This is a genomic window from Liquorilactobacillus sucicola DSM 21376 = JCM 15457, assembly GCF_000612445.1.
Lineage (GTDB): Bacteria > Bacillota > Bacilli > Lactobacillales > Lactobacillaceae > Liquorilactobacillus > Liquorilactobacillus sucicola.
Genome location: NZ_BALC01000002.1, coordinates 288,358 through 346,028 on the forward strand (window position 1 = coordinate 288,358; position 57,671 = coordinate 346,028).

At 41.0% G+C, this 57,671-nt stretch carries 48 protein-coding genes, 1 other RNA gene and 6 pseudogenes (2 of these 55 only partly in view); 45 read left to right on the top strand and 10 right to left on the bottom strand.

The window, feature by feature from the left end:
* From JCM15457_RS04625 to JCM15457_RS04640, 4 genes and pseudogenes are all read left to right on the top strand, one after another.
* Positions 1 to 611: the 3' portion of an amino acid ABC transporter ATP-binding protein gene (locus JCM15457_RS04625; RefSeq protein WP_034988118.1), read on the top strand. Its footprint begins 28 nt before the window's first position; only the last 611 of its 639 coding nucleotides appear in the window; its start codon lies off the left edge, out of view; its stop codon occupies positions 609 to 611.
* 29 nt (positions 612 to 640) lie between these two features.
* Positions 641 to 1,480, top strand: coding sequence for an amino acid ABC transporter substrate-binding protein (locus JCM15457_RS04630; protein WP_034988120.1), 840 nt, complete (start codon positions 641 to 643; stop codon positions 1,478 to 1,480).
* 85 nt (positions 1,481 to 1,565) lie between these two features.
* A complete protein-coding gene (gene cls, locus JCM15457_RS04635; RefSeq protein WP_034988123.1) occupies positions 1,566 to 3,014 on the top strand; it encodes a cardiolipin synthase in 1,449 nt (482 codons plus the stop codon).
* Positions 3,015 to 3,207: 193 nt separating this feature from the next.
* Positions 3,208 to 4,141, top strand: a pseudogene (locus JCM15457_RS04640) (alpha/beta hydrolase).
* Position 4,142: 1 nt separating this feature from the next.
* On the opposite strand, the gene JCM15457_RS11640 reads toward JCM15457_RS04640, so the two are convergent.
* On the bottom strand, positions 4,143 to 5,192 hold the full coding sequence (locus tag JCM15457_RS11640; protein WP_051993286.1) for an MBL fold metallo-hydrolase: 1,050 nt from the start codon (positions 5,190 to 5,192) through the stop codon (positions 4,143 to 4,145).
* 137 nt (positions 5,193 to 5,329) lie between these two features.
* On the opposite strand from JCM15457_RS11640, the gene JCM15457_RS04650 reads away from it, so the two are divergent.
* Positions 5,330 to 5,695: an iron-sulfur cluster biosynthesis family protein gene (locus tag JCM15457_RS04650; protein ID WP_034988125.1), complete on the top strand. Its 366-nt coding sequence runs from the start codon at positions 5,330 to 5,332 to the stop codon at positions 5,693 to 5,695.
* Positions 5,696 to 5,916: 221 nt separating this feature from the next.
* Here JCM15457_RS04650 and JCM15457_RS04655 read toward each other — a convergent pair.
* Positions 5,917 to 7,333 (bottom strand): annotated as a pseudogene (locus JCM15457_RS04655) (C69 family dipeptidase).
* Positions 7,334 to 7,807: 474 nt separating this feature from the next.
* Between JCM15457_RS04655 and JCM15457_RS04660 the strand changes: the two are divergent.
* The 3 genes and pseudogenes from JCM15457_RS04660 to lysA all read left to right on the top strand — a co-directional run bounded on the left by JCM15457_RS04660 (position 7,808) and on the right by lysA (position 10,470).
* Positions 7,808 to 8,707, top strand: coding sequence for a YitT family protein (locus JCM15457_RS04660; RefSeq protein ID WP_034988127.1), 900 nt, complete (start codon positions 7,808 to 7,810; stop codon positions 8,705 to 8,707).
* Positions 8,708 to 8,890: 183 nt separating this feature from the next.
* A pseudogene (gene thmT / locus JCM15457_RS04665) lies at positions 8,891 to 9,082 on the top strand (2-hydroxymuconate tautomerase); the annotation flags it as partial.
* An 83-nt stretch (positions 9,083 to 9,165) separates the two neighbouring features.
* Positions 9,166 to 10,470, top strand: coding sequence for a diaminopimelate decarboxylase (lysA, locus tag JCM15457_RS04670; RefSeq protein ID WP_034988131.1), 1,305 nt, complete (start codon positions 9,166 to 9,168; stop codon positions 10,468 to 10,470).
* A 113-nt stretch (positions 10,471 to 10,583) separates the two neighbouring features.
* Here lysA and JCM15457_RS04675 read toward each other — a convergent pair whose 3' ends face one another.
* On the bottom strand, positions 10,584 to 11,396 hold the full coding sequence (locus JCM15457_RS04675) for a Cof-type HAD-IIB family hydrolase (RefSeq protein WP_034988133.1): 813 nt from the start codon (positions 11,394 to 11,396) through the stop codon (positions 10,584 to 10,586).
* Positions 11,397 to 11,516: 120 nt separating this feature from the next.
* Between JCM15457_RS04675 and JCM15457_RS04680 the strand changes: the two genes are divergently transcribed.
* The 4 genes from JCM15457_RS04680 to JCM15457_RS04695 are packed head-to-tail and all read left to right on the top strand — an operon-like array spanning position 11,517 to position 15,029.
* The gene (locus tag JCM15457_RS04680) at positions 11,517 to 12,272 is read left to right on the top strand and encodes an alpha/beta fold hydrolase (RefSeq protein WP_034988136.1); all 756 of its coding nucleotides are present in this window, start codon (positions 11,517 to 11,519) and stop codon (positions 12,270 to 12,272) included.
* A 31-nt stretch (positions 12,273 to 12,303) separates the two neighbouring features.
* Complete coding sequence (locus tag JCM15457_RS04685; RefSeq protein WP_034988139.1) at positions 12,304 to 12,627, top strand: metal-sulfur cluster assembly factor; 324 nt, start codon at positions 12,304 to 12,306, stop codon at positions 12,625 to 12,627.
* 25 nt (positions 12,628 to 12,652) lie between these two features.
* Entirely contained in the window at positions 12,653 to 13,633 is a 981-nt protein-coding gene (locus tag JCM15457_RS04690; RefSeq protein ID WP_034988141.1) for an ABC transporter permease, read from the top strand.
* A gap of 4 nt (positions 13,634 to 13,637) precedes the next feature.
* Entirely contained in the window at positions 13,638 to 15,029 is a 1,392-nt protein-coding gene (locus JCM15457_RS04695) for an RsmB/NOP family class I SAM-dependent RNA methyltransferase (RefSeq protein ID WP_034988145.1), read from the top strand.
* A gap of 258 nt (positions 15,030 to 15,287) precedes the next feature.
* On the opposite strand, the gene fni is transcribed toward JCM15457_RS04695, so the two are convergent.
* From fni to mvk, 4 genes are read right to left on the bottom strand one after another with little or no spacing between them, the layout of a single operon-like run.
* Positions 15,288 to 16,337: a type 2 isopentenyl-diphosphate Delta-isomerase gene (gene fni / locus JCM15457_RS04700; protein WP_034988147.1), complete on the bottom strand. Its 1,050-nt coding sequence runs from the start codon at positions 16,335 to 16,337 to the stop codon at positions 15,288 to 15,290.
* A 24-nt stretch (positions 16,338 to 16,361) separates the two neighbouring features.
* Positions 16,362 to 17,435, bottom strand: a complete 1,074-nt coding sequence (locus JCM15457_RS04705; RefSeq protein ID WP_034988150.1) for a phosphomevalonate kinase — start codon at positions 17,433 to 17,435, stop codon at positions 16,362 to 16,364.
* Positions 17,436 to 17,469: 34 nt separating this feature from the next.
* On the bottom strand, positions 17,470 to 18,447 hold the full coding sequence (mvaD, locus tag JCM15457_RS04710) for a diphosphomevalonate decarboxylase (RefSeq protein ID WP_034988151.1): 978 nt from the start codon (positions 18,445 to 18,447) through the stop codon (positions 17,470 to 17,472).
* A complete protein-coding gene (gene mvk / locus JCM15457_RS04715) occupies positions 18,410 to 19,408 on the bottom strand; it encodes a mevalonate kinase (protein ID WP_420836011.1) in 999 nt (332 codons plus the stop codon). The genes mvaD and mvk overlap by 38 nt, the downstream gene beginning before the upstream one ends.
* 243 nt (positions 19,409 to 19,651) lie before the next feature.
* On the opposite strand from mvk, the gene JCM15457_RS12350 reads away from it, so the two are divergent.
* The 7 genes from JCM15457_RS12350 to nth all read left to right on the top strand — a co-directional run bounded on the left by JCM15457_RS12350 (position 19,652) and on the right by nth (position 27,050).
* The gene (locus JCM15457_RS12350; RefSeq protein WP_235725567.1) at positions 19,652 to 20,860 is read left to right on the top strand and encodes an exonuclease domain-containing protein; all 1,209 of its coding nucleotides are present in this window, start codon (positions 19,652 to 19,654) and stop codon (positions 20,858 to 20,860) included.
* Positions 20,861 to 20,928: 68 nt separating this feature from the next.
* Complete coding sequence (locus JCM15457_RS12355; protein WP_235725569.1) at positions 20,929 to 22,488, top strand: ATP-dependent DNA helicase; 1,560 nt, start codon at positions 20,929 to 20,931, stop codon at positions 22,486 to 22,488.
* Positions 22,489 to 22,577: 89 nt separating this feature from the next.
* Complete coding sequence (locus JCM15457_RS04725) at positions 22,578 to 23,075, top strand: cell wall elongation regulator TseB-like domain-containing protein (protein ID WP_034988153.1); 498 nt, start codon at positions 22,578 to 22,580, stop codon at positions 23,073 to 23,075.
* Positions 23,076 to 23,094: 19 nt separating this feature from the next.
* Positions 23,095 to 24,276, top strand: coding sequence for a pyridoxal phosphate-dependent aminotransferase (locus tag JCM15457_RS04730; RefSeq protein WP_034988156.1), 1,182 nt, complete (start codon positions 23,095 to 23,097; stop codon positions 24,274 to 24,276).
* 12 nt (positions 24,277 to 24,288) lie between these two features.
* Entirely contained in the window at positions 24,289 to 25,590 is a 1,302-nt protein-coding gene (asnS, locus tag JCM15457_RS04735) for an asparagine--tRNA ligase (RefSeq protein WP_034988157.1), read from the top strand.
* Between the two features lie 87 nt (positions 25,591 to 25,677).
* Positions 25,678 to 26,409: a DnaD domain protein gene (locus JCM15457_RS04740; RefSeq protein ID WP_034988159.1), complete on the top strand. Its 732-nt coding sequence runs from the start codon at positions 25,678 to 25,680 to the stop codon at positions 26,407 to 26,409.
* Positions 26,409 to 27,050, top strand: coding sequence for an endonuclease III (gene nth, locus JCM15457_RS04745; RefSeq protein WP_034988161.1), 642 nt, complete (start codon positions 26,409 to 26,411; stop codon positions 27,048 to 27,050). The genes JCM15457_RS04740 and nth overlap by 1 nt, the downstream gene beginning before the upstream one ends.
* A gap of 429 nt (positions 27,051 to 27,479) precedes the next feature.
* On the opposite strand, the pseudogene JCM15457_RS04750 reads toward nth, so the two are convergent.
* Together JCM15457_RS04750 and recU are read right to left on the bottom strand one after the other, a co-directional pair.
* Positions 27,480 to 29,851: pseudogene (locus tag JCM15457_RS04750) on the bottom strand (transglycosylase domain-containing protein).
* A gap of 26 nt (positions 29,852 to 29,877) precedes the next feature.
* The gene (recU, locus tag JCM15457_RS04755) at positions 29,878 to 30,498 is read right to left on the bottom strand and encodes a Holliday junction resolvase RecU (RefSeq protein ID WP_034988163.1); all 621 of its coding nucleotides are present in this window, start codon (positions 30,496 to 30,498) and stop codon (positions 29,878 to 29,880) included.
* Positions 30,499 to 30,748: 250 nt separating this feature from the next.
* Between recU and JCM15457_RS04760 the strand changes: the two genes are divergently transcribed.
* The 4 genes from JCM15457_RS04760 (at position 30,749) to JCM15457_RS04770 (ending at position 33,443) form a co-directional block, all read left to right on the top strand.
* Positions 30,749 to 31,312 (top strand): SLOG family protein, encoded by a 564-nt coding sequence (locus JCM15457_RS04760; RefSeq protein WP_034988164.1) that lies wholly within the window; start codon positions 30,749 to 30,751, stop codon positions 31,310 to 31,312.
* A 67-nt stretch (positions 31,313 to 31,379) separates the two neighbouring features.
* Complete coding sequence (gene gpsB / locus JCM15457_RS04765; protein WP_034988165.1) at positions 31,380 to 31,721, top strand: cell division regulator GpsB; 342 nt, start codon at positions 31,380 to 31,382, stop codon at positions 31,719 to 31,721.
* A gap of 22 nt (positions 31,722 to 31,743) precedes the next feature.
* An RNA gene (rnpB, locus tag JCM15457_RS11905) (RNase P RNA component class B) lies at positions 31,744 to 32,117 on the top strand.
* Positions 32,118 to 32,306: 189 nt separating this feature from the next.
* Positions 32,307 to 33,443 (top strand): THUMP domain-containing class I SAM-dependent RNA methyltransferase, encoded by a 1,137-nt coding sequence (locus JCM15457_RS04770; RefSeq protein WP_034988168.1) that lies wholly within the window; start codon positions 32,307 to 32,309, stop codon positions 33,441 to 33,443.
* Between the two features lie 70 nt (positions 33,444 to 33,513).
* Here the strand turns inward: JCM15457_RS04770 and JCM15457_RS04775 are convergent, their stop codons facing one another.
* Positions 33,514 to 33,900: a reverse transcriptase-like protein gene (locus tag JCM15457_RS04775; RefSeq protein WP_369384614.1), complete on the bottom strand. Its 387-nt coding sequence runs from the start codon at positions 33,898 to 33,900 to the stop codon at positions 33,514 to 33,516.
* A gap of 38 nt (positions 33,901 to 33,938) precedes the next feature.
* Between JCM15457_RS04775 and JCM15457_RS04780 the strand changes: the two genes are divergently transcribed.
* From JCM15457_RS04780 to pflB, 22 genes and pseudogenes are all read left to right on the top strand, one after another.
* Entirely contained in the window at positions 33,939 to 34,313 is a 375-nt protein-coding gene (locus JCM15457_RS04780) for an EbsA family protein (protein ID WP_034988169.1), read from the top strand.
* A gap of 150 nt (positions 34,314 to 34,463) precedes the next feature.
* A pseudogene (locus JCM15457_RS04785) lies at positions 34,464 to 36,121 on the top strand (formate--tetrahydrofolate ligase).
* Positions 36,122 to 36,336: 215 nt separating this feature from the next.
* Positions 36,337 to 37,380, top strand: coding sequence for an Atu2307/SP_0267 family LLM class monooxygenase (locus tag JCM15457_RS04790; protein ID WP_034988171.1), 1,044 nt, complete (start codon positions 36,337 to 36,339; stop codon positions 37,378 to 37,380).
* Between the two features lie 5 nt (positions 37,381 to 37,385).
* On the top strand, positions 37,386 to 38,075 hold the full coding sequence (locus JCM15457_RS04795) for an NADPH-dependent F420 reductase (protein WP_034988172.1): 690 nt from the start codon (positions 37,386 to 37,388) through the stop codon (positions 38,073 to 38,075).
* A gap of 200 nt (positions 38,076 to 38,275) precedes the next feature.
* Complete coding sequence (hemH, locus tag JCM15457_RS04800; protein ID WP_034988173.1) at positions 38,276 to 39,220, top strand: ferrochelatase; 945 nt, start codon at positions 38,276 to 38,278, stop codon at positions 39,218 to 39,220.
* Positions 39,221 to 39,464: 244 nt separating this feature from the next.
* Positions 39,465 to 39,887, top strand: coding sequence for a MarR family winged helix-turn-helix transcriptional regulator (locus JCM15457_RS04805; RefSeq protein ID WP_034988175.1), 423 nt, complete (start codon positions 39,465 to 39,467; stop codon positions 39,885 to 39,887).
* On the top strand, positions 39,884 to 40,261 hold the full coding sequence (locus tag JCM15457_RS04810) for a cation efflux transmembrane domain-containing protein (protein WP_034988176.1): 378 nt from the start codon (positions 39,884 to 39,886) through the stop codon (positions 40,259 to 40,261). The genes JCM15457_RS04805 and JCM15457_RS04810 overlap by 4 nt, the downstream gene beginning before the upstream one ends.
* Positions 40,174 to 40,794: a cation efflux transmembrane domain-containing protein gene (locus tag JCM15457_RS04815; protein ID WP_081778186.1), complete on the top strand. Its 621-nt coding sequence runs from the start codon at positions 40,174 to 40,176 to the stop codon at positions 40,792 to 40,794. Before JCM15457_RS04810 ends, JCM15457_RS04815 begins: the two co-directional genes overlap by 88 nt.
* A 107-nt stretch (positions 40,795 to 40,901) precedes the next feature.
* A complete protein-coding gene (gene lspA / locus JCM15457_RS04820) occupies positions 40,902 to 41,348 on the top strand; it encodes a signal peptidase II (RefSeq protein ID WP_034988181.1) in 447 nt (148 codons plus the stop codon).
* Positions 41,332 to 42,246: an RluA family pseudouridine synthase gene (locus JCM15457_RS04825; protein WP_420836012.1), complete on the top strand. Its 915-nt coding sequence runs from the start codon at positions 41,332 to 41,334 to the stop codon at positions 42,244 to 42,246. Before lspA ends, JCM15457_RS04825 begins: the two co-directional genes overlap by 17 nt.
* Before the next feature lie 147 nt (positions 42,247 to 42,393).
* Positions 42,394 to 42,930: a bifunctional pyr operon transcriptional regulator/uracil phosphoribosyltransferase PyrR gene (gene pyrR, locus JCM15457_RS04830; protein ID WP_034988184.1), complete on the top strand. Its 537-nt coding sequence runs from the start codon at positions 42,394 to 42,396 to the stop codon at positions 42,928 to 42,930.
* Between the two features lie 146 nt (positions 42,931 to 43,076).
* A pseudogene (locus JCM15457_RS04835) lies at positions 43,077 to 44,361 on the top strand (solute carrier family 23 protein).
* Positions 44,362 to 44,385: 24 nt separating this feature from the next.
* Positions 44,386 to 45,327, top strand: coding sequence for an aspartate carbamoyltransferase catalytic subunit (locus JCM15457_RS04840; RefSeq protein ID WP_152537278.1), 942 nt, complete (start codon positions 44,386 to 44,388; stop codon positions 45,325 to 45,327).
* Positions 45,324 to 46,610 carry a dihydroorotase gene (gene pyrC, locus JCM15457_RS04845; protein ID WP_034988188.1) on the top strand — a complete coding sequence of 429 codons (1,287 nt, stop codon included), beginning with the start codon at positions 45,324 to 45,326 and terminating at the stop codon, positions 46,608 to 46,610. Before JCM15457_RS04840 ends, pyrC begins: the two co-directional genes overlap by 4 nt.
* 2 nt (positions 46,611 to 46,612) lie before the next feature.
* Positions 46,613 to 47,698 carry a carbamoyl phosphate synthase small subunit gene (locus JCM15457_RS04850; RefSeq protein ID WP_034988190.1) on the top strand — a complete coding sequence of 362 codons (1,086 nt, stop codon included), beginning with the start codon at positions 46,613 to 46,615 and terminating at the stop codon, positions 47,696 to 47,698.
* A complete protein-coding gene (gene carB, locus JCM15457_RS04855; RefSeq protein WP_034988192.1) occupies positions 47,691 to 50,879 on the top strand; it encodes a carbamoyl-phosphate synthase large subunit in 3,189 nt (1,062 codons plus the stop codon). Before JCM15457_RS04850 ends, carB begins: the two co-directional genes overlap by 8 nt.
* A 34-nt stretch (positions 50,880 to 50,913) precedes the next feature.
* On the top strand, positions 50,914 to 51,690 hold the full coding sequence (locus JCM15457_RS04860) for a dihydroorotate dehydrogenase electron transfer subunit (protein ID WP_034988195.1): 777 nt from the start codon (positions 50,914 to 50,916) through the stop codon (positions 51,688 to 51,690).
* Complete coding sequence (locus JCM15457_RS04865; protein WP_034988197.1) at positions 51,687 to 52,634, top strand: dihydroorotate dehydrogenase; 948 nt, start codon at positions 51,687 to 51,689, stop codon at positions 52,632 to 52,634. Before JCM15457_RS04860 ends, JCM15457_RS04865 begins: the two co-directional genes overlap by 4 nt.
* Positions 52,624 to 53,340 (top strand): orotidine-5'-phosphate decarboxylase, encoded by a 717-nt coding sequence (gene pyrF, locus JCM15457_RS04870; protein ID WP_034988199.1) that lies wholly within the window; start codon positions 52,624 to 52,626, stop codon positions 53,338 to 53,340. The genes JCM15457_RS04865 and pyrF overlap by 11 nt, the downstream gene beginning before the upstream one ends.
* Positions 53,340 to 53,963 (top strand): orotate phosphoribosyltransferase, encoded by a 624-nt coding sequence (gene pyrE, locus JCM15457_RS04875; RefSeq protein ID WP_034988201.1) that lies wholly within the window; start codon positions 53,340 to 53,342, stop codon positions 53,961 to 53,963. Before pyrF ends, pyrE begins: the two co-directional genes overlap by 1 nt.
* Before the next feature lie 247 nt (positions 53,964 to 54,210).
* Positions 54,211 to 55,464 carry a serine hydroxymethyltransferase gene (glyA, locus tag JCM15457_RS04880; protein ID WP_034988203.1) on the top strand — a complete coding sequence of 418 codons (1,254 nt, stop codon included), beginning with the start codon at positions 54,211 to 54,213 and terminating at the stop codon, positions 55,462 to 55,464.
* Between the two features lie 414 nt (positions 55,465 to 55,878).
* On the top strand, positions 55,879 to 57,671 hold the 5' portion of the coding sequence (pflB, locus tag JCM15457_RS04885) for a formate C-acetyltransferase (RefSeq protein ID WP_034988205.1). 466 nt of this gene lie beyond the right edge of the window; 1,793 of the gene's 2,259 nt are visible here — the first part of the coding sequence; its start codon is at positions 55,879 to 55,881; its stop codon lies beyond the right edge, outside the window.

Here is a 57,671-nt window from a genome sequence, read left to right on the forward strand (position 1 = left end):
AATATAATAAGCGTGTGATTTTAGACCAAGTTAATATGACTGTCAAGAATGGGGAAATCATGTGTATTGTTGGTGCTTCGGGGGCTGGGAAGACAACTTTACTGAGATGTATCAGCGGCCTTGAAAAAATTGATGGTGGACAGATCTTGGTTAATGGTAAAGAATTCGATCCGTATAATAATCAAAGCAATGATTCAGTTATCGGAGTCGTTTTTCAGGAGTATCAGCTTTTTCCGCATTTGAAAGTGCTCGAGAACATCACGCTGGCTCCAACCATGGTTTTGAAGAAGAAGGAAGCCCAAGCCAAAGAAGAAGCAATGAAGCTCTTAACCGGTCTTTCGCTGGCGGACAAAGCTCAGTTGTACCCATACCAACTATCCGGTGGTCAGAAGCAACGTGTGGCAATCGCACGTGCGTTGGCAATGAAGCCACAGATCCTTTGTTATGATGAACCTACATCAGCCTTAGATCCAGGTCTGCGCGATACAGTTAAGAATATTATCTTGGAACTCAAGAAAAGCAAAATGACACAAATTATTGTGACCCATGATATGGAATTTGCACAACAAATTGCTGACCGTATTCTAAAAGTTGAACCTATACGCAGCTAAGAAAAACCATGTACGAGGGAGAGGTTACTGTGAAAAAAAATGTATTTAGGTTAACTTTGCTCAGTGTAATGGTGCTGTTGACAGCTACTGTCATGCTTTCTGGCTGTACAAACGTTAAGAAAAGAGCCAATACAGCCGATACTTGGTCAATGATAAAACAGCGCAACAAAGTTATTATCGGTTTAGACGATAGTTTTGTACCCATGGGTTTTCGTGAGAAAAACGGGCAGTTGGTTGGCTACGATATTGATTTAGCCCGTGCAGTTTTCAAAAAATACGGGATCAAGGTTGACTTTCAAACGATCGATTGGTCGATGAAAGAAACGGAATTGCGAAACGGGACAATTGACTTGATTTGGAATGGTTATACAAAATCACCAGCTCGGGCCAAGACCGTAGCTTTTAGCAATACGTATTTGAAAAATGAGCAAATCTTGGTAACTAAAAAGAAGGAACAGATCAAACAAGCTGCAGATATGCAAGGCAAAGTACTTGGCTTGCAAAGTGGGTCGTCTGGCTATCAATCATATGTGGACACGCCAAAATTGCTCAAGCAATATGTGAAGAGTTCGGTTCAATATGATACATTTAATGATGCTTTTTTGGATTTAAATGCGGGCCGTATTCAGGGTTTGCTGATCGACAGTGTTTATGCTAATTATTATATCAAGCATCAAAATGATTCTGCTAGTTATCGTGAAATGCCAATTGGTTTCCCCAAAGAGGATTTTGCGGTCGGAATGCGCAAAGGAGATAAGACGTTACGCTTGAAAATCAATAATGCCTTGCATGAATTGTACCAAGAGCAGACAATGAAAAGCATAAGTGAGAAATGGTTTGGAGTCGACAATTCAGTCGATGACAAATGACGGCGAAAAGAGTAGACTTCTTGTTGAGTGTTAATTATGAATCAAAGAAATAACTTGCGTTGATTAGCAAGAAGGTGGTGTCGCTTTGGAATTAGTAGGCTGGATAGTTCGAGTAGTTTGGTTGCTTAATATCTTCGCAGCCATTTTTACCGTTTTCAAGGAAAAAAGGGAAATTTCTGCAACTTGGGCTTGGTTGTTAGTCCTAAGTTTCCTCCCTATTATTGGTTTTATTTTGTATCTTTTCGTTGGAAAAAAGCTTTCACAAGATAAGATCTATGATATCAAAACGCAGGAACGGATGGGAATTGAGCAGTTAGTTTCGTTGCAAAAAGAGCAGTGGCGTGAAAAAGAACTCTTGCCAGCAGATGAGATAACGGATACGGCTAGAGAAATGGTCCACCTCTTTTTGGAGACAGATAATGCAATTCTGACAAAGCATAATCAAGTTGAGGTATTTGATGATGGACACGCTAAATTCAAGGCGCTTTTTGATGATATCAGGACAGCTGAAAATCACGTTCATGTCGAATACTATACGTTTTATAATGACCGTATCGGAAATGAATTGCGCAACTTACTTGAAGAAAAAGCTGCTGAAGGTGTTGAAGTTCGAGTTATCTATGACAGCTTTGGTTCACGCGGTACGACGCACAAGTTTTTTGCACGCTTAGAAGATCTTGGTGGTCGGGCGGAGCCATTTTTCGGTTCGCGCCGGTCATTTCCTAACTTTCGTTTGAACTATCGCGATCACCGTAAATTAGTGATAATTGATGGTCATATTGGTTATATTGGTGGTTTTAATGTCGGTGATCAATACTTGGGGCGTAGTCCAAAGTTTGGTTACTGGAGAGATACTCATATTAAGGTTACTGGCAATGCGGTTATCGCAATGCAGTCACGTTTTTTTATGGATTGGAATGCAACTGTCAAGGAGCAGCATATTAGTTACAAGGAAGATTACTTTCCGTTGGCTGCTGGTCAAGGGAAAACAAGTATTCAGATTGTTTCAAGCGGACCGGATAGTGAGGTTGAAAACATCAAGCTGGGGTACATAAAAATGATTAACAATGCCACAGACTATGTGTTGATTCAGACGCCATACTTGATACCCGATGATTCACTTTTAGAGGCACTCAGCATTGCGGCATTTTCGGGTATCAAGGTTAAGGTGATGATCCCATCAATGCCTGATCATGCATTTGTCTATCGAGCTACGCAGTTTTATGCAAAATCACTGCTGGATGCAGGCGTAGAAATCTATAAATACAATAAGGGCTTTCTTCATTCAAAAACCTTGGTTGTTGATGGAAAAATTGCGGCAGTCGGCTCAGCTAACATGGATTATCGCAGCTTTAAACTGAATTTCGAGGCAAATGCCTTTATGTATGATGAGGGCGTTAGCAAGCAGCTAGTGAAAATCTTTGAAAAAGACGAAAAAGAGTGCACGCGACTCACACCTGAATACTTTGAACAGCAGTCGCTTTGGCTTAAATTCAAGCAGTACTTTTCACGGCTGCTTTCCCCAATTTTATAAAATCTGTTGGAACTTTATAGAGTATAAAGTTTAAGTGATAATGAAAAATCATGAACATCGTTTGGTGATGACAACTAAAAGAAAACGGTTGTTGGAATACATTGAGCTAGAAAAATCAAGTTAATTTGGGGACTTGCGGCAAAAATTTTTTGCTGTGAGTCCTCTTTTAAGTGAAGATATAGGAGAAGATATTTTGTTTAAGAAAAAGTTTTTCGTTTACAGCTTACTTACTTTAGTTATTGCAGTGATACTTGGTATTACTGGTGCAAGTGTTTATTTATATTATTTTGCTTTTGAACCGCAAAAACCCCTGAATAGTGGAATGGCTTCTAAAAAGAAAATCAGACTGAAAAGAGATAAAAAATGGCTGGCTGAGACTAAACAACAGCTATGGACGGAAGAGTCTGCTGGCCAGAATCTAAAACTGAAAGCTGCTTATCTGCCAGCTGCACGCGCTACAGATAAAACAATCATTGTAGCCCATGGGTATCAGGAAGATCATATGCAAATGGCAAGCTATATGCGTATGTTTCACAAAATGGGATACAATGTTTTAGCACCCGATGACCGCGGGGCAGGCAAAAGTCAGGTAAGTACATCGGATTCGGCTGGCCTGATCGACTTGATTATGTTAAATGGATTAGGCAGGTTATCCGCAAAAATGGAGTTCGTTCTCAAATTGGTCTGTTCGGTGTTAGCATGGGTGGAGCCACAGTCATGATGACTAGCGGGGAGCACTTACCACAGCAAGTAAAAGCAATTGTCGAAGATAGTGGTTATTCAAGTATCGAAGATGAGCTTGCCTATGAATTAAAGCAGCGTTTCAAAATGCCTAAGCAACCGTTGATTACGACGGCAAGCTGGTTTACGGAAGCAAAAGCGGGTTTTGATTTTAAAAGAGGAAGTTCTGTTAAACAGCTGAAAAAAATCAGCTCCCCATTTTTTTCATTCATGGAGGAGCTGATAAATTTGTGCCGACTAAGATGGTGTATCAAAACTATCGCGCAACCTTAGCCCCTAAAAAAATCTGGGTAGTGCCCGAAACGAGCCATGCGATGGCCTATTATGAGTATCCTAAAACATATGAACAGCGTGTTGGAACTTTTTTTCGAAGCTGGCTCAAATAAGTTAGAAGGACTCGCAATATACAAATTCGGTGATGTTTAATCTGCTTTTCAAAGTGGTCATATCACTATCGGATAATGGTGTGATGGTATGTCCAAAATTGCAGTCGCTTAGCCAAGAATGGTTTTCTATCGGTTTTTTAACTCGAATACTTGGATCGATGAAATTGGGCTGTTTATCGTTGTACAGGACAAAGTCGCTGACTTTGTCCTGTATTTGCTTCCAGGTTACGCGGGTAAGTTCGGAAGCAGAGGATTTTTTAGTGCTGCTTTTTTCAGAAATATAGCAATAAACATTATCCATGGGGAAAAAGAACTTGAGCAGACTCGCAATTGCAGCAGGTAAGACTAATTTTTTGTCGAGTTCAGAGCAGGTCTCGTTAAAGCGATGCAGTCGTTCGGGATTCCAAGGTGAGAGTAGGACTTTGAATGGTTCATCTTTACTCGACTTAAGCTGTTTGGCAAAGTTTTTCTGAATACCATTTTCGTTTGTTGGCAGCTGAGGAGATCTTTTACCGGACATTGCGTTACTTGTAATAAAAGTCGTCAGGTTGGCGGTCGCCATTTTTTTGATCCATTTTTTTGTTCTCTTTTTGTGACCGCCATATAAGTCAAAAGCATTGGCATAACCAATGGTAGTAGATTTTTGACCAATAGTAAGCGCCAACGAACCGTATAGTGAGTCATCATTTTTGTATGCTGTTACTTTAAAGGATCCGATTTGCTGGGGAAAATTATATGGAATTATTTTTCCCATGTCTGGAATTGGTGCGATTAAACTGAAACGTTGCATTTTTTGCAGCAGCAGAAAAAGTTCTTGTGACATGTAGAGAGTAATCCCTTGTGGAAGGAAATAGAGTAAATGTAGATTGGCTTCAGAAAGATGAGTCAGTATCACTACCTGTAATTCAAATGTATTTTGTGTGGTTGCATTTTGCATTCTTTTAAGAGAAGAAGATGTAGGGTCGCATAGGATGCAAGTATCGTTGTCCTGTGCTGCCACATCCTCACCAACGAAGAATAAATTATTAATGTTTTTTACGTTTTTTGTCACTGTGTGTTCCTCATTTCATCTAATACTTTCAGAGTAAATTATAAACTAGCTGGTCGTCATTTGCATGGTTAAAAACATATCTTTTGGTGCATCTACTTATATTGTGTACAATGTGGGTAGAGATGGAGGGATTAAATATGTATTTAACAGTTACGCAAGAAGCTCGTAAAAAAATCATGTCCTATCTCGAAGGCTCAAAGGACGAACTTTTATTGGACTTTGACGATGGAGTAGGTTCGCTTTCACGTGTGGGTGTCTGCTCGCTTGACTCTGTTTTTCGGATCTTGATTATTTCTAAAGATGTTCCTGTGCATGATTATGATAAAAAAATTGATTCCGATATTGGTCCTTTTAGGATCAAAGGGTACAGTGAGATGTACATGGATGAGGAAATGAAACTGGATATCAATGAAACCAATCAAATGCTGCGACTGACAGGGGCTAATTCGGGTGAGCTAACGGCTGCGGTCCGTATCGAACGAATTGAAAAAGAAAAGGCTTGATGGGGAAAGGTGGCAGATTAAGGTTTGCTGACAAGTTATGAATGTATCTTGTCTTTGCCATAGGATTTTCTGGTTAGAGCATAATAAAGGACGAAATAAATTCAATATGCGAAGGGGTTAAGCACTTCGGGTATTGTTTTTTTCGTCCTTTTAGTTTTAATATGTGATTTTACAGAGTGTAATGAAAATTAGATACTGAACTGCGCATGCAACGGCAAAAATCAGAGATTTTCATCAGTTTTAAAATTGAGCGGTGAAAGTTCCGTTGTTTCAGTTATTAATTGCGCTGTCAGTTCGTCTACTTTGTCAAGACCAAATTGGGCATTAGCATAGCTGGCTTTTGTCAGAAAAGAACTTAGTTTGTGCTGTGGGAGAGAACTAGCCGCAAGATCACTTTGACGTACGCGCGTTTTGAAGGAGGTGCGCAGTTCTTTTTGCCACGCTTGCAGTTTGTTTTCGAACTTCTTATAGTGTGAGTCAACAAGAATTCCCAGCAGTTTGTAACGCCAGTACGCTGAATCATGGCTATAAGTATCGCTGCCCTTTTGATAGGCTGGGTGAGTATCGGTCATACCAGCATAAAAGGGGACAAAAATACTTTGCGCCGTTACCCCCATTGCAAGCCAATGTAAGCCACTGATGTCAGCCGGAAGATCGGGACGAAGCTGCAAAATATGTGATTCTTGTGTTTTAGCAAGGCTGATTGGACGAAATTTTTTTGCGCTGCTTGAGCCATTTACTAACGGATCATAAGGTGTTCCTTGAAAATGTGATCCAAGGACATACTCAAGATCGTCATTGTGCAGCAGGCGATTCGCGCGTTGGATGAAGGGAAGCTCTTCACTCATTGGATCTTGCTCTACTGCGGGTGTCAAATATTTTTGCCCATACCAAACACGCGGAGTGCTGTAGATTTCATCACTTGATTCCTGAGTGCCAAAAATTTTTCTGAAGTTAAACTCGTAATGTGAAACATTCAACTTATGTTTATCGACAAAATTGGATATTTTCGGTGCATACATAAAATTAGCCTGATCATCAAAATCAATTGTTTGAATAGCCAATTGATTCGCAACTACCGCGTATGCGTCATCGGGAATCCGTTGAGCTACCCAGTAATGTCCAGTTGCAATTTCCATATACCAAACTTCGTTTTGATCTGAAAATAAGACACCGTTTGTTTCGCTGGCTCCAAATTTTTCAACGATATTTCCCAGATAAGAAACTCCTTCGCGCGCAGAATGAATGTAAGGCAATGTTACAGTAATCATTGCCTCTTCCCCGATGCCTTTTTCGACCAGCGGATCAGCACTAAGAACACGCTCATTAGCATATGCACTTTCAGTGGCAACCGTACTCGTTGATCCCATCTTCTTCAAAGAAACCGAACTTTGAAGTCCATTCTGGTGTAGCAGTGTATTTGCCCCTGATTTTGGGAAGCTCAATCGTGAAATTGTTATCTGGTGAAACAAAGGTTTGCGGTTGTTCAAATTCTTTATGAGAATGCACAACCATATGTTTAGGCCAAGCAGCCTTGGCGTCTTCATTGCGTGCGATCAGAGTCGAGCCATCAGCTGTCGCTTTTTTGCCGACTAGAATACTTGTACATGCAGAAAAATCTTTTTGTTTGAAAGACACTGTAAAACCTCTTTCTTTTTTTGTTTTTGTTCGTTAGAATGATTTTAGCATATTGTCTTGTTAATTGACCAATAATCCCATATTTAACACATTAAGAAGCTATCTTTGAATATCAATAGATAGCATGAGGATTTTATGTTCAAATGGGAAAGATTGACTATTAAAACACATTTATGTATATAATACGAGGCTCAGAAACCAAAAAGAGGAAATGTTCTAAGTCGGTAAAATTTGAGTGTTAACTTGAAATTGCGGACATCGAAGTTCCTGCGCCATGAGTAATTCAAAGCTGAACATAGAATTACGTCTTATGCAGTATGGTTACAAGAACAAAAAAGGGGACTAGATCAAAGAATTTACTTTTGACCCAACCTCAGGTTCTGAACATATTTTCCTTTAGGGGAGTATGTATAATTTTGAAGACCTTTAGAACTATTTACATGTTTGATGAGCAAGAGAAATGGGGGATCGAATATGGAATTTAAAGTATCAGATGAGCTAAAAAGGATAGCTGTTGCGCTGTTATCAGGGCTGATCCTGGCTGTAGGCTTAAATTTTTTCTTGATACCAGGTAATATTTTTGCTTCAGGCTTTAATGGAATTGCACAGCTTTTATCTTCGATTCTTAATAAAATGTTCCAGATTAAGATTGATACTGGTTATTTTATTCTTTTGCTGAATATTCCCATTGGTATCTTGGGTTGGATAAAGGTTGGACGAAATTTCACGTATTATAGTGTGATCACGATTATTTCAACAACTTTTTTTGCTGTCATAATCCCGGTACAGCGTTTGACGCCTGACCCTTTGATGAGTGGTTTGTTTGGCGGTGTTTTGACCGGCGTTGGGATTGGAGCGTCATTGCGCTATGGGTTTTCAACTGGCGGAATGGATATTATTGCTGTTATTTTGAATAAGACAACAGGCAAATCAGTTGGCTTTGTGATGTTGGTTATCAATATGTTTATTATCTTGACGGCGGGTTTTTTCTTTGGCTGGCAAAGCGCACTTTATACGATTATTTCTAATTATGCAATGACAAGAGTGATCGACGGAATCCATACATCCCACCAAAAATTGACGGCATTTGTAGTTACGAATCGGGCACAGCATATTATCCCCGTCTTGAGCCAGTCTTTGGTCAGAGGAGTGACGATCATGCCATCCAAGGGAGGCTACTCTGGTGAAGAGAGTCAAGTCTTAATGATTGTTATTACTCGTTATGAACTCTATCGTTTTAAACAAATTATTAGTCAAGAAGATCCACTAGCTTTTGTTAATTTTGTGAATACAGCTGATATTTCAGGCAACTTTTTTGACGAAGAGCAGCAGGCAAAAATCAGTGCAGAGGCCGCACGGTCGCATAGAAATTAGGCTAGTTATTGAAGAAAAGAACAAAAAAAGCACAGATATTTGGTTATGATATTGGTTTTGAAATCTTCAAATTAATTGTTGGATTTTTAATTGCTTTATAATCATATATCTGGTTTAATATACATAGAGTAATTTAAGCCAGTGGATGTCCGAAAATAGTGCTGACTTGGGAAAAGGAGCAAGAAAATGCCGATTGTGCATATTGATCTGATTGCGGGACGCTCGCAAGAACAACTTAAACACTTAGTGGAAGATGTTACGGAAGCTGTTTCTAAAAATACAGGGGCACCAGCTGAACATGTCCACGTTATTCTGAGTGAAATGCAAAAGAATCGCTATAGTGTAGGTGGCGTTCTTAAGAGTGACGAGAAGTAGTTGTTTTCGATTTTAAGCTGGGGAATGAAACCTGGCTTTTTTTGTTATTTAAATTGTTTAGAGATGAGAGAGGATGTTTGAAGTTGGCAAATTTATCAGATTCATTTGAAATTAATCAAGCTGGGCATTTAGCAATTGGCGGGGTTGATACACTTAAACTGGCTAAAAAATACGGAACTCCTCTAATTGCGTACGATGTTTCCAAAATAAAATCCAAGATAAAACACTTCAAACAGGCTTTCATTGAGGCCAACGTCCCTTACCGTGTTGTTTATGCCAGTAAGGCCTTTTCAGCGATGGCAATGTACCAATTGGTTGCCCAAGAGGGCCTTGGCTGTGATGTGGTTTCTGGAGGAGAACTTTATACTGCATTAAAAGGTGGTATGCCACCGGAACGTATCGAGTTTCATGGCAATAATAAACTGCCCGCTGAATTGGAGATGGCTGTTGATGCCAAGATAGGTTGTATTGTGGTTGATAATTTTCAAGAGATCGAGTTTTTGGATAATATTTTGCGTGCTAAAAAATCTTCGATTGCCGTTGTTTTGCGTGTTGCGCCTGGAATTGAAGCTGAAACACACAAGTATATCTCAACAGGCCAGGAAAACTCAAAATTTGGTTTTGATGTTCACAGCGGACAGGCGGAGAAAGCACTCAAACAACTTATTGAAAATCCGCGGATGAATGTTAAGGGCGTTCATTGCCATATTGGATCACAAATTTTCTCTGCTAAGGGTTTTGTGATGGCTGTTGAAAAAATGGTTTCTTTGTTACACGAATGGTATGAGAAGTATTCTTTTGAGGCCGAGGTACTCAACTTGGGCGGTGGGTTTGGAACGCGTTATACGGAGCAGGATCAGCCATTGCCACCAGAGGTTTTTGCGGCGAAAATCATTACGGCTGTTAAAGAGAAAATCAATGCTTATGGCTTGAAGCTGCCTGCAATTTGGATCGAGCCAGGCCGTTCTTTGGCAGGTGAAGCTGCTGCTACTCTTTATACAGTTGGATCACGTAAAGATGTTGAGGGAGTCTGCCATTTTGTCGCTGTTGACGGGGGAATGGGCGATAATATTCGTCCGGCTTTATATCAGGCAAAGTACGAGGCAATGCTGGCGAATAAACCTAAGGCACTGCAGGAGCAGATAGTTACGATTGTGGGTAAGTACTGTGAATCTGGTGACATTCTTGTGCAGGATGCGTCATTGCCGATTACCCACCCAGGGGATATTCTGGCAATTCCTTCAACTGGTGCTTATGGCTATACGATGGCCAGCAACTATAATCGCAATCCGCGACCAGCAGTCGTCTTTTGTGAGAATGGAACAGATCAGTTGATTATCAGACGCGAAACCTATGATGATATGCTGAACTGCGATTTGGGGATGTAATTTGTTACTGCAATATGCAATTTTCAAAGCAAAAACAGCTTAAGTCCAGAAGACAACCAGTCTTGAACTTAAGCTGTTTTTTATAATTATAAAAATCTTAACTGGGCAAGATATTACTCAGCTAATTTTAAATAATCTGCTAGGTAATCAGCTAAACCATCTTGTGTGTTATCTTTGGCAGTAATATCATTAGCGATGCCTTTTAAATCAGCGGTACCATTGCTCATTACAACGCCCCAACCAGCATAATCGATCATCTCACGATCATTATGTTCATCTCCAAAGGCAATAATATTGCTGCGGTCGATCTTGTAGTTATCAGCAAGATACTTGATGCCCTCGGCTTTATTAACACCCTTGGGTTCAAGTTCAAGAATGGGATTAATACCGCCCCAAACACCTACCTCAACGCTTGAACCGTAAACTTGGTCCAGATGACGGATGATGGCGTCTTTTTTCTGGTCATCGACCAGCATCGTTAGTGAAGTCGGGTCTGTTTTCAGATTCTGTTGATTTAGGATCTGACTTGAGTTGAGCGGTACAGGAAAGAAATCATCAACAAGTGCATGCGGATTATTGGCCAACATCATCGATTTTTTTTCAGCTGCCATCAGTTTGATTCCAAAAGTCTTCATGTTTTTCAGCAAATCGAACGCAATTTCGCGTGAAAATGTTTTTTGATATTCTTTGTCCCAAGTTTGGTGTGGGATATGACCAAGACCACCATTGAAATTAATCATAGGAGTTTTGATATTCAGGTCATCATAGATGTGCTTGGAGATACGATAGGGACGCCCAGTGACAATCGAAACAATATGTCCTGCTTGACTTGCTTTACGCAAGATCCTTTTTGTTTTTTCACTGATTACTGATTGTTCATTCAATGTGGTTCCATCTAGATCCAATGCTATTAATTTCTGTTGCACATTAGTTCACCTCATAAACAAGATTCATAGGGTTTAAGATACCATAAAAACAACTTATTTACTAGAGTTTGGCTTCACTGTCGTTGTATAATGTTACCATACTATTATGGGGGCGACAGCATGATTACAATTACTACGAAAAAAATAGGGGAAATTCCTGTACTTGAGCTTGTAGAGTCTGATAAGGCAGAGAATGTGTTGCCGCTAGTCTTTTTTTATCATGGTTGGACAGGATGCAAGGAAAAAGTATTGACACAAGGTTATGAAATAGCTAGGCGAGGCTTCAGAGTAGTCTTGCCGGATGCACTTTATCATGGAGATCGTTTAGTCGCAGGCAAAGCTTCAGAACATAAACTCGAATTCTGGAAAATAATTGCTAATTCTATTAAGGAATTTCCGCAATTGCTTGCATATTATCATGAAACAATCGGCATTGAGGACGAAAAGATTGGTGTTAGTGGGCTTTCGATGGGAGGAATTACAACTTGTGCACTGCTGCGTGCTTATCCGCAGATTACGGCAGCCGTCTGCTTGATGGGCTCTCCGGCTCCATGTTCCTTTGCGCATGGATTATTGCATGCAATACCTGGTATTGAAGATATCGATCCTGCTTATGTCGAAAAGCAGATCAAAGATTTGGAAGTGATCGATCTTTCGTTAAACCCACAAAAAATTGCTTCGCGTCCGGTTCATTTCTGGCACGGGACGGATGATGCAACTGTACCATACGCACCAACTAAGAAGTTTTTCGAGCAGATCAAAAATCACTCATACGCTGAAAATGTGACATTTACTACTACCAAAGGCGGAACACATAAGGTATCATATGAAACAACAGTTGAAATGGCAGATAAATTTGCTGAATATCTGGCATAGTTTCTAAGAGACTTATTCAGGAGGATTTCCGATGGAAGAGCAAAGAGATCAAGAAACGATCAAAAACGAAATACTTGAAAAATTAGAAGATGTGATCGATCCGGAATTGGGGGTCGATATTGTTAACTTAGGGCTCGTTTATGAAATAAATTTAAATGAGGCTGGATTATGTGAGATCAAGATGACCTTGACTACAATGGGCTGTCCCTTGACAGATGTTCTGGCTGATATGGTAGACCGCGCACTTGTTTCTGTTCCAGAGATAGAAAAAGTAGATGTCAAATTTGTCTGGGAACCTGCTTGGTCAATTGACAAGATGACAAGATATGCCAAGATGGCGCTCGGCATTCACTAGATTGACCAGTTAGGGGACGAATACTGTGGTAAAGAAAAACTTATGGCTGGTACTCTCCGCAGCGTTACTGGCTTTTCTCAGTGTGATGCTTTTTTTTAAGATCCAAGAGCGAAATCTAACGATCAAACTCAATAATCATAATCTTTCCGAGGATGCGTATGCAATCACGTTAAAAGATAGGATGACAATTGAACAGCTTGATAACAAATTACAAAATTCATCTAAGACAGATGATATTCAGGTACACTATCAGGATAAGAAACGTAAAAATATCACATATTTTTATGGAATAGGTAACTTTTCAGTTCCGCCGTTGGTGAAAGGCAATTTTTTTGCCGCAGCTGACTTTCAATCTCAAGTAGATGTTGCCGTTGTCGGGCAAAGTTTTGAAAAAAAATTGTATACACCTAAGGACCAGAGTTACTTAAAAATTGATAACAGATATATTCCGGTTCTTGGAGTGATGGGGAATCATCGTGGCTCGGACCTCGATAAACAGATTTTTATCTCACTGAATGAGAAGCAGCGTTCCAGTATGCTGGCCAATGATTTCAGAATTGTGATCGATGGCAAGCGGTCTTTGAATAAAAAAACGCTCAAGAATCTTTTGAATGCTTCAGACATCCGTTATATCAATCATAAGCATTTTTTGATTCAACAAGACTCATGGGCTGTGGCTCATTGGGAGGAATTGTTGGGACTTGCCTTAGTGGCACTAGCCTTTTTCAGCGGTGTTTTTATATGCTTGCTGCCTGTGCGCAAACATTATCTGGAAGCCGTTTTTTTGAAGAAGGATGTTAAGAAGTTTATATTTGATGAATGGCAGTCTTTTGCTTTGTTCAATGCACTAGGAATTGTTTTTGGAATTATAGCTGGGCTGCTGGTTTTTGATATTACGACGTATGTTATCATTTTTGTTTTTAACATCGTAGTATATCTCTTAATCAATTGCTTATATGTTGCAATGTTAAAGAAACAAACGGAAAAGTTAGGTAAAGGGGACTAATTAGATGGATTTACCAGAAGGTTTTGTTTCTAAATATCAAAAGATATTAGGGGACGAGGCGCCAGCTTTCTTTGCAAGTTTAGCTGGAGAAGTTAACAAGGGTTTTAGATTAAATACATTGAAAGAAAATCCGCGTGCAGTTGCACTTGATTTGGCACATCCAATCGCGTATGTTCCCACGGGATATTATGGTGCAGTTTCTGGCCGTTCATTGGAACATCAGGCTGGGTACGTCTATAGCCAAGAACCAAGTGCAATGTATGTGGGAGAAGCAGCAGAAATAGCTCCGGGCGAACGAGTGCTTGATTTATGTGCAGCCCCAGGCGGGAAGGCGACTCAAGTTGCGGCTAAACTTGCAGGCCAGGGGCTTTTGGTTGCAAATGAAATAGATCGTAAACGAGCAGCTATTTTGTCTGAAAACATTGAGCGTGTAGGTGCTTCAAATGTTGTTGTTTTGAATGAGGACCCGCATACGTTGGCTGAAAAATTACCGGGTTTTTTCGACAAGATTTTAGTTGATGCTCCTTGCTCTGGGGAAGGAATGTTCCGCAAAAACCCGCAAGCGGTTGAATATTGGCACCCGGATTATCCAGCTGAGTGTGCGCAGCGACAACGCAAAATCCTTGCAGATGCTGTCAAAATGCTGCGTCACGGGGGACAGCTGATTTATTCAACGTGCACTTTTGCACCTGAAGAAGATGAGCAGATTATCGCGTGGTTGCTGCAGCAGTACGAATGTTTTTCTGTTGTACCTTTAAAAAAATGGCGTGGAATGGATTCTGGTATGCCACAACTGGCAGATAATAATCAGCAGCTGTCAGGCACCGTTCGGTTATTTCCGCATCATTTCAAGGGGGAAGGGCATTTCATTGCGAAACTCCAAGATCAGCGCCCACGAGAACAAAGAAAACCCAAACGAAAGAAAAAGATTAAGCAGCATGTTTTTAGAAAACCGACAAGCAGCGAACGCGTATTATGGGCGTCTTTCGCACACGATGTGCTCACTGGCGATGATGTGATTCCTGTGTCTGCGTTGAGATGTTGGGGGGAACGCTTGTATTGGAGTCCTGATGATAGTCCAGACTTGGACGATATGCGCTTCGTTCGACCTGGCTTGGAACTGGGAATTTTTAAGAAAAAAAGATTTGAACCAAGTTACGCCTTAGCCTTGTATTTAAAAACACAGCAAGCAGCGCGTGTGCTGTACTTTGATCACGAGCAATGGGAAAGCTATGTTCAAGGCAATACGATTGCTTATAGCAAAGCAGATCTTGTGAATGGCTGGTACTTGTTGTGTTGTGAGAACAAGGGATTCAGTTTTGGAAAATTGGTAAATGGCACAGTTAAGAATTTCTTTCCTAAGGGACTCCGACTTCATCCGGTTTTAAGGAAATAAAGCATATTAAAATGTAGTAATACAGGCTACAAAATATTCATTGAGTTAGTTGATAAATTTTGAGTATGGTAAAAGAGTTGCAATAGTGATGCGGAAACTAGGCAAAGAACTTTAAACCATGCAACACGTTTATACGGAATAGGGGGCTGTGCCAAATTTAACTTTTGGCACAGCCCCCTATTCCTCATTTTAACCTAGCTTCTTCGATTTATTTCATATAAAAGTATTTTCTAAGTCAAAAATTTCCGTCCACGGCAGTCACATTTCCTTCTCTTTTTGCTGATCTTGTAGTTGTTTTTGAAAAGCATATAGCTCAGGTCCTAGAGTAAAAGCAGCGTGCCTTAGTTCAGCAATAGTATGACAACCAAGCAAAACCATCAGCGCTTGCACCTGGTGTTTCAACTGCTCAATCAGGTCGATCAGACCAGCGCTGTTTTTTTTGAGCACTGTGTGTAAGAATAAACCTGAAATACCGACGTTGTCTGCCCCAAGGACAAGACATTTGATAATATCCAATGCGTCTCTTATTCCGCCAGAAGCTGTAAAGGAGAACTTTCCTTGAAAAGGCCGGCTAGCTATCAGCGTTTCTGCAGTTGTGAGACCGAAGTTATCAAGCAGCGAAAAATCTTTAGCATGTCTTCGTTGATTTTCAATTTTAGCAAAGTTAGTCCCGCCACGGCCAGAAAGATCGACATACTTGATTCCTAAATGTTCAAGCTGATGTAGTGAACGCGGACTGATGCCGAACCCGACTTCCTTAACGAGGATGGGGACATTCATTTTAGAAGTAATTTCCTTTAAATTCTTACGCCATTTAAGGTTGCGATCGCCCTCAGGCATAACAATCTCTTGCGCAGCATTAAGATGAATTTCAAGGATATCAGCTTTGAGCAGTGCAACCGCTCGTTTAGCATCTTTAAAATCGTGATCGGCACCTAAATTTCCTAAGACGATTCCGTTAGGAATTGTCTGTCTGACAATACTGAAACTGGATTCTACTTCTGGAAGTTTTAGACCGATACTCTCTGAACCAGTAGCCATCGGGATACCTGTTGCAGCAGCGGCAATTGCTAATTTTTCATTTAACTTGGCTGTTGCCGGACTACCACCGGACATAGCATTGATAAAAAAAGGAGCCGGAATTCTTATTCCAGCTAATGTAGTAGTCATGTCAACTTCGTTCCACGCAATTTCAGGAAGGTTATTCGGAAAAAGCTTGATTTGTTCCAATCCGTTCCGACTTTGCGCTTCATAAAGTTTTTCAGCAATAAAAACGTGCTCATCTTTTCGGTGCGAATGTGGATTCATCGGCTCATCCTTCCTTTCGATTTATTAGTCATTAACGCGGTGTACATGAAGATCAAGTGGTTCGATCCCAATTTTTTTCCAACCGTCTAAAAGTTGTTGGATATTTACAGAATTGTCGATCAAGACGATCCCGCAGTCCCCACCACCAGCACCAGAAGTCTTAGATGCACCATTTAGTTTTTCCGCAGTTTCACACAACAAACGCAAAAGGGGGGTCTCAATCTGAACATCGCTTAGTTCACCTAACGACTGCAATAATTTTCGATTATAACGGATTTCTTTTTTTATTACTTCAAAACTCTTTGTTTGAAAGCCCTTGATCATACGTTTCAAACACTCGCGGCTTTCACTTAGAAATTTTTGATAGCTTTTGATGCGTTCAGCTTTTTTAAGCCCAACAGCATCCACTAAGTGAGATGTTGACGCGGGGGACCCAGTCCAGCCGATCACCAAAGAAAGTTCTTTAGGTGGTGTCAATAATTCAACTTTCAATTGCGGCCACTTTAACTCGATCAGCTCTGTCAGAGAATATTGATGACGCGCCTTTTTTAACCAAGTGCGATCAAAAGAGTTATATGCGATCCATCCACCGTACACACTCGCTGCAATATCGCCCAGAGAGCCGTTTCCTTGAATATCTAGGTGAGCGATTGCGGAGAGTTTAAAAAGGCGACTTTTGGTCATTGGAAGCCCATAGAACCGGCACAAAGCCTTGACTGTTGCAACTGTGACCGCTGCAGAACTGCCCAAACCGTATTTTTTCCCATCAGGACTGTCCAAATCGCTGTCAATTCTTAAGTGGTAGCACTTCATCTTTTTGCCTATTTCCTGTGCGTAAGCCTCAGTCAGCTTAATGGCAGAGAGAATATAGTGGAATGGATTGTCACGGTTGTCAAAAACCATATGATTACCTTCACGTTTCCATAAAAGCGAGTTTTCTTGGTATTGCTGCGAATAGATTGATCCGTAGTCATTGCTCTCTTTGACCGTGACTGTTACAAACTGATTAAGTGCCACAAGGATTGCTGGGAAGCCAGTTTCAACAACTGCGTACTCACCTGCAATATAAAGTTTTCCTGGTGCTTTGACCGTAATCAAAAAATCATGCCCCTTCAACGAATTAAGTATAAGTTTATTTTTTATTAATCAAGTGCACACCCGGACCCGGGCGTGCAACTAGCAACTGTTCCTTATCAAATCTAGCTGCAAGTCTATCTAAGATTCGAGTACTGTCTTCAACAGAACATAATATTTTTACGTTCGGACCTGCGTCCAATGTATAATAACAACAAATACCCTCCGAACGCAACAATTCTACTAGGTGCATTACCGCGATGCTTGCAGGTTCAAAATAGCTGAAGTGCGGGTGAGCACTCATGTTAAGGGCGTGCATCTTCATTGCATTTTCTTCAGCAATTGTTCCCACCTTTTTCAGATCTCGTTTTTTTATAGCCTCTTTTATAGCTGCAAGGTCTCGTTCAGTGCTTTTCATCCAAGCAGTGTAGAAAGGCGAGGTTTCAACGACACGTTGCATTCCTAGGCGGCTAGAGATTTTCTTCCTTGCTTTATCAATTACGACGGCGATCATACAAATGTTCCAGTTCGTATTTTCCTCGATTGGCGATGCAAACGAACTTTGATCGTCATGTCCACGTTGCCATTCAACGAAACCGCCATATATTGAGCGGCAAGCCGAACCAGAACCTCGCCGTGCAAGACGGGAAAGGTCTCTACGTGATAACTGTAAACCGGCTGCTTGGCTGGCGGCCATTGCTAAAGCAGCGTATGCTGAAGCTGATGAAGCCAAACCAGCCATCGTTGGAACATGATTGGTAGAGCTGATGTGCGCAAACACCTTCAAACCAGCTTGCCTGCGCACAATGTTCATAAATTGCGTGACTTTTGAAACGTTTTGTTTTTCTTCGTTTAAGTAAAAAACATCTTGTTTTAAAGCCTGATCGAAGTATACTTCGGTATCAGTGTAAAAGTGATCCAGTGTCAATGACAAACTGCTGTTCATCGGAAGGATCAATTCTTGGTCTTTTTTGCCCCAATATTTGATCAATGCAATATTAGTATGGGCGCGGGCCGTGAATGCTTTTGAAAGCATTAGCTTTTTCCTCCTCAGAAGCGTTTCCTAATGGTTGAATCCATGTTTCGGTAACACCCTTTATTCTTAATTGTTGTGCAAGTCTTTCAGCTTCTTCTTGATCTTTCATTAAGGAAATAAAGCATCCTCCGCGACCACCGCCAGTCAACTTGCTGCCTAATGCCCCGAGTGAAAGGCTGGTTTCAATAAGCGTGTCAAGCTGTTTGTTGCTGACGCCAAGGGCAGCAAGCTGTTCTTGGGCAGTATTAAAAGTTTCTCCTAAACCAGTTGGATCATCGTGAGCAATTTGCTCACGCGCAGCAAATGCTAGCTTTCCTAGTTTATTAAGTAATGTCTGAGTTGCATGCTGATCAAGTTCGAGCCGCTTTTTTACACTTGCAACTGCTTCTCCAGTACGACCCTTTATGCCACTGTCACAAATCAGAAGAGATGCATTTATATTGATTGGTAATGTATAAAGCTCTTTGTTTTTAACCATCCAGATCGGGTGCGAACTAGCAGAAGTGGCAGCATCCAGTCCACTTGGATTACCATGAATGATTTTTTCAGCTATATTAGCAAGCCGTAGAAGTTTAGCCGGACTGAGATGCAATTCAAAGTAGTCGTAAAGAGCCCTAATGACGGCAACAGCTGTTGCAGCTGAAGAACCCATTCCTCTTTCAGCCGGAAGATCACTCTTAATTGTCATGTTAAACGAACTGGCTGTCAGCGAGTGTTCATCCAAGATATGTTCAATCAGATGTTTCATCCCAGCTAAGGACGTAGGGGCATGCAGAAGCTCACCATCAAAGTAACGGCTATGCAATATTTGTTTGCCATTATTTGTTTCTTCTATATGTACTCTAGTCTTTACTTTAGATAGGGGCAGTGCAATCGCTGGTTGACCGTAAACGACTGCGTGCTCCCCAATCAGGATGATCTTGGCATGGCTGACTCCGTTTCCGGAACGCATAACTTTCACCAAATCAAAGCTTCCTTTCTACCTTGTATAGTTATCACCACTAACATCATACTACAAAGATCTTTAAATTATTCTAAATATAGTCTGATTTACAAACAAATAAGATTATACATATTTATCAACATTCTGACAATATAACAATCCTTAAAAACTTTAAATATTGAATAAGATTATAAGCGATAATCTAATCCAGTGCGGCTTGATTAATAGATTTTAATTTAGACCGCTTAAACGAGTGGATATGTGCTAAAATGGCGAGTAGATTATGCTAAGAAAGTCGGTGGAACAATGAGCTTGGCAACCACGTATGCAGTTGTCGATATTGAAACAACTGGTACTAGTATAGATGGCACGAATCGAATGATTCAGTTCAGCTGTGTCTTTGTTAAAAACGGGCAAATAATTAATCACTTCAACACGATGGTTAATCCTTTGATGCCAATTCCAAAAGAAGTGCAGCATTTAACCGGAATCACGAACAAAGATGTAAAAAAGGCTCCCTTGTTTGAGGATGTGGCTGGAACGATCTTTGCTTTGCTGCAAGGAACGACGTTTGTAGCACATAATATAAATTTTGATTACCGTTTTCTAAATGCAGAATTGGAACGTGTAGGCTATCCACCGTGCGAATTGCAAGGAATAGACACAGTCCAGTTGAGCCAGATACTCCTGCCGACTTTACCGAGTTTTAAGTTGAGTTATTTGAGTGAGTATCTTAACTTAAGTCATTTGCACCCGCATCACGCAGACAGCGATGCAGATGCAACTGCCCAATTACTTATTTTTTTGTTGAAAAGGATTAACAATCTGCCGCTTCGTTGTCTTGAATTGATTGCGTCTTTTCAGAATAGTTTGTTAATGCAGACAAGGTTGTGCTTTAAGGAGTCATTGACAAAGCGGAGGCATATGCCTAATACCTTGCCGGCACATCTTCAAGAAATCGGCGGTATCGTTTTGCGTCGGTTTGAACTAACTGCAAGAGCGCAACAAGAGGGCAGATACCCTAGGGATGAAGCAGCTAAAAAACAACTGTTTGCTAATGTACTTGAATGGCGTCCGGCGCAAATAGAAATGATGGATTATGTTCACAGTTTGTTTCAAGAAAAAGATAAGTCACGTCTAGTTCTTGAAGCACCAACTGGTTTGGGCAAAACATTGGGTTATCTGATCCCTGCTGCCTACACAGCAAATGCTGGTGGAACAGTTGTTATCAGTACGGCTACGACAGTTTTACAGACCCAAATGCAGGAACAGGTTTTGCCGCTCTTACAGCAGATTTTGCCCTTCGAAATAACCGCAGCAGTTCTAAAGGGAAGTCAACATTATATTGATTTGGAGAAATTCAGCTGGTCTTTGCATCAACCGCAAGGTAAACAAACGCGTTTATTGCAATTGCGCCTGCTAGTGTGGCTGACGATTACCAAAACTGGTGATCTTTCTGACTGCATCTGACAAAGTATCAGAATCCGTTATTTGATGAAATAAGGCACCACGGGCTTGAGAGCCTCGAACCCGGCAGTGTGTTTCATGATTATGATTTTGTTCGGCGACAGCGTACTTATCAAGCCAATGCAGATCTCCTGATCACGAATCATTCATATTTGTTGAACCATGTTGAAATATTAAGTGGCTCGCGCAATAACTTGATTATCGATGAAGCTCAGCATCTCTCAAGCAGGGCTCTCGCAACCAATCGTGCTGAAATTGATTTTGACGAGTTGAAAATACTTTGTGATTCACTTCTGGTTAAAATTGCATCACGGATTTCATTCGCATTTGCTCAACTGGAGGAACAGCAGTTTTTGACAAATGCAGAAAATCGTGAGATAGCGGGTAATATCCGCCTTATTGATCAGCGAATCCCTGAACTCAGGAATAAACTGATCCAGCGGTTTGTCCCTAAAAACAGCATAAAGCAGGAGTTCTTTGAAAGCATTGTGCCCGTAAAAAGACTCAGGGGGTTCATTAAAGAAAATTATGGCAGTATCAGCTACGTTACAAAGGCCTTTGCAAACATCGACCAAGAGTATCAAAAGCTGCTGCAACGCTTTGAGCAATTCAAAAGTGCAGACCGCTTAGACAAAAAAGCAATCCTTTTTTTGAATGAGTTCTTTGAACTTTTACGTAAACTAGTTGCTTGTCGGCAACGCTGGTTGCGTCTGAGATTGGATGATCTTGAAAAGCAGGAAGATGAGACTGTCGTTTGGCTTTCACTTCCGTTAGATCATCCTAATGCACACTTGAGGCTTCAATTCGGTTTACTGCGAGTAACTAATTTTTTGCGACCTTATATCTACGAACATTTTCAACACGTTCTTTTTGTAGGGGCAAGTCTGCTTCTGCCGGATGATACGGAATACACGCTTGATCAGCTTGATCTGCCGCATGATACTAAAGTCGTGCAATTACCAGGTGCATTTGATTACCATGAGCAGTCATTAGCATTGATAGCAGCCGACGCACCAGATGTTACATACGATTTGAATGAGTATGTTGCTTACTTGGCAGAGACATTGAAGAATATTGTACTAAACAGTAATCGTCAGACGTTAATACTGTTTAATTCTCTAGCAATGATTGAAAAGATTTACCAGCTTCTGAGCGATGCTGGTGTAACATTACAACGTGAAATTTTAGCACAGGGGATAACGGGCAGTAATGCCAAGATTATGAAGCACTTTAGGCTATCTAAGGACGCTGTCTTGCTGGGAGCAGGAACCTTTTGGGAAGGTGTCGATCTTCCTAAGGATCGGCTGGAACTACTGGTGATTACACGTCTGCCATTTCAAGCTCCGAATACCTTGATCAACCGTGTTAAGTATCACAAATTATCTCTTGAAGGGCAGGATCCGTTTCAAAATATAGCCCTGCCTGAAGCAATGATGCGGCTGAAACAAGGCCTAGGACGTCTTATTCGAACTCCAACGGATCGCGGAGTAGTGATTCTATTGGATAGTCGAGTTGTTACAAAAACATACGGTGAGCAGATGAAGAAAGTGTTTCCGACAACTATGCCGCTCAAAATAATTAAATCTGACGAAATCAGGAAACAATTGTTGAATTTTTGGGAAAAAAGATGACCGTGACTTCAAAAAAATTTTGATTATTGCTATAATAAAGCGGACATATAGTTTCCTTGCAATAGTCATAAAAGAGATGAGAGGGGTCTATGAAAAGAACAAAACATTATCGCAACAATCTGAAAAAAATAATGATCCTGGTAACGGTGATTATTGTTGCATTTGGAACTTTTATTATTTATAGACAGCTGACAGCTCCTAAAAGAGAGGCCCAAGCAGAAGCAACAGCCTTAGCAAAAAAATATGCTAAGGTAAGGACTGTGAAGAACTTTTACTGGTATAATCGGCAGAAAACTTATTTTACAGTTGATGGTCAAAATACTGCTGGTCAAAGTGTTTATGTGGTTATTGCACAAAAGGGTGGCCAAATAAATATTTATTCTCATGACAAAGGCGTCAATGAGAGGCAAGCACGGTCGGTTGTTCAGAAGGCACATCAGCCAAGAAAAATAACTAAGGTTGCATTAGGTATGTGGCACAGAAAACCGGTATGGGAAGTAACATATCTTAACAAGTATAATCGCTTGTGCTACGACTTGATATCATTTAAAAATGGTTCAATGGTCAAAACAATTCAAAATATCTAAGATAACGAGGGTGTGAAAGATGAAAATAGCAAGCAGAGTTATGCAGGTTCAACCGTCAGCAACATTAGCTCTTTCAGCAAAAGCTAAGAAAATGACTGCCAATGGAATTGACGTCATCAACCTTGGTGTCGGGGAACCGGATTTTAATACGCCATCTAAGATCAAGCAAGCAGCCATTGATGCCATCAAGACAGGAAAATCCGATTTTTACACACCGGCAACTGGGATTATTGAGCTGAAACAGGCTATTTGTGACCGACTGCGTAAAGATTTTGCTGTTGAATACAGCACTGATCAGGTTGCAGTTACTGTTGGGGGCAAGTTTTCCTTGTATGTTCTTGCACAGACCCTGCTCGATGAGCAAGACGAAGTTTTGATTCCTTTGCCATATTGGGTCAGTTACGGTGAGCAGGTTAAACTGGCGGGAGGAAAGCCAGTCTTTGTTATGCCGGATGACGGTACTAAGGTGACAGTCGACGAACTAGAAGAGGCACGAAGCAATAAAACCCGAGCAGTTATCATTAACTCGCCTCAGAATCCATCAGGGCTGATTTATACACGTGATGAACTATTACGAATTGGCGAGTGGGCAGTTAAAAATGATGTCATTTTGATTGCAGATGATATGTATGGCAAACTTGTCTATAATGGACATGAGTTCGTCTCATTGATTGGACTAAGTCCTGAGATCAAAGACCAAACAATTCTAGTAAGTGGTTTATCGAAAGCCTACGCTATGACAGGGTGGCGTGTCGGCTATACGGTTGCACCACGAGAAGTTATTCAAAAGATGAATGTTGTTATCAGCCATGCGACCAGTAATTTAGCAGCGGTTAGTCAGTATGCGGCTTTAGAAGCATTGACAGGCGATCAAGAAGTGGTTGAAAAAATGCGTGTGCAATTTGAGAAACGGCTGAACATTATCTATCCGCAGCTTGTATCTTTACCCGGTGTGAAGCTTGTGAATAAACCTGAAGGGGCGTTTTATCTTTTCCCAAATGTTGCTGAAACGGTTAAGTTGACAGGCTTTTCATCAACTGAAGATTTTGCTGCAGCATTGCTGGAAGAAGCACATGTGGCAGTCGTAGCTGGTGCTGCATTCGGCATGCCTGAGCACATCCGTCTTAGCTATGCCACTGACTTGGACAGTTTGAATGAAGCTTTAAAAAGAATAAGGAAATTTATTGAAAAACATATGTAGGAGGCTGCGTTTTTGGAAACGATCAGTATTATTGATGCTAAGAAACATGTTAATGAAAAAGTCAAAATTGGTGTTTGGTTAACAAACAAACGCTCCAGCGGGAAGATTGCTTTTTTACAATTACGTGATGGAACGGCATTCTTTCAGGGAGTTGTTGTGAAAAACAACGTTACAGCAGAAACTTTTGCGTTAGCAAAAGAAGTTAGACAAGAAGAAAGTATGTATGTGACTGGGACCATTCACGAAGATACCCGTTCGCATTTCGGGTATGAGATCGAGATCGAAGCTATTGAACCAGTTGGCACAAGTAAGGACTACCCCATTGCACCCAAAGAACATGGAACAGACTTCTTGATGGATCACCGTCACTTATGGCTGCGTTCAAAGCGGCAATTTGCCATCATGAAGATTCGCAGTGAAATAATCAGAGCTACATACGAATTTTTCCACAAGGAAGGTTTTGTTAAGTTCGATGCACCCATATTGACTGGCTCTGCACCAGAGGGAACGACAGAGCTTTTCCATACAGAGTATTTTGATAGGGATGCTTATTTATCTCAATCAGGTCAGTTGTACGAGGAAGCAGGTGCGATGGCTTATGGCAAAGTATTCTCGTTTGGTCCGACTTTTAGGGCTGAAAAGTCTAAGACAAGGAGACATTTGATCGAGTTTTGGATGATCGAACCAGAAATGGCCTTTATGCACCAGGAAGAGAGCCTGGAGATTCAAGAACGCTATATTGCTTTTCTTGTCCAGAATGTTTTGGACAACTGTCAGTATGAGTTGAAGCTTTTAGGACGCGATCCACAGGTACTACAGCGTTATACAGAACTTCCTTATCCGCGTATTTCATATGATGAGGCAATTGAATTGCTGCAAAAGGCAGGAGACTTTCCTGATGTTAAATGGGGTAAAGATTTTGGATCTCCTGAAGAAACATATCTGGCAGAACATTTCAGCAAACCAGTGTTTGTTCTGAATTACCCTAAAGCTATTAAACCGTTTTATATGAAACCACACCCGACTCGAGAAGATGTTGTTATTTGTGCCGACCTTCTTGCGCCAGAAGGGTATGGTGAAATCATCGGCGGTTCTGAAAGGGCAACTGATCCCGCTTATCTGGAAGCACAGATTGAAAAAGCTGGACTTGATAAGGCTGATTATCAATGGTATCTTGATTTACGCCGTTATGGAAGTGTACCACATTCAGGCTTTGGTCTTGGATTAGAACGCGCAGTTACATGGATTACAGGTGAGGATCATATTCGTGAAGCGATTCCGTTCCCACGTTTATTGAATCGCATTTATCCATAATGAAGGATTGAAAAGTGGTTAGGGTAAAATCTTATCTTGGCTGCTTTTTTATAGTTGTTTTTTAATTTAAAAAGGATGGGAGCAAAAATGGATAAAATATTTCAAACATATTTGCAGGAAGGTCAGATGACGATTTCAAATCTGATTTTGCATAATTACCATTCTTTAGGAATGGACGACAGTGAGTTTGTCCTGTATCTGCAGATAGATAGTTTTATTCAGAAAGGTGAACCGTTTCCTGCTATTGAAAAAATAGCGGATAAAATGGGGAAGAGTGCGGCTGAGGTTTACCAGATGCTTCACCGTCTGATTGAAAAGAAATTAATGGAAATTAAGACTATTTCAGATGAGGACGGAAAAAAACATGATGTCTATCGTTTTGATCTGCTGCTTGAAAAAATGCTGACAAAAGAACAACAAAGAGAAGAAGTAAAATTTGATGCGGAAAATAAAGTTAGCCGCGATAAAGTTTTTAGCAGCATCGAGGTTGAATTTGGTAGGTCATTGTCGCCGATCGAATTGGAAACGATCAATCTATGGCTCGGTGAAGATCATTACGACCCGGGGCTTATTCTGTTGGCACTGCGTGAAGCAGTTTTAAACCAAGCTTACAGTTTGAAGTACATTGATCGAGTACTATTGAGTTGGGAAAGGCAACATATCAAAACAGCACAGGATGTCCAGCGCGAAAAGCAAAAAATGCGGCAGCGCAAACAAATTGATTTTTCCAATAATAAACAAAATCAACGTAGAGGTGACAAACCTGACATTCCTCTGTATCACTGGTCAGATTCTTCACAGAATGGGGATGATGAGTGATGTTAAGCAGCAAAGATACTGTCAAGGCAATTAAAATTATGAGTGAAAAGTTTCCAGACGCACGAACCTCACTTGAAGCGGATACCGATTTTCATTTTCTCTTGGCTGTTATCTTAAGTGCGCAGACTACGGATAAAGCAGTTAATTTATTGACACCGCGTTTGTTTGCTGCTTATCCTACACCTGAAACGCTAGCAGCAGCTAAGCTGGAAGATGTCATTCCATTTATTAAGTCAATCGGTCTGTATCGGAATAAGGGAAAATATCTAATTGCTTGTGCAACAGACATTGCAGCCAAATTCAATGGCCAGGTACCACGAACGCGAACAGAGTTGATGCAGCTCTCCGGAGTCGGACGTAAAACTGCGGATGTCGTGCTTGCAGAATGTTTTAATATCCCGGCGATTGCTGTAGATACACATGTGACTCGTGTTTCTAAGCGGCTGCGTATTGTTCCACAAAAGGCCGATGTACTCACGATAGAAAAAACATTGATGAAGAAGTTGCCTGAAGAACTATGGATAAAAGCACACCATTGTATGATTTTTTGGGGAAGGTATCAATGTATGGCGCGTAGTCCTCTTTGTCAAGAATGCCCGTTGCTGGCACTGTGTGCTGAAGGCCAAAAAAGGGTCATGTGAGTGAGGAATGGAAGTGTAGCAACAAAGCCCAACACGAAGTGCCTTACAAAACTTGATTTGCATGTCCAAGTTTTGTAAGGCACTTCAAAGTTGGGGAAATTTGAGTACTAACTCGAAATTACTCATAGCGAGTACTTTGCTATGAGTAATTCGAAGTTAGACGGAGAATTTTGACTTATGGAATACATTTATACGTAATAAAAGAGGAGCTGTGCCAAAATTTAACTTTTGGCACAGCTCCTTTAGTATCCAAAATATCCTCATTGTCTTCCCTAGACAACAGGTGTGGCGATGCTTTATCGACAGTCTGTTGCCAAGTTTCATCTAAGTTTGTCTAGTAGTGCGATGCGATAGATTACAAATTCTTTTACGCCGTTTTCAATTCTCAACTGATTTGTTTCTCCTTGTTCTTTTACACAGCAGCTGTTACTACTGATTGTTATTATTGCCGCCATTATTATTCCCACTGTCACTTGTCTGTTGATTATTAGACGAGGACGGGTTATTTGATGACGATGAATGTTCCTCAGAACTTGTTGAAGAAGTAGACGACGATGGTTCGGATGACGATGGCTGTTCAGACGACGATGACGAGCTGCTGCTTGTCTCGGATGACGATGATGAGCTGCTGCTTTCTTCGCTGGACGAACTATCTTCAGATGAACTATCACTGAAGAACGACGAGCTTGACATTAGTGAACTAATGCTGTCTGACGAAGATTTTGAGCTTTTCTTCGAAGATGAACTATCACCAGCTACTGATTCTGGCGAGCAGCAAGGTAGAGTTCACGAACACCATTGACAGTCTTAGTAAGAACATTGCTTGGCCGTTCCCAATCGGTATTAGTTTTACCCTGAGAAACATCTTCCATTGCGTATTTATAGAAGTAAGAAGCTATTCGAGAAGATGCCGTATCTAAATAGTTGTTTGCTTCATAGGGATGGTCGTAACCTACCCAAACAGAAATTGAATAGTGTTTCGTGTAGCCGTTGAACCAAGAGTCCATATCTGCAGAATTCGGGAACTTAGATGCAATATCTGAAGGATAACTGTTAGTTCCGGTTTTTCCTGCTTGGTATAGCCCACTGATATTAGCAAAACGACCAGTTCCTGAACTGTTTGTGACGACATCTTTCATCATATCAGTGAGCATATATGCTGTTGAAGACTGCATAACCTGTTTGCCGCTTCCAGAATAATTTTTGATCTCACCGTCATTTGTTTCAATACTGTTAATATAACTTGGCTTGTAATAAGTTCCACCATTGGCAAAGGCTGCATAAGCGGCTGCATTCTGCAGTGTAGAAGATGGTAGCCCAATTCCGTTTTGGAATTCGAGTGTTTTAGAATAATTAAAGCCTAATTTACTGATGAAGTTTTGTGCTTTAGTTATTCCTACCGCTTCCAAGGCTCTAATAGCGGGGATATTCCGCGATTGAATAATCGCATTGCGCATCGTCATAGAACCCTTGTAACTGCGGTCAAAATCGTAAAGTGAAATGTTTGAACCTGGATAGACATATGGTGTGTCTTTTATATGATGGTAGGTTGCCCAACTGAGATACTCAATCGCAGGACCATAGTCCATTAAAGGCTTAGCAGTTGATCCGTTTGTTCTATCAGTCTGCACAGCCCGATTCAGCCCATAAGTAACATCACCGGTTTTACGTCCGCCAATCATCGCGACAACTTTACCGTTGTTGGGATTGACAACCGTTGATGCCACCTGAAGCTTGTCATCAGGGTAGGCGATCGCACTGTTTGAATTAGCCAGATCATATAAGTGTTCTTGGGTTTTCATATCGATATTTGTATATATCTTCAATGAATCTTTGTATGGATCATAACCCTTTTTCTTGGCGTCATTAATGACCTCTTTAATGTATGCATCAGCGATTTTGGCTTTTTGTGATGTCTGCTGGCTCTGGTGAGTGGTGACCAAGCCATTTTTTACATCCTCGTTCTCGGCTTGTGCTGCTTGCGCAGAGCTGATTTTTTTATTAGCTACCATTGCAGAAAGAACTTCATTTCTTCGCTGCGCAGCAAGCTGAGGATTGGAGTATGGATTGTAGTCAGAAGGTGCGTTAGGAATTCCGGCTATCATGGCTGTTTGACCCAAAGAGAGTTTGTTTAAGGGTTTGCCATAATAGTAATGTGCCGCAGTTTGCATGCCGAAAGTTCCATAACCCATAAAGACCTTGTTAATGTAGAAATTAAGTATTTGGTCTTTACTGTAAGTGTTGTCAAGCTTAAGTGCCAGCCATGCCTCTTGAGCTTTTCGTTTAAAGGTTTGGTCGGAACGTTTAGTTGAGTAAAAAGATAGTTTTATAAGCTGCTGATCTAAGGTACTGCCGCCTTGCAGCCCTTCGGAAGGACTTTTAATATTTGAAAGAGCGGCACCTATGATTCGAACAGGATCGACCCCGTGATGTTTGTAGAAGCGGCGATCCTCTATTGAAACAATTGCATCCTTCAATTGTTGCGGAACATCTTGACTCTCGACCCGTTGGCGGTTTTGAGTCCCTAACGATGTAATCTTCTTATCGTTTGCATCATAGATAATGGTTGAACCTGCGCTTGATAACTTAGAATCAGTTAAGGCAGGAGCATTTTTGGCATATATGAAAAATGCGGTCGCACCTGCAGCAATAGCAATTTCCAAGAAGAGTATCAGGGTGATAATAAAACGTTTGAAATACTTCTTGAATTTACCTTCCTCAGGTTTGATTGGACGACGTTTCTTTTGAGCGCTCTTTTTATTCTGCGCAACGCGTGAATATTTAGGATCTTGATTACTCATGAATTTCTCCTTTTACAGAACGAATATTATTTATTGATCAGCTTGTCAACATAAGTGAGATACGGGATAAGTGGTTGGACATGATAATTAATTGCATAACCGAAGTCGGCGATAACTTTTTTCTCGATCGATTTTCGCCCCTTAGTCTTAGATTGGTTATCCCAATACTCAAACAAAATAGCTGCCGGCAATAAAAAAAGCTGTTGTGTAACCGAAAATTTAATAATTGTAAAACAAATTCCACCTTGTCGCGTACATGCCTTCATGTGGTTAACTTGATGCTCGTGAAAATTACTTAGTGGGAAGGAAGTTTTACTTCTAGTTTCTTTTGCCTCAAAATCAAGGTAATATCCCTTGTAGACCCCATTATAATCAGTTGTTGATGATTGTTTGAAGTAAGCTTCTTTAATTACGGCAGCACTTCTTTTAGGATAACTCACCTGAACAATCTGAATCGGCACGGGTTTTTTATGGATTACTGCAATGTCTTTTTGTAGGTAATAGGTGTTGCTTTGATTCAATTCTTCCTCCAATGACATACCACGATTTCCAAAGACAATATCGGAATTTTCGTGTTGCCTTTTTGGCTGCATTTTATCAGAGACAGATTGATGATATGCTCGACCATTTGGATAATGGAGAACCATGCTTGCATCACACTCCTATTCGACTTATTATACCAACAACGAAGAAACTTGGCAAAAATGCGTCATATACTTGTTTTATGAGCAAGAGAAATGAACATTTTTGCGATTCTTTAAATAGGCACCCTTAGAATTTAGCTAAAAATGTGTAGGGTAATGCAATTGCTTTGAGACTGTCAGTTTTGTCATTATAAGCTAAGCATTGAGATAAGCAAGTGATTTAAACAAATCGTTACAATAAAGGAGCTTGAAGATGCGTTTATGGATTACTGGATACCGTAGTTATGAACTGAATGTCTTTAAGAAGGACGATCCTAAAGTAGAAGTTCTGAAGAATGTATTGCGTGAGATGCTAATTCAAAAATTAGAAGAAGGTTTGGAGTGGTTGATCACCGGCGGACAATTAGGTGTCGAGCAGTGGAGTATTGAAGTGGCACTGGAGTTGCAGAAACAATATCCGGAGTTAAAGGTAGCAATGATACTTCCTTATAGTGATTTTGAAAAAAATTGGAAGGAAGATAAACAACTCACATTTAATGTGTTAAGGACAAAAGTAGACTTTTCTGCAAATACTAGTTCTGAACCGTATAAAGCGCCGCAACAATTGAAAAATTGGCAGCAATTTATGCTAGAACATACCGATCAAATGATGCTGATCTACGATCCTGAATTCGAGGGTAAAACAAAATATGATTACAATATGGCGAAAAAATATCAAAAAAAACAGAATTATCCTATAATTACAGTAGATATGGATCAATTACAGACAAGTGCAAATGATTATTTTGAAAGAAAAAGTGAAAATGATTTGCATTAGAAATGATATTTGATATAATAAGAAAGGTTATTGAGGAAGTTTCGAATAGGATATGAGGTGCATTTCTGTGGAGAAGATAAATTTTACGCCAAAAGACATTGTTAATAAGCATTTTAAACCAAAGATGCGTGGCTATGATCCAGCAGATGTGGATGAATTCCTTGATGATGTTATTAAGGATTATGAAACGTATTCTAAAGAAACACAGCGTTTGGAGATGGAGAATGATCGTCTCGTCAGCAAGGTTGATGAATTGACTAAGCAGCTTGCAGTTGGTAAGAGTGGACAGACTGCAAGACCTAGTGCGAGCGTCACTAACATGGATATCTTGAAACGCTTATCTAATCTTGAACGTCATGTTTTTGGCGCACAATTGAATGATGATATGAATCAGGATAATCGCTTTTAGCGAATGATTTAACTTTAATGTAGGTTTCTGGTAATCGCGGTCTGCAATTAAGCAGGCTGAGGAAAGTCCAAGCTTGCACAGGCTGAGATGTCTGTAGTGATCGTGCTTGCTGAAAAAATAAGGCAAGGTATTCCTTATGGAATAACGGCAGATAAAAGGACTAAGGCTTTTGCTATGTCTAAGTAGTCTTGAAAGTGCCACAGTGACGAAGCAATGTTGGAAACGACATTGGTGGAACGCGGTAAACCCCACGAGCAGGTAACCCAAACTTTGGTAGGGGCGCTTCATGACGGAAATGAACAAATCATGGGGGCGAGTCTTATAGGCTCGGAGATAGATGATTACCACCGATTTCGACTCCTGGGTTGAATGACGTACGGAACGTGGCTTATAGAGGCCTACATATATCAGGGAAACTGTGGCAAAACTGATGTTTTGTCACAGTTTTTTTCAGCTTTGTATATAATATTATGTAACGTAAAGAATGTTTTCTGGGACGCATATTACTTGCATACTAGGAAAAGAAGTATGGGTTGCAAGAATGAATCTCAGTTTTGCAAATAAGAGTGAAAGAATGGATTAATTATGAAAAAATTTAATTTAATAGCAACAGCAGCGGCTGGAATTGAGGGACTAGTTGGAAATGAACTGCGACACTTAGGCTACGAAGATGTTGAAGTTGAGAATAGCCGTGTTCGTTATCAAGGAACAGTTGAAGATATTATCAAAACTAACCTTTGGCTACGAACTGCTGATCGCGTTAAGATAGTCATCGCTGAATTCACAGCGAAAACATTTGACGAACTTTTTGAGCAGACAAAAGCTGTATCGTGGGATGAGTATTTAGCTTTAGACTCGGCTTTTCCTGTTGCAGGCAAATCTCAGAAGTCTATTCTGCACAGTGTGCCAGATGTTCAGGCTATCGTCAAAAAGGCAATCGTTAATAAAATGAGTGAGATTTATCATCGTCGAACACGCCTGCCAGAAACTGGTGCAACATTTCCGCTAGAAGTGGCAATCAATAAAAATCATGTGCTTTTGACTCTAGACACAACGGGTTCAAGTTTATTCAAACGCGGTTATCGAATCGAAAAGGGACCTGCTCCGTTGAAAGAAAATATGGCTGCTGCTCTAGTACTGTTAGCACATTGGTACCCTGAAAAACCCTTTGTGGATCCTGTTTGTGGTTCAGGAACGATCCCGATTGAAGCTGCGATGATTGGACACAAGATTGCTCCAGGATTCAATCGAGATTTCGTCTGCGAGAGCTGGGAATGGATTTCTAAGACAATTTCGCAAAATGTTCGTGCTGAAGCTGAGGCACAGGCAGACTACGACATTGAACTCGATATTTCTGGTTACGACATCAATGAACGAATGGTTGACATCGCTAAACTAAACGCACAAGAGGCGGGATTGCTGCACAGCATTCAGTTTAAGCAGATGGCCTTAAAGGATTTCAAAACTACTAAAGAAAATGGAATTATTGTTGCCAATCCTCCTTATGGCGAACGTTTGAACGATCAAAACGAAGTACGGAAGCTTTATCGCCAGATGGGGGATGTCTATCGTCCACTGAAAACATGGAGCAAGTATATTTTGACGAGTGATCTGCAATTTGAGACTTATTATGGGCAGCGTGCAAGCAAACGTCGCAAACTCTACAATGGTTCCTTGCGTACAGATTTATTTCAATATTGGGGACAACGGAAAAAGTATTAAGCTTAGACTAAAAAGCAGAAGATCTTGTAGAGAGAGCTCCTGCTTTTTGTTATATAGTATATAGTTAGTTTCAGGCGGGAAAAAAATGATGCAATCCTTGAATGGCTAAACTGTGTGCTCCTTTGTTGCTTTTTTCAGGAATCCAACGATTGACTACAAGTGTACATTGGTTTTGCAAATCTGCCAGCAGTGCAAGCTCATCTGGATATGACTTACTATAATTTTTTTCAATACTTGAGATCACAATTTTGCTGTCACTGTGGAAAAGAATAGTTTCCGTGGTGTCATAGTATTTAATAACGGCTTCAAACCCTTTGATTGCCGCAAGAAATTCTGCACGGTGGTTTGAAGCAAGCGGCAGTTTGTAATAGAGTTGCTGCTGCCCAGATTCGGCAACAATAAGTACGCCTGCTGCGCTTGGACCCGGATTGCCTTGGTAGCAGCATCTGTATATAATTTAATCGTTAAAATCACATCCTTAAGGGGGAAGATACAATGAAAGAAAAATTTTTTTATCAGCCTGATTTTCCGACGACCATCATCTGTTGGTCATACACTTTTATCATACTACTTTTAGGTTTTATCTTGTGGTTGGAAATTACGTTTTTTCAAGTCTGGACATTGCTTGCTCTGCTCGTCTTTCTTGCAGTTGCAGCTTTGCAGATAGTGTTGCGCAAAGTTGAGTTAACTCAAGATGAGCTGATTTTGCATACGGTTATTCCGCAGAATGCAAAAAAGTTTCGTTTGAATGACATTGAAAATGTCTCACGGAAGAGAGCTAAGCTGAGTATTCAAACTAAGTATCAAACTTATAGTTTTTTCGTAAAACCTAGCTCTGGAGAAAAACTTTACAATTCGCTTAATAGATAATCTTAATGTTCGCTTTTGAGTGCGCTGATGGGTAAAAAAGCAAAATAATAAAATAAAAATAGGCTGAATAAATGACATTGATAGATGTATAAGTTATACTATTGATTGTTAACATGTTTTATTAATTTCCTAGCAGGAGGCCAACAAGTAGTGAAAGATATTGAAATAGCACAACAAAATAAAATGAACAAAATAACAGATGTGGCAGAAAAAATCGGTTTGAAACCAGATGAGATCGAGCAGTATGGTACATATAAAGCAAAAATAAAATTGCCTGTAACTGCTAAAACAAAGACTAAGGGCAAACTGATTTTGGTTACGGCGATTAATCCCACCCCTGCAGGTGAAGGAAAATCAACAGTAACTGTCGGTTTGGGTGATGCATTCAGCTTATTAAAGAAAAAGGTCATGATTGCGCTGCGCGAACCTTCGTTAGGACCAGTGATGGGAATGAAGGGTGGGGCAACAGGTGGCGGTTTTTCGCAAGTTGTCCCAATGGAAGACATTAACCTGCATTTTACAGGTGACATGCATGCTTTGACAACCGCTAATAATACTTTAGCAGCTCTAGTTGACAATCATATTTATCAGGGAAACAAATTACATATTGACCAGCGACGGGTTATTTGGAAGCGAGTTTTGGATATCAATGATCGGGCTCTACGCCATGTTGTAATCGGAATTGGCGGTGTAACACAAGGAATTCCGCGGGAAGATGGTTTCGATATCACTGTCGCAAGTGAATTAATGGCGATTCTGTGCCTAGCTGAGGATATCGCTGATCTGAAAAAAAGAATTGGGCAGATCGTTGTCGGATATACTACTGCTAAAGAACCAGTTACAGTGGACCAATTGGGGGTTACCGGAGCGATTGCTCTGTTATTGAAAGATGCAATTAAGCCCAATCTTGTTCAAACATTAGCACATACACCAGCCATCATTCATGGGGGTCCGTTCGCTAATATTGCACATGGTTGTAATAGCGTTCTTGCAACACAGACTGCGCTGAAATTGGCGGATTATACTTTGACTGAGGCAGGTTTTGGGGCTGACTTAGGTGCTGAAAAGTTTATGGATATTAAGACGCCGGTCCTAGGCAAGACGCCTGATACGGTAGTGATTGTTGCAACTGTGCGAGCACTCAAAATGCACGGTGGGGTGGCCAAAAATGAGCTTGAAGAAGAAAATCTTGCTGCTCTTCAAAAGGGGTATGTCAACTTACAAAAACATATCGCAAGTATGAAACGTTACAATGTCCCTGTTGTTGTTGCTATTAATCAGTTCACATCAGATACTGAGGCCGAACTGGCTAAGCTGCAGCAATTATGTGCTGATGATAAAACAACAGCAGTTGTTGCTGATGTTTGGGGCAAAGGCGGTGCAGGCGCAGTCGAATTGGCTAAAAAAGTGCTTGAAACGTGTGAACAAGATAATGAATTTGCTCCGCTTTATGCAGCTGATGACGAGCTGGAAACCAAAATTGAGAAAATCGTAACTGAAATTTACGGTGGTGCCAAGGTCGAATATGGCGTAAAGCTAAGCGCCAACTGAAGCGATTTAAGGAACTGGGGTGGGATCGTCTGCCAGTATGTATGGCCAAAACGCAATATTCACTTTCTGATAATGCCAAATTCTTAGGAGCACCTAAGGACTTTACGATTCATGTGCGCGAGTTCATGCCTAAGCTCGGGGCACAATTCATTGTTGCACTGACAGGAAATGTCTTGACGATGCCCGGCTTGCCTAAGGTTCCAGCTGCAAATGGAATGGAACTTAGTGATGATGGAACGATATCAGGCTTGTACTAAAAGCAAGGATAGTTCTCGGATATATTAAGTTTTTTGCAAATTCAATTTCAAGGGCTGTGATAGAATATTCTTTCTGTCATGGCCTTTTTTGTTGCATCTTTAAGCTTTCAGGCTTTAAAAATAATCCTAAGCATGATAGATTGACATCGGACAGATAAAATATTACAGTTATTATACTTACAAAAAGTAATTAAAACGAATTGAGGGTGAGTACCGTGATTGATCCGCAAAAAATAGTTTTTGGTCTGGACTCATTTGGGGACATTCCCACAGATGACGCAAACAAATTAATGACACAGGCACAAGCTATTCGTCAGGTTGTTACTGAAGCAAAAGTTGCTGATGAACTTGGAATTGATGTAATTGCATTAGGCGAACATCATCGCTCAGAATATGCAATTTCTAGTCCTGAAACAGTACTTGCAGGAATCGCGACGCAGACGAAGCAGATTACTTTAGCATCCGGGGTGACAGTGCTTAGTTCGGATGATCCAGTGAGGGTTTATGAACGTTTTGCAACACTTGATGCGCTATCAAACGGACGTGCAGAGGTTGTTCTTGGACGTGGATCATTTACCGAATCATTTCCATTATTTGGCTATGATTTGAGCGATTATGATTTACTTTTTGAAGAAAAAATAAATCTTTTTTCACGGCTGCTGGAAGAAGGTACAATTACGTGGTCCGGCAAGACACGTGCTGCACTGGATGGCATTGAAGTTTTTCCTAAGACAGAAAAGGGTCACTTAGCTACACGAGTGGCGGTCGGCGGTTCACCTGAATCAGTCGTTCGTGCTGCACGCTATGGTTTTCCAATAACTTTAGCAATAATTGGCGGTTCACCCAAGCGCTTTACATCTTATGTCAAGCTTTATCAAAAAGCAGCTCAAAAGTTTGGCACACAGACGGCTCCAATTGCTTTTCATTCGCATGGTGTGATTGCTGACAGTGATGAAGAAGCTATGACGCTGGCTTGGGAACATATTCGTAAAAGCATGGTTCGGATTGGTAATGAACGAGGCTGGGTTCCAATGTCGCGTACACAGTTTGAACAGGAAGTTAAACAAGGATCTATTTATGCGGGTTCTCCGGAAACAGTTGCGCAAAAATTAGCGGCAGCAATCAGACAATTAGGTGCTGGCCGTTTTGAACTAGCATATGGTGCGGGGGAATTAGCGGCTACAAAGAGGCTGCGTACGATTGAACTATATGCGACTAAAGTAATTCCACGTGTGCGTGAAATTTTAGCTGAGGAGTGAAGAAAGTGGCAGAGACTCTTGGAATTTTAGGTGCAGGCAAATTAGGAACTGTACTGGGACAGCTGGCAGTAGCTGCGGGCTATAATGTTTTGATAGCGGGTTCCGGCAGCAAGGAAAAGATTGAACTGACAGTAGAAACGCTTGTGCCCCAGGCAGTTCCAACTACAGCTGCCGTGGCTTGCCAGCAAGCAGATACCATAATACTTGCGCTTCCACTAGGCAAGTATCTGACTTTATCGCCATCAGCTTTAGCTGGTAAGACGGTTATCGATGCAATGAACTATTGGTGGGAAGTTGATGGACCACGACCGGATTTAACGGATCCGCATCGTTCTTCAAGCGAACTGGTTGCAGCTTTTCTTAAGAAGAGTCATGTTGTCAAAGCTTTTAATCATATCGGCTACCATGATCTGTTTGATGAACCGCGTCCGCATGGTCAAGCGGGAAGAAAGGCGGTCGCCATTGCAGGCGATGAACAAAAATACGTTGAGAAAGCAGCTGAATTAGTCGAAAGGTTCGGATTTGACCCGGTTTACGCTGGACCCTTAGCTGCGGGAATCAGGATGGAACCAGGAAGTGCTGTTTTTGGTGCTAATGTTGCTGCAGATGAACTAAAAAAATTACTGGCAGATTTTGAAAAGACGAAACGTGGCAAAGAGGTTTTTCTTGCTCGTAAGAAGGCTGAGAGAAATTAGCACAAATTTGACTGACAGTTAACAAGTTGGAATTTTGCCTTTGGCGACTCCAGCTTGCTTTTTTATACATAATGCCGAATGCTCAGTCACTTAGCCGCAAAGTTTTAATTAGACGGTGTCTTGAATCAATTGATAAAAAGTTGCTTCAAGGTAACGATAGCTAGTATGTTAAAAAAGTAACGATTTGAAAGGTGATATTTATGAAAAAAGGCGTCTTATTAATTAATTTAGGAACTCCTAAAACACCAACTAAAAGGGATGTGCGGACATATCTAAAACGTTTTTTGGGTGACCAGCGTGTCATTGACATGCCTAGATGGCAGTGGAAACCGATTCTGAATCTGATGATTCTACCACATCGTCCCGCTAAGTCGGCTGAACTATACCGAAAGATATGGTCAGAACAACAAGGATCACCGCTTCAATATTATACTGAACAGCAAACGAAGAAATTACAGAGGCATCTTCCGGAATATACTGTCAAATATGCAATGAGCTACAGCAAGCCTTTTATTGCGGATGTACTGGAGTCCTTTGAAACCGAGCATATTGACGCATTGACAATTATTCCTCTTTACCCACAGTATTCGACAACGACTGTTGGTTCAGTGGTTGATGATATCAATCAATTTTATTACCAGCGTGCGCGTATCCCGTCTTTACATATTATTACTGACTTTTGCAGTACGAAAGAATATATACGGTTACTATCGAATAAAGTCAAAAACATCTACACTTCATTCAAACCTGATAAAGTAATTTTTTCGTATCATGGTATTCCTGTCAGTTATATTGCTAAAGGCGACCCTTATCAAGACCGCTGCAATCTGACAACTAAGCTGATCATGGAACAGCTGGGAGATATCCCTTATATTCAGACATATCAGTCTCGATTTGGTCCGGCTGAGTGGCTGACTCCAGCAACTGATGCAACATTAAAAGAGCTGCCAGCTAAAGGAAATAAAAAAGTTTTGGTAGTTTCGCCTAGCTTTGTTTCTGACTGTCTGGAGACACTCTATGAATTGGATATTGAAAATCGGGCTTATTTTTTGGAAAATGGTGGAACTGAGTTTAAAATGTTGTCTGCTTTAAATGATGACGAGGCATTTATTGATGTTTTAGAACAATTGGTGCGTAAACCGTAAGTAGAAAAAAGCTGATCTTAACGCATTTAATGTCATTATTGCAGATAGCGGTAGGGTAAAAGATAATTATTGGGATGCTGCATACAATAAATTTCATAAAAGAAACTAATGGCATAAGTTAAATGACTCATATTAGAGAATTTTACTTATGCTTTTTTGTGTTAACCAAGTTGACATAAGCACTTTGTTTAAGTAATATAGTTTAGTAAGTTAACTAAAACAATTTAAAAAATGGAGGGCGGTTATGGTTGATTTAAAAAAAGCCTATTATAGTCTTTATGACAAAATAATGGCTGAACAGCTTAAGCAAGAAAGTGCACTGAAAATACCTTTTGAAAACATTACTCCAAATGATGAGTTTTATTTGGATATCTTGTATCGACACAAAGGGATAACTTTATCAGAGTTTGCAAGCCTAGCAAAAGTTACCAAGCCCGGGGCAACTCACATTATTACTAGATTTGAAAAATTAGGTGCTGTATATCGTACACAATCAAGCACGGATAAACGTGTCTATCATTTGGAATTAAACAGTGCACTCATAACCTATTATCAGAAGAGCTATCAGATCTTTGATGATATCTTCCGAAAGATGGAATTGTGCTTGAAGCCTGATGAAGTTTCGTTCCTAATTGATTTATTTAAAAAAATGGAGGGCGTGTTATGAATATTCATTTAAAAAAAGTTGAACAAAATGCACTGCTTTTCAGCGCTTCTACTAATTTTGTAATGGCTGTAGCGGGTGTCATCGCATTTCACAGCACTCACATTCAAGCGATTTTTCTAGACGCTTATTTTTCAGTAATCGCGATGCTGTCGAGCTTTGCAGCAATCTTTATTTCGCATTTCAGTGGCAGAAAGACTGCACATTTTCCACGTGGATTGTATATGCTTGAACCCTTGTATGGAATGTTTAAAGCTCTTTTCTCACTAATAATAACGATAATTGCAGTATGCGGAAGCATTCGTGCATTGGTGGTCTATATAGTAATGGGGGTTGGCGAACGGCTGGAATTAGGACCAGTGCTGCTTATACATTAGTTATGATCGCGATGAGTTTTGCATTGGCTTATTATTGCCGCAAAAAGAATCACAGTATTATGAATGCTAGTACTATGTTGCTCGCAGAAAGTAAAATTGCATTTATGGACGGTATTTTGTCTGTCGGTGTTGGCTTGGGGATCATATTAGCTTATTTTTTGGGAACTTTCCAACCCTTTAAATTTATAATGTTTATTGGTGATTCGCTGATCACACTTCTTTTAGTAGCATTGACAATAAAAGAACCACTTAAATTGCTATGGCGAAGTTTTGTTGAATTTGCCCATGGAACGATTACAGACAAAAAAATCAATGATGACATTAGAAATGTTTTGAAGAAGAGGTTAACTGGCACTGTGAAAAATTTCAATTTCGAAGTTGTCAAGATAGGCATGAGATGGAATATTAAGGTTTTTTTGCATAAAATTCCTGTACAAGTTGGTGTTGATGGTTTGACAAAATTCAAGAAAGAAATTGAAAGTGATCTCAAAGACAGGTACGAGAATCTTAACGTCACGTTTTTGTTAGCGTAAGCGGAGTCAGTTAGAAAATATTTTTGGAGAGTTCTGATTATTGTTGTATAATAGGGACTCAAGTTCAGCTTGAGTGGACAAAAAATGAAAAGAGGTGCCCTCCAGTAATGGTGATTTATTTTCTGCTGATATGCGCAATAGTTTTGCTCGATCAGCTAGTGAAATTCTATGTCGTGCATAATGTCCCGCTTAATACAAGCTATGCTTTCATTCATCATGTTTTAGGGATCGCACATATTCGAAATTATGGAGCAGCGTGGAATATCTTTACAGGGCAAAGATGGCTGCTTTTTATCATAACAATCGTCGCGCTCGGAGTTTTGGGCTATCTCTTCAAAAAAATGTGGACCAACTGGATGTATGCATTGGGGATTAGTTTTATTATTGGCGGTACAATTGGTAATTTTATTGACCGGATTCGGTTAGGGTATGTCGTTGACATGTTTCAACTGCTGTTTGTTAATTTTCCGGTTTTTAATGTTGCCGATGCTGCACTGAGCATAGGAGTGGTGATTTTTCTGATTGCATTACTGCGAGATGATAACAATGACTGAACAGAAGAAAGTTACTTCGCAAGTAGGAAGAATTGATAAGGCAGCTGCTGAACTATTTCCGAATTATTCGCGTTCACAGCTTAAACAATGGATTTTGACTGGTAATTTGTTGGTAAATGGACAAAAAATCAAACCAAAATACCGTGTCAAAGAGGAAGATCTGCTCGAATTAGACCGTCCAGCCGTTCAAAATATTGCGGTTGAACCAGAGAATATTCCACTTGATATTGTATATGAAGATGCTGATGTACTGGTGGTCAATAAACCGCAAGGAATGGTTGTCCATCCTGCGCCAGGTCATCCGAAACATACATTGGTCAATGCGTTACTATACCATTGCCCCTTGTCAACGATAAACGGCGAATATCGTCCAGGAATCGTCCATCGCATTGATAAGGATACATCAGGATTGTTGATGGTTGCCAAGAATGATTTGGCGCATCGTAATTTGGCCTTGCAATTGAAGCATAAAAGCAATGTGCGCGAGTACATGGCACTTGTCCATGGAAGAATCAAACCGGATAAGGGCAAGATCGATGCTCCTTTAGGGCGCTCGCCCAAGGATCGGAAAAAGCAGGCAGTTGTTGCGGGCGGGCGGCATGCTGTGACCCACTTCGAGGTGTTGAAACGCTATCGCAACTATTCGCTAGTAAAATGTATTTTGGAGACGGGGCGGACTCATCAAATTCGGGTGCATATGAAATATATTGGTCATCCGTTAGTTGGTGATCCGCTTTATGGGCCAAGTAAAACTATTAAGGGAAATGGTCAATTTCTGCATGCCGGCAAACTTGGTTTTGAACATCCAGTCACGCATGAAAAAATGATTTTTGAAGTTCCGCTGCCTGATGTTTTTGCAAAAACACTAAAGACACTTGACAAAGCGGATGCTATTTAGTAAATTAAGATGTAATAAAGGTCCTTTAAAGATAGTCCAGTGAGGCTAAGAAGGCAGCGTCTTGTTTGAGCTCGGAATAAAGACATCAGTCTGGCCACTTAGTCTATCGCTAAGTGGTTTTTTTATTGGATAAAAGGGGAGAAAAAAATGGCAAAAGAAGTTATTGATTCAATGGCAATGAAACGCGCCTTGACAAGAATGACTTATGAAATCATTGAGAAGAATAAAGGGATTGATGATTTGGTATTGGTCGGAATAAAAACACGTGGGATATATCTGGCGCATCGAATCGCAGAGCGCCTCAAACAATTAGAGGCAGCAGAAGTTCCTGTTGGTGAATTAGATATTTCACTTTATCGCGATGACCGCCATGATTTATCACAGAAAAAAGATCCTGTGGTCAATTCATCCAAGCTGGGGATTGATATAACCGATAAACAGGTTATTTTGGTGGACGATGTGTTGTTCACGGGTCGAACTATTCGAGCAGCGCTTGACGCTTTGATGGATCAAGGCAGGCCTCAAAAAATCAATGTTGCGGTTTTAGTTGATCGTGGCCATCGCGAATTGCCAATTCGCGCAGACTTTGTTGGCAAGAATATTCCGACATCTCTTAATGAACAGATCTCAGTGTCGGTAGAGGAAATTGATCAGAAAGATGCGATTGAGATCAAAGAAATTTGAGTGGTACAACCATTTTAATTGACTCCAGAGAGGGCAAAAAGGTTGAAGATTTATTTTGAAAAAGCAGAATTTTTCAAGAAGACCTTATGCTGACCTGGATCAAAAAGAAGATTCAGGTTTTTTTGTATAGAAGGGAAGATTTTTCTGTGAGTGGGAAGAAAAAGGAAGAATTTAGAAACGAAGAAGCAATCTTAGACATTCAAGATAAGCCGACATTCGGACACTGGCTAGTATTGTCGATCCAACATTTATTTACAATGTTTGGTGCAACGGTTTTAGTTCCGCTGCTGGTGGGGATCAATCCTAGTATTGCGCTGTTTAGTTCGGGAGTTGGAACGCTTGTTTATATCCTCTGTACAAAGGCTAAAATTCCAGCATATTTAGGTTCAAGTTTTGCATTTGTGGGTACGATGCAGGCTCTGATGAAGGTCTACGGGTATCCGGCAGTTGGACAAGGAGCAATCTCAGCCGGTCTGGTTTACCTGATCGTATCACTTATTATCAGCCGCTTTGGTTCTGAGTGGGTAGACAGCCTTTTGCCACCAGTTGTTGTCGGGCCGATTATTATCGTAATCGGATTGTCGCTTGCGAGACGGCCGCCAATGATGCGATGCTGAATAATTCGCATTATGATCTGAAATATTTTGGTGTGGCGATTTTTACATTAGTTATTACAATCATCTTCAACATGTTTTTAAAGGGTTTTGCAAGCATGATCCAGTACTGCTGGGAATTGTTTGCGGCTATGTTAGTGCGGTGCTTGTTGGAATTGTTGATTTTCACAGTGTGGCGGCTGCAAAATGGTTTTCACTGCCGGCTTTTGACGTGATGTTTGTCAATTATGACTTCAAATTATATCCTGGTGCAATAATCGCGATGGCACCAATTGCTTTCGTGACAATGACAGAGCATATGGGACATGTGATGGTGCTGAATAAGTTGACAAAACGCAACTTTTTTAAAAACCCGGGATTGCATCGAACGCTCTTCGGTGATGGCTTGTCTTCTATTATTGCTGGTTTTGCTGGTGGACCACCCACGACTTCATATGGTGAAAATATCGGAGTACTGGCAATGACCAAGGTACACAGTGTCTGGGTATTGGGTGGCGCGGCAATCTTTGCAGTACTCTTTAGTTTCATAGGAAAGGTCAGTGCTCTGATTCAATCTATCCCAACCCCAGTTATTGGCGGCATCAGTTTCCTGCTTTTTGGAATGATTGCTTCCAATGGTCTTCGGATTCTTGTTGATAATAAAGTTAACTATGAATTGAAACGCAACTTGATTATTACTGCGGTTATTTTAGTGATCGGAATCGGCGGAACTTATCTGCAGATTGGTCAGTTCCAACTGACAAGCATCGCTTTAGCAACTATTTTTGGAATTGTCGCAAATCTTGTCTTGCCTGAAAGGGCTAATAGCGAAAAATAGTGAGGAGATATAATAATGCTGAATATGCAAGAACGCTTAAAATTGCAACATTTTCTAACGATCAAAAAATTGAAAAATGATCAAGTCGAAGAATTAATTAAACGTGCTGAATATTTCAAAGCAGGCGGTGCTGTGCCAGAATATGCACAACCAATTTATGCAGTTAACATGTTTTTCGAGAATAGCACGAGAACACATTGTAGTTTTGAGATGGCAGAAAGAAAACTTGGTCTTCAAACGATTCCTTTTGATCCTGTTGCAAGTTCAGTCAAAAAGGGTGAGACACTTTACGATACATTGCTTGCACTGAATTCAATAGGCGTTAATTTAGCAGTTATTAGACATTCACAAAATGAGTACTACAAAGAGCTGATAGATCTTGATGAAACACAGAAGCTGAATATGGGAATTGTCAATGCAGGTGATGGCAGCGGACAGCATCCCTCACAATGTTTATTGGATATGATGACTATTCATGAACAGTTTGGACATTTTAAGGGGCTCAAGATCGCAATTATTGGTGATTTAACAAATTCAAGAGTGGCGCGCAGCGACATGCGGTTGTTGCGGCAACTTGGTGCAAAACTTTATTTTTCCGGTCCAACATGCTGGTATTCAAGTGAGTTTACTGAATTCGGCAGTTACGGCAAGGTTGATGACTTACTTCCACAAATGGATGTGGTCATTTTGTTGCGGGTGCAGCATGAACGCCACAAACAAGAAATTGGCTTTTCCCCGACAGAGTATCATACCGAATATGGGTTAACACGTAAACGTTACACACATATGAAGAAAAATGCTATTATTATGCATCCAGGGCCTATCAATCGCGGTGTTGAGCTCGCTTCAGAATTGGTTGAGTCCTCTAGATCACGTTTTGCAAAACAGATGCAAAATGGTGTTTTCATGAGAATGGCAATGATTGAAGCCGTCATTAACGGACGTGGTTTAGGAGGGAAACAATGAGCATTTTATTAGAAAATGGTTTGGTTTATCAAGCAGGTCAACTGCAACTACTCGATATACTGATTACAGCTGACAGAATTACTGCAATCGGAAAAGATTTAGCTCAATTAGGAATCAAAGTGCAAAGGAAAATTGATCTTGCAGGCAAGCTGGTTGCTCCTGGCCTAGTCGATGTGCATGTACATTATCGTGAACCTGGCTTCACTTATAAAGAAACTATTAAAACAGGCAGTCAGGCCGCTGCGCATGGGGGCTTTACTACAGTTTGCGCTATGCCTAACTTAGATCCTGTGCCAGACAATGCTGCACAGCTGCAAGATGTACAAGAAAGAAATGCGAATGATGGAATCGTTCATATTAAGCAATATGCTTCCATAACACAGAAACGTCAAGGAGAGCAGCTAACAGATTTTAAAGCACTTAAAAAAGCGGGTGCTTTTGCCTTCAGTGATGATGGCAGCGGCATTCAGACGGCGGGTACAATGTATCTAGCGATGAAAAGGGCAGCAGAATGCGATATGCCGCTTGTTGAACATATCGAAGACAACTCTTTGCTCTTTGGCGGTGTTATGAACGCAGGGCAGCGTGCAGAAGAACTGAATCTGCCGGGAATGCTCGGCCTGAGCGAATCATCACAGCTTGCACGCGATCTGCTTCTTGCCAAGCAAACAGGGGTTCATTACCATGCTTGTCACCTTTCAACTAAGGAAAGTGTTGCGCTCATTCGCTGGGCTAAATTACAAAAAATAAACGTTACATGTGAAGTTGCACCTCATCACCTTCTTTTAGCAGACGCCGATATTCCAAAAGATGATCCCTTTTATAAAATGAATCCACCATTACGATCTAAAAAAGACCAGCAAGCACTTATCGATGGTCTGTTGGACGGCACAATTGATATGATTGCAACGGATCATGCCCCACATAGTGCAGAAGAAAAAGAAGGCAGTATGTGTCAAGCGTCGTTTGGGATCACCGGCAGTGAAACAGCTTTTGCTTTGTTATATACGAGATTTGTAAAAACAGGGATTTTTAAATTAGAGCAGCTGCTGGATTGGATGAGTGCAAGACCAGCTCAAGAATTTCGCATAAAAGATGCAGGCATGATTTTGCCGGGCAGAAAAGCCGATCTTGCTGTGTTTGACTTAAAAAATGAGTTTGAATTAAGAAAAGAAGATTACCTATCTAAGGGAACTAATACGCCTTTCACAGGAACAAAAGCATACGGGGCGACGGAGATCACCTTTGTTGATGGGAAAATTGTTTATCAAAAGGAGGACTGACAGTGGAACGTTATTTACTTTTAGAAGACGGAACCATCTTCAAGGGAGAGGGCTTTGGAGCACCGAGTACAACAAGCGGTGAAGTTGTTTTTACGACAGGAATGACTGGTTATCAAGAAGCGGTTACCGATCAATCATATTCCAATCAGATTTTGGTTTTTACGAACCCATTAATCGGAAATTACGGGGTTAATTTTGATGATTACGAATCTATTGAACCAACATGCAAAGGGGTTATCTGTCATGAAGTTGCGCGTGTATCAAGCAGTTGGCGACAGCAGTCGACTTTTGCTGATTTCTTAGAGCAGATGGATATTCCTGGTATTACGGGAATTGATACACGAGCATTGACTAAAAAACTGCGCTCGCGCGGAACAATGAAGGGCAGCATTGTTGATGCAAAAACTGATTTGGATCATGCCTTTGATCAGCTTAATGCAATGGTAATTAATCATAATCTTGTGCAACAGGTTTCAACCAGTAAGGCCTATCCTAATCCTGGTGATAAACGAAATGTTGTTGTTGTTGACTATGGTCTAAAACACAGCATTTTGCGTGAATTAGCTAAACGCGGCTGCAATACGATCGTATTACCTTATACCGCAACTGCCGAGGATATTTTCAAGTTGCACCCTGATGGTGTACTTTTGTCGAATGGCCCGGGGGATCCTAAGTCGTTGACGCATGCGATTGAAATGATTCGCGAAGTGGAGCAGCAACTTCCGCTATTCGGAATTTGTTTAGGACACCAACTTTTTGCACTTGCTAATGGGGCTGATACTTATAAGATGAAGTTCGGGCACCGCGGATTCAATCACCCTGTCAAAGAAGTTGCAACCGGACGTATCTGCTTTACCTCACAAAATCATGGCTTTGCCGTCTATCCTGATTCGATCGACAGCAAGAGGCTTAATGTCACGTATCGTGAAATCAATGACGATACTGTTGAAGGACTGCGACACAAAGATTATCCAGCATTTAGTGTGCAATTCCATCCGGATGCGGCACCGGGTCCACATGACGCAGATGACCTTTTTGATGACTTTATGCATATGATTGATGTAAGAAAGGATGAAAAGAATGCCTAAAAGAACGGATATTCATAAAATCATGGTAATTGGTTCCGGACCAATCATCATTGGACAGGCGGCAGAATTTGATTATTCTGGTACGCAAGCTTGCTTGGCACTGCGCGAAGAGGGCTATGAGGTTGTCTTAGTTAACTCAAATCCGGCTACGATTATGACTGATACTGAGATAGCGGATCGTGTGTACATTGAACCGTTGACGACTGAGTCGGTTTCAAGAATTATTCGTCAAGAATATCCTGATGCGATTTTACCGACATTGGGCGGTCAAACAGGCTTGAACTTAGCGATGTCACTTTCTCAAACTGGAATTTTAGAAGAATTCGAGATTGAACTTCTGGGCACTAAGTTAGAAGCTATCAATCAGGCAGAAGATCGGGAATTGTTTAAAGAATTAATGACCAAGCTTAATGAGCCAATTCCTGACTCAAAAACTGTTGGTACGACTGAAGAAGCACTCGACTTTGCAGAAGAAATCGGTTATCCAGTAATTGTCCGGCCAGCTTTTACAATGGGCGGTACCGGCGGCGGATTGTGCGATAACAAGGAACAATTGGCAGAGATTGCAGCTAATGGATTAGATTTATCACCAGTGACTCAATGTCTGATTGAAAAAAGTATTATGGGATACAAGGAAGTTGAATTTGAGGTAATGCGCGATAGCGCAGATAACACAATGGTTGTGTGCTCAATGGAAAACTTTGATCCAGTCGGAATTCATACGGGTGACTCGATTGTTCTTGCCCCAACCCAGACATTATCGGACCGTGAGTACCAGATGTTGCGGGATGTTTCACTGCGTTTAATCAGTGCTTTGAAGATTGAAGGTGGGTGCAATGTTCAGCTAGCCCTCGATCCGTATAGTTTTAATTATGATGTAATCGAAGTTAATCCGCGTGTCAGTCGCTCGTCAGCACTTGCTTCCAAAGCGACAGGCTATCCTATTGCTAAAATGGCGGCTAAAATTGCGGTGGGATTGACACTTGATGAGATCAAGAACCCCGTTACCGGGACGACTTTTGCAGAGTTTGAACCAGCATTGGATTATGTTGTTGCCAAGATTCCACGCTGGCCCTTCGACAAGTTTCCTCGTGCCAACCGTAAGTTAGGAACGCAAATGAAGGCAACTGGGGAAGTTATGGCAATCGGCCGGACTGCTGAAGAAGCACTTCAGAAAGCTGTTCGTTCATTAGAAATAGATGAAAGCGACTTGTTGTCACCTGAGGCTCAAAATACAACTGATGAAAAGTTAGAAGAAAAATTAGTCCATGCGCAAGACGATCGTCTCTTCTACATCGCTGAGGCTTTCAGACGCGGTTACACTTTAGATGAAGTTAATGAATTAACGAAGATCAATCATTACTTCCTTGATCTGGTGAAACATATCACTGAACTTGAAGTTGAAATCTGCAAGCATCCCAACGATAAGACCGTTTTAAGAAAAGTCAAAAGATATGGTTTTAGTGATGCTACGATTTCTAAATTGTGGAACATTTCAGAAGAAAAAGTGCGGGCTTTTCGTGAACAGGCAAAAGTTTTGCCAACTTACAAAATGGTTGATACTTGTGCTGCGGAATTTGAATCCCAAACGCCATACTTTTACAGCACTTACGACTCAGAAAATGAAAGCAAGCCAACCACAAAAAAATCTGTTTTAGTTATCGGTTCAGGCCCTATTCGGATCGGACAGGGCGTAGAGTTTGATTATGCAACTGTGCATAGTGTTAAGGCAATTCAGAAACTTGGTTACGAGGCAATCGTAATGAACAGCAATCCAGAAACGGTCTCAACTGATTTCTCAATTTCAGATAAGCTTTACTTCGAACCGCTAACACTTGAGGATGTCTTGAATGTGATCGAACTCGAACAACCATTAGGTGTGATCGTACAGTTTGGGGGGCAGACAGCAATTAACCTAGCTGCCGATCTGGAAGCCAATGGGGTCAATGTGCTTGGAACCAAGGTCGAGGATGTTGACCGCGCTGAAGACCGTGAACTTTTCGATCAGGTTATCAACAAGTTAGGATTGAAACAGCCAATTGGCAAGACTGCAACTACACAAGAAAAGGTGATTGAAACAGCCCAAGAGATCGGCTATCCAGTATTGGTACGACCGAGTTATGTGTTGGGCGGCCGTGCAATGGAGATTGTGAACAACGAGGATGAACTAAACGATTACCTTAAACAAAATGTTAAAGCAGCAATTGATCATCCAATTCTGGTAGATGCTTACCTTGAAGGACGCGAATGCGAAGTTGATGCAATTTGCGATGGTAAAGATGTCCTCCTGCCAGGCATCATGGAGCACATTGAACACGCTGGCGTCCATTCGGGTGACTCGATGGCAGTTTATCCGCCACAGTCTTTCTCAAAATCAATTAAGCAGCAAATCGTCGAAGCAACGCAAAAACTTGCGGTGGCTTTGAAATGTATCGGTATTATGAACATTCAGTTCATTATTCATAACGATGAAGTTTATGTTCTGGAGGTTAACCCGCGTGCTAGTCGAACAGTACCATTTTTGAGTAAGATTACGGGAATTGAAATGGCACAAGTTGCAACTAAAGTGATTTTAGGAAAATCACTGCACGAGTTAGGCTATGAGTCTGGACTGTATCCGGAAAGCAAGACGATCCATGTCAAAGCACCTGTCTTCTCGTTCAGCAAACTTGAGGATGTTGACAGTTATCTTGGGCCGGAGATGAAATCAACGGGTGAGGTCATGGGGAGTGACTGGACCTTCGAAAAAGCTCTTCTCAAAGCATTTGCTGGTGCAAAAATGGAACTGCCGCTCAGTGGCAGTGTATTGCTGACGATTGATAGCCGCGATAAAAATATTGTCTTACCACTTGCTAAAAAGTTCAGTCAAATTGGTTATCGCCTTTTTGCAACGGCAGGAACTGCCAAATTCTTGAATGAGAATGGCTTGCGTGTCAAAGCAGTCAATAAGATTGGTGAAACAGAAAATAATAGGACTGGAATCTTACAGTTAATCAAGGAAGGCAAAACACAACTTGTAATTAATACAATGGGGCATGATCACGAGGTTACCTCAGACGGATTCACTATCAGACAGACAGCTATTGAGCATAATGTACCACTGTTGACTTCTCTCAATACAGCTGAAGCTCTTGTAAAAGCACTTGAGAATAGAACATTTGCGACTGATGTAATGAAATAGACGCTGAAGAGTTTTCATTGGGGAGGGGCCAGAAATGCTTACTAAGAATAATTTAGAAATTGCTGCACAAGAGGAACTAGCACCGGGGATTTACCGCATTGTTCTGCATGGAGAGTTTGACTATGCCGCAGTTAGACCAGGATGTTTTGTGATGTTGCAGCTTCCAGATGAAGCCTATCAATTGCGACGTCCACTGGCAATTGCTGCAAGCAATGAGACTCAGAAGACAATAGCGTTGATTTATCGTGTTGTCGGGGATGGAACACGACTATTGAGCAAACTGACTCCTGGGATGTTATTGAGTATCTTGGGACCGTTAGGAAATGGCTTCTCATTGGGAGCTGATAACTCTGCTGAAGAAGTTCTTCTTGTAGGGGGCGGTACAGGCTTACCTCCTTTGATGATGCTTGCACAGGCCTTAAATGAAAAAGGTTACGCAGTCACGACTGCAATTGGTTTTCGGACAGCTTCTATGGCCTTTGGCGAGAAAGAATTTGAACATAATGGAAAATTGCTATTAGCGACAGATGATGGTTCGAAGGGTTTTAAGGGAAATGTTGGTGAATTGCTTGCTAAGCAGTCTGTCAAAAAATATGCAAAAGTTTATGCCTGTGGGCCGGCAGGATTGCTGCAGATGGTGCAGAAACGGTTTGCTGAAACCGAAACAGAAATTTATCTTTCCTTGGAAAGTAGGATGGCTTGCGGTGTGGGAGCCTGTGAGGGCTGTGTTGTATCGACTAAAGATGGAATTTTTAATAAACGGGTGTGCTTGGAAGGGCCAGTTTTTGATGGACGGGAGGTTATCTTATGACGATCGCCGGACGATTGGCAGTTGAACTGCCAGGTCTTAAATTAAAAAATCCGGTAATGCCGGCCAGTGGTTGTTTTGGCTTTGGGGACAATCGATATGCTGAAATGTTTGACTTGAATGAATTGGGCGCAATTATCATTAAAGCAGCGACATTGAAACAACGAGATGGTAATCCAGTTCCGCGCATTGCTGAAACCAAAAGTGGTGTTTTGAATGCCGTCGGACTTCAGAATCCAGGTGTTGATGTGATTCTACATGATAAATTGCCGGTTTTGCATAAAAAATACCCTGAACTACCCGTGGTGGCAAATATCGCTGGTGCTACCGAGGCTGAATATGTAAAGGTAGCACAAAAAATGTCTGCCTCTGGAATGGTTTCGGCGCTTGAACTGAATATTTCGTGTCCGAATGTCCATGAAGGCGGCATGCTTTTTGGAACGGATCCGACAACGGCCCGGCGACTGACAGAGGCTGTCAAAGAAGTATCTCAAGTCCCAGTATATGTGAAGCTTTCACCGAATGTCACGGACATTGTTGAAATTGCGCAGGCAGTTGCAGCAGGTGGAGCAGATGGCTTAAGCATGATCAATACATTGTTGGGTATGCGGATTGATTTAAAAACACGCAAACCAATCCTTGCTAACAAAACTGGTGGGTTATCTGGTCCAGGGATAAAGCCGATTGCGGTGCGAATGATTTATCAGGTTAGTCGCGCGGTCGATCTTCCAATTATTGCAATGGGTGGAATCGAAACAGCGGACGATGTAATCGAAATGTATCTGGCTGGTGCAAGTGCGGTCGCTATCGGCACAGCTCATTTCCACAATCCAACGGCATGCCCCGATATAATTGAGGCATTACCGCGAAAATTAGACGAATTGGGAATCAGCAGTTTAAGGGACTTGATTACAGAGGTAAGGAGTGCGCAAACAAATGACAATTAAACGCCCAATTATTGCGCTGGATTTTCCAGATCGGCAAACGACGAAAAAATTTCTAAGCAAATTTCCAAGTGAGGAAAAGCTCTTCGTCAAAATCGGAATGGAGCTGTTTTACAGTGAGGGCCAAGAAATGGTGAAGGCCATATTGGCTGAAGGTCATGACGTTTTTCTTGATTTAAAATGCCATGATATTCCGCACACAGTCGAAAGTGCCATGCGTGTAATCGGCAAGTTAGGTGTTGGTATGACAACTTTGCATGCAAGCGGTGGCAGTGAGATGATGCGTGCGGCAAAGGAAGGTTTGCTTGATGGTAGTGGAGGTAGTAAGACGCCTAAACTGTTAGCAATCACACAGCTGACTTCAACCGATCAGAAAATGGTGACCGAGCAGCAGCAATCAGCTGTTCCGCTTAAACAAAGTGTACTGCATTATGCACGTTTAGCAAAGAATGCCGGTATGGACGGAGTCGTTTGCTCTGCTTATGAAGCAAATTCGATTTTAACAAAGACAGATGTGAGTTTTCTGCGTGTCACACCAGGAATTCGGCTGGCTGACGGCAACACAGATGATCAGAAACGTGTTATGACCCCTGACCGAGCAGCAGCACAAAAAAGCAGTGCGATCGTAGTCGGACGTGCAATCACACAAGCAACTGACTGTGTGACTGCTTATCAATACATAAAGAAAATGTGGGAGGAAAACATTTAATGAAACAGGTTGCTAAGGATCTTTTAGAAATAAATGCAGTAACATTATCACCGAATGAACCTTTTACATGGGCAAGCGGTATTAAAAGTCCGATTTATTGTGATAATCGGCTAACGATCAGCTATCCAGAAATTAGAACAAGAATTGCTAAAGGCATTGCTGAGTTGATCAGAAAGAACTTTTCAGAAGTTGAGATGATTGCTGGGACAGCAACTGCAGGTATTCCGCATGCGGCATGGATAGCCCAAGAACTGCAATTGCCAATGACATATGTTCGTTCTAAGCCCAAGGATCATGGAAGAGGAAAGCAAATCGAAGGTTTTTTGAAACCAGGGCAAAAAACGATTTTGATTGACGACCTGATCTCAACTGGTGGTAGTGTGCTGCAGGCCGTAACAGCTGCACAAAAGGAAGACGCTGACGTAATCGGTGTTTGCGGAATCTTCAGTTATCAGTTAGATGCCGCTGAAGAAAACTTTGCTGCAGCTAAAATACCTTTTGCAACATTGACTAACTATGGTGAATTAATCGATGTCGCAGAAGCGGAAGAGCAGATAAACACTTCAGAAAAAGAGCTCCTCAAAAAATGGCGCAAAGATCCTGAAAACTGGTTGAAGGATTAGCAATAGGGGCTGTTAAGCACGGGCAAAGTGAGAATAATATAAGTCGGTGAATTTAAGTTAGATATGAAGCTCGACTAATGAATCACGCTTAACTTTTCCCCCCAGTCTGTCGAAATATGAAAAAATTGGAATAATGATCTTTTTGTAGTACTGCGAGCAGTAGTTAAGATTGATAAGAACACATTTTAAGTGTGAATGTGTTCTTATTTTGCGTATGGTACAATATAATCAACGTGGAGGTGACCTGATGGACTACAAAGAATTTGATCCAGAATTGTGGAAGGCTATCGAAAAAGAAGAAGAAAGACAACAGAACAACATTGAACTGATTGCTTCTGAAAACATTGTTTCCCAAGCAGTAATGGCGGCTCAGGGAAGTGTTTTAACTAACAAGTATGCTGAAGGGTATCCTGGCAAACGGTATTATGGAGGCTGTCAGTATATTGACGTGGTTGAAACTTTAGCCATTGAACGCGCCAAGAAGATTTTTGGAGCTGCATTTGCTAATGTTCAGCCTCATTCCGGTTCGCAGGCAAATGCGGCAGCATATTTATCTTTGATCAAACCTGGGGACACTGTTTTGGGGATGGATTTAGCTGCTGGCGGACATTTGACACATGGTTCACCTGTTAATTTCAGCGGTAAGACATACAATTTTGTTGGCTATGGCGTTGACCAGAAAAGTGAACGCCTTGATTACGATAGTATTTTAGAATTGGCTAAGAAGCATCAGCCTAAGTTGATTGTTGCCGGTGCCAGCGCTTATTCACGCAAAATCGATTTTGCTAAATTCAGGGAGATTGCTGATGCGGTCGGTGCAAAACTAATGGTAGACATGGCTCATATAGCTGGTTTGGTTGCCGCAGGCTTGCATCCGAATCCAGTTCCGTATGCTGATATTACGACTACCACAACACATAAGACGTTGCGTGGTCCTCGTGGTGGAATGATACTGACTAATGATAGTGAATTAGCTAAGAAAATCAATAGCAACATCTTCCCAGGAACGCAGGGCGGGCCGTTAGAACATGTTGTGGCGGCCAAGGCAGCTGCCTTCAAAGAAGCTCTCGACCCAAGCTTTACAGAGTATTCAAAACAAGTTATTGTTAATGCACAGGCCATGGCTAAAATATTCGAAAAAGACAATGAAGCTCGTTTAGTTTCAGGGGGAACAGATAATCACTTGCTGTTGGTAGATGTACGCGGCTTCGGTGTCAATGGGAAGGAAGCTGAACATCTGTTAGATAGCTTAAATATTACTGTCAATAAAAATTCGGTTCCCTTTGAAACACTGAGTCCTTTCAAAACAAGCGGCATACGGCTGGGAACACCTGCTATTACAAGTCGTGGTTTTTCTGCTGCGGATGCTTCGCAAGTAGCGGTATTAATAGTGGAAGCTTTGCATGCAGCAAATGATAAGCAAAAATTACAAGATATTAAACAGCAAGTTGCACAACTGACGGCTGCACATCCGATTTATGCATCGGGAGCTGTGCGTTAGGCAGGCACTTTGTTTTTAAAGATAAACGAGGCAAGGGGCATTAGGTTTTGAGTACTAAATGTGCAAAACACAAATATGCCCAAAACTTTGTTTATGATATGAGTGATTGAAACACACCGGTGTCCATAGTCTAAGGCATAAATAAGGGGTAGGCCAAAAATAACTTTTGACCCACCTTTTTTCAATTGAATACATAGTCAGAAGGAAACAATTTATAAAAATTTATATTTTGCAAAACGCTTTGCTTGGTTTTTCACGTTCAATTTTAGTGTGGTAGAGCTTGGCGTAACAAATAAGAAAATGATATACCTTGAAAAGTTTTAATTAATTAGTGAAAACGCTTGCTAATGAATTACACGAGTGCTATTATCAAGGTGTAGAAAGCGCTTATATATTAACAAGGAGGCTTTTATGATGAAGCAGATGGAAAGAGAAACTAGTCAGAAAGCATGGGATGATTTTAAGGGCGGACAATGGCAATCAGAAATCGATATTCGTGATTTTATTCAGCAGAATTATCATCAATACAATGGCGATGAGTCATTTCTTGAAGGACCGACTGAAGATACGAGTATTCTTAATGACAAGTTAACTAAGATCAAACTCAAAGAACGCGCAGCTGGTGGAGTGCTTGACGCTGACACTAAGGTAGTTTCAACCATCACTTCACATGGGCCTGGATACTTAGATAAAGATCGTGAAAAGATTGTTGGTTTGCAGACAGATAAGCCAATGAAGAAATCTTTGATGCCGTTTGGTGGTATCCGTATGGCAGCCGATGCACTCAAATCTTACGGTTTTGAGATCGATCCTGAAACGACGCATATTTTTACAGATATTACCAAGAGTCACAATCAAGGTGTATTTGATGCGTACACTCCAGAGATTCGGCGTGCACGACACTATAAGATCGTCACGGGCTTGCCAGACGCATATGGACGCGGACGTTTAGTTGGCGATTTCCCACGTGTTGCACTTTATGGAATTGATCGGCTGGTGCAAGCTAAACTAGATGATTTAGATAACTTTGGAGACCATGAGATGACTGATGAAGTCATTCAAATGCGTGAAGAGATTTCTGGACAGATTAGGGCATTGAACCAAATGAAAGAAATGGCGGCTTCTTACGGTTTTGATATTTCGAAACCTGCTGAAAATGCTCAGGAAGCTATCCAATGGCTGTATTTTGGTTACTTGGCTGCAATCAAACAGCAAAATGGTGCTGCAATGTCGATTGGCCGTATTGATTCATTTATTGATGTTTATGTTGAGCGTGATTTGAAACGTGGCATCTTAACAGAAAAACAGGCTCAAGAGCTTATTGATCAATTTACAATGAAGTTAAGAATGGTATCCTTTATTCGGACTCCAGAATATAATTCTCTGTTCTCAGGAAATCCAATCTGGGCAACGTTATCTTTGGCGGGAATGGGCTTGGATGGCGAACACCATGTTACCAAGACTGCTTACCGTTTCTTGAACACATTGAGTAATATGGGAGCAGCACCCGAACCAAATATAACTCTACTTTGGTCCGATAAGTTACCAGAGACTTTCAAACGTTATGCTGCAAGTGTTTCTGTTGAGAGTTCGACTATTCAATACGAAAATGATGACCTGATGTTGAAACAATGGGGCACAGATTACTATGCAATTGCTTGCTGTGTGTCTGCACAACCAGTTGCGAATGGAATTCAATATTTTGGGGCGCGTGCGAACCTTGCTAAAACTGTGCTGTATGCAATCAATGGTGGGAAGGACGAAATAGGAGAGGCTCAAGTTGGGCCTGCTTATGCTCCAATTACCAGCGAATACATTGATTATGATGAATTCATGGAGAAGTTCGATGCCATGCTTGATTGGCTGGCCGATGTTTATGTTAATGCCTTGAATACAATTCACTATATGCATGATAAATACTACTATGAAACAGCACAATTAGCTTTGAAAGATACACGGCTTGATCGAACTTTTGCAACAGGGATTTCTGGTCTTTCAGTTGCAGCTGATTCGATTTCAGCGATTAAGTACGGTCATGTTAAAGCTATTCGTGATGAGAATGGTATTGCCGTTGATTTCAAAGCTGACAATGATTTTCCAAAATATGGTAATAATGATGAAAGAGTCGATTCAATTGCAGTGTGGTTAGTCAAATCATTGTTCACCAAAATGAATAAACACCACTTGTATCGCGGCTCGAAGTTGTC

Bases quoted from the DNA above. Each gene is read 5' to 3' on its own strand.
- fni (WP_034988147.1), bottom strand. From the start codon at position 16,337: ATGAATCCACATTCGCACCGAAAAGATGAGCACGTTTTTATTGCTGAA.
- glyA (WP_034988203.1), top strand. From the start codon at position 54,211: ATGGACTACAAAGAATTTGATCCAGAATTGTGGAAGGCTATCGAAAAA.
- carB (WP_034988192.1), top strand. From the start codon at position 47,691: ATGCCTAAAAGAACGGATATTCATAAAATCATGGTAATTGGTTCCGGA.
- JCM15457_RS04840 (WP_152537278.1), top strand. From the start codon at position 44,386: ATGCAAGAACGCTTAAAATTGCAACATTTTCTAACGATCAAAAAATTG.
- JCM15457_RS04865 (WP_034988197.1), top strand. From the start codon at position 51,687: ATGACGATCGCCGGACGATTGGCAGTTGAACTGCCAGGTCTTAAATTA.
- JCM15457_RS04860 (WP_034988195.1), top strand. From the start codon at position 50,914: ATGCTTACTAAGAATAATTTAGAAATTGCTGCACAAGAGGAACTAGCA.
- lspA (WP_034988181.1), top strand. From the start codon at position 40,902: ATGGTGATTTATTTTCTGCTGATATGCGCAATAGTTTTGCTCGATCAG.
- pyrE (WP_034988201.1), top strand. From the start codon at position 53,340: ATGAAACAGGTTGCTAAGGATCTTTTAGAAATAAATGCAGTAACATTA.
- JCM15457_RS04770 (WP_034988168.1), top strand. From the start codon at position 32,307: ATGAAAAAATTTAATTTAATAGCAACAGCAGCGGCTGGAATTGAGGGA.
- JCM15457_RS04810 (WP_034988176.1), top strand. From the start codon at position 39,884: ATGAATATTCATTTAAAAAAAGTTGAACAAAATGCACTGCTTTTCAGC.
- hemH (WP_034988173.1), top strand. From the start codon at position 38,276: ATGAAAAAAGGCGTCTTATTAATTAATTTAGGAACTCCTAAAACACCA.
- mvaD (WP_034988151.1), bottom strand. From the start codon at position 18,447: ATGCTTTCAAAAGCATTCACGGCCCGCGCCCATACTAATATTGCATTG.
- pyrC (WP_034988188.1), top strand. From the start codon at position 45,324: ATGAGCATTTTATTAGAAAATGGTTTGGTTTATCAAGCAGGTCAACTG.
- JCM15457_RS04650 (WP_034988125.1), top strand. From the start codon at position 5,330: ATGTATTTAACAGTTACGCAAGAAGCTCGTAAAAAAATCATGTCCTAT.
- JCM15457_RS04805 (WP_034988175.1), top strand. From the start codon at position 39,465: ATGGTTGATTTAAAAAAAGCCTATTATAGTCTTTATGACAAAATAATG.
- JCM15457_RS04660 (WP_034988127.1), top strand. From the start codon at position 7,808: ATGGAATTTAAAGTATCAGATGAGCTAAAAAGGATAGCTGTTGCGCTG.
- JCM15457_RS04760 (WP_034988164.1), top strand. From the start codon at position 30,749: ATGCGTTTATGGATTACTGGATACCGTAGTTATGAACTGAATGTCTTT.
- JCM15457_RS04730 (WP_034988156.1), top strand. From the start codon at position 23,095: ATGAAAATAGCAAGCAGAGTTATGCAGGTTCAACCGTCAGCAACATTA.
- JCM15457_RS04825 (WP_420836012.1), top strand. From the start codon at position 41,332: ATGATAACAATGACTGAACAGAAGAAAGTTACTTCGCAAGTAGGAAGA.
- JCM15457_RS04780 (WP_034988169.1), top strand. From the start codon at position 33,939: ATGAAAGAAAAATTTTTTTATCAGCCTGATTTTCCGACGACCATCATC.
- nth (WP_034988161.1), top strand. From the start codon at position 26,409: ATGTTAAGCAGCAAAGATACTGTCAAGGCAATTAAAATTATGAGTGAA.
- JCM15457_RS04815 (WP_081778186.1), top strand. From the start codon at position 40,174: ATGCGGAAGCATTCGTGCATTGGTGGTCTATATAGTAATGGGGGTTGG.
- recU (WP_034988163.1), bottom strand. From the start codon at position 30,498: ATGGTTCTCCATTATCCAAATGGTCGAGCATATCATCAATCTGTCTCT.
- pyrF (WP_034988199.1), top strand. From the start codon at position 52,624: ATGACAATTAAACGCCCAATTATTGCGCTGGATTTTCCAGATCGGCAA.
- JCM15457_RS04685 (WP_034988139.1), top strand. From the start codon at position 12,304: ATGGAAGAGCAAAGAGATCAAGAAACGATCAAAAACGAAATACTTGAA.
- JCM15457_RS04725 (WP_034988153.1), top strand. From the start codon at position 22,578: ATGAAAAGAACAAAACATTATCGCAACAATCTGAAAAAAATAATGATC.
- pyrR (WP_034988184.1), top strand. From the start codon at position 42,394: ATGGCAAAAGAAGTTATTGATTCAATGGCAATGAAACGCGCCTTGACA.
- JCM15457_RS04740 (WP_034988159.1), top strand. From the start codon at position 25,678: ATGGATAAAATATTTCAAACATATTTGCAGGAAGGTCAGATGACGATT.
- JCM15457_RS04680 (WP_034988136.1), top strand. From the start codon at position 11,517: ATGATTACAATTACTACGAAAAAAATAGGGGAAATTCCTGTACTTGAG.
- JCM15457_RS04695 (WP_034988145.1), top strand. From the start codon at position 13,638: ATGGATTTACCAGAAGGTTTTGTTTCTAAATATCAAAAGATATTAGGG.